Origin of the sequence: Pseudoxanthomonas wuyuanensis (assembly GCF_900215535.1) — a bacterium.
GTDB lineage: Bacteria > Pseudomonadota > Gammaproteobacteria > Xanthomonadales > Xanthomonadaceae > Pseudoxanthomonas_A > Pseudoxanthomonas_A wuyuanensis.
The window spans coordinates 26,564-84,234 of record NZ_OCND01000013.1 but is presented as its reverse complement, the minus strand read 5'-3'; the positions used below and the strand labels follow the sequence as shown (position 1 = coordinate 84,234).

The window sequence follows — 57,671 nt, the reverse complement described above, 5'->3', positions numbered from 1 at the left end:
TACAGGTCCGGCAGGATCCCCGCCATGAACCGCATCCCGGCCGCATCACAGCCCTTTCCAGCGTTTGAGGCCGACCGCCGATGAACCGGCAAGTCGAGATCAATCTGGCCCTGATCCTGTTCGTGCCGTGGTTTTCGATCCTGGCGGCGCTGTTCTGGATCTACCCGCGGCAGCCGCGCGATCTGGCCCGCAAGGCCTTCGATGCGATCAGCCTGCTGGCCGCCACCGGGCTGGCAGGCGCCGGCATGCACTGGGGCTTCCACAACGCCGACCCGGATGCCGGCGCCATCTGGAAACAGGTGCTGGCGACCTCGGTGGCCTACGGCCTGTTCCTGGCCGTGCTGACCGCCGCCATCGCGCTGCGCTGGCGCTGGCTGGCCGGGCGCCGCTGAGCGGCGCAAGCCGGTTCCCGCATACCCGCCAAAGGCATTGCCATGAAAACGCTCATTATCGTCGGCTTCCTGGGCCTGATCCTGTACAACCTGGGCGCCGGCCTTTACTACCTGCTGGTCGATGGCGGCCGCAGCAAGCGCACGGTCAATGCGCTGACCCGCCGCATCGGTTTTTCGGTGCTGCTGATCCTGCTGGTGGCCGCCGGCATTGCCAGCGGCTACATCCAGCCGCATGGCGTGCAACCAGGATGATCGTCGTCAGCGCGCTGGCGAAGGTGCCGGTTCTGCGAAGTTGAGGTAGATAGGGTTGCCGATCAGGTGCAGCCTGCCGTCGGCACCGTAGGCGTTGGCGCTGAGCCAGTGGCGGCGGCCGTCGCTGCGCCATTCCCGTTGCAACCTGCCTTCGGCGGCGTGCAGCACCTCGCGCGGCGCCATCGGCGCACCGTCCAGCAACCATTCCACCTGCGCGCCAGCGCCATCGGCAATCTCCAGATCGAAACGGATGCGTTCGCCGGCGCGCACCGTCAGCGCGTCTCCCATCTGCGCGACGCCGCCGGCGTATTGCGCGGTCATGATCAGGCGGCGGTGCGCGCTGCCTTCGACATCCACGTAGACGCGTCCGCGACGGATGCCTTCCAGCACCGCCGCTTGCGACAGCGCTTGGGCATGGACCACGGTGGTAGGCGTGCCGATACCGCTGGTGCCGGGCCGGCGCTCCTGCAATGCGGCATCGTGATTGTCGCTGCCGCCGATGGCGGTCAGGCGGTGGCCGGCATTGAGCTGGCGATACCAGAACGGAAGGCCCGAGGCCGGGGTGCCGGCATCGTCGCCATTGACCGCTTCGACCGCGGCGATACGGCTCATGTCGACCGGCGTGCGCGGAGTCCAGCCGCAGCCCATGCAGCGTTCGTCGCTGGGCCGGATCGGGTGATTGATCGATGCCGGCAGACCGCGCCGCTGCAGTTCGGCCAGCAACGCGTTCCAGTGCGGCACCGCGTCGCTGCCGACACGGAAATCCAGATCCCGCTGCAGCCCGAACACGTTGACGTGACCCTGGAAGGTGGTGATTTCCATGCCGGGCATCATCAGCAGGCGGTCGAAATACGGCTGCAGGCCGCGGATGTCGTGCAGATGCGAGACCGTGTTGTGGTCGGTGACGGCAACGAAGTCCAGACCGCGCTGCGAGGCCGCCTGCGCGGTCAGGAACAGCGGGCAGGGTACGCGCGCGCCGCTCTGGCTGGTGCAACTGGCGTCGCTGTGCGCGGTATGCATATGCAGATCGCCGCGGTACCAGCCCGGTTGCGCGCGCAACACTGGCGATAGCGATTCGGGCCCGGCGGCATCGCTTTGGTCCTCACCGGTCAACCAGATCCGCGCGCGGTACTCGGCATGCTCGTCGGCGCGGATGTTGGGAATGCCCAGCAGCAAAGCCCACCGGCCGGCGCGAATCGGCCCGGGCAGGTAGGACGGGGTGGCGTCGCTGGCCGACAGGGTGAAGATGCGCTTGTTGCCGCCGCTCCAGCCGCGAAAACCATCCTGTCCGCGGAAGCCATCGGGGCCGAGTATGCCCAGATCGATGGTGGTCTTGCGGTCGCGGCCGCTGTAGTCGAACTCGACGGTGATGCGGGCGGTGCCGGCCGGTACTTCGAATGGCACGCTGCGATAGGTCTGATGATCGCGGCCGCTGAGTTCGCCCTGCAGCACCAGATCCGGTGCCGCGTCGACCGAGGCATGGTAGGCCCGGGCATGGCCGGCGCACGCAAGCAGCAGCAATCCGAACAGCCCGCGCAGCACGATGAGCATCCTCGTCATTCCTCGATCGCCCACCCGGCGCACTTGCCGGCGGCACGGCGCGGATTGCATCGCGCCACCGCGGCGCCTGGCAGGCTCACCTGGTAATCGCCCAAGCGCGCATCCGGGTCGATGTAGTCGGTGGAAACCACCTGCGCGCCGCTGGCCAGCGCCGCGTCGCGCCTGCGCGTACCGTTGCGGCGCGCTTCGGCGGTATCGGCGTCGGCGCGGGTGCGGATCAGGTGGCCAGCAGCCACCGCAGCGGCGATTCGCGAGGCCTCGCGCAACGGCTCGTTGAGGGTCAGGTAGGCGGCGTCGCCCTCGGATTCGTCGCTGGCGTTGACGAACATGACGCGATGCCCGCCGCGCCGGTACAGCGCGACCTTGGCCGGGCTCTCGTCGAGCGCGAACAGTACCCGGCCACGCGCCTGCGCCAGCAGCGGCCAGGCTCCGGCATGGACCGCCTGCCGCAATGACGGATGATCGCCCTGCACCTGCGCAGGCTCGATCAACGAACCGGGCGGAAACACCGCGCGGATTTCCGCATCCAGCGCGTCGAATGCGACCGCATCGAATGGCAGCGGTTGCACTGCCCCTGGCGCAGCCGGTCCGTCCTTGGCGTTGATCAGGATGAGGATCGGCACATGGCGCGGATGCGCCTGCGACCAATCGCGCACGATGCGCAGGCACTCGGCGAACGGCTGGCAGTTGCTGCGATAGTCGATATCCGAAAGGTGCATGGCCTTGAAGCCGGGTTCCCGCATCGCCTGGCGCTGCTTGGCCGGCAGCGACGGATGCGCGTAACGGCCGCCTTGCGGGTCGTAGTAGATGTCCAGCTCCAGCCCGCGCACGCCACGGTCCAGCTGTTCGGCCAGCGGCCGGTGGCCGTAGTCCAGGCCATCGGCGCCACCCGGATCGCGCCGGCGATGTGCGGCCAGCTCCTGCGGCGCCATCGGCAGCTTGTAGCTGTTGTGGGTGCCGATCACCTGGATGTCGTTGAGGCGCAGGTTGGCATCCATCCAATCCTGCGCGCAGCCCGGCCCGGCCTGCTGCGCGTCCTGCGCCGTCAGATCGCAGGACGACGGCCGCGCCGCGGTTGCGATCGGCGACACCGCCAGTGCTGCCAGCAGCGGCACTGCGCGTAAAGGCATTCGCATCATCCGCGCTCCCCGGCTCAGAACCGATACATGACCGCCAGGCGGTACGCACGGCCCAGCAGCGGACGCGCGATGAAGGTGTTGGCGCCGGCGTCGCCGCTGGCCACCTCGCCAGCGCGCGGGTTGCCTTCGGTCAGTCCCAGCGAATTGCCAAGGTTGTCCACGTAGGCGAACAACGACCATTGATCGTTGAAGGCGTAGCGACCGCTGAAATTGAAGACGTCGTAGGACGGCAGCCGCACCGAGTTGGCGGTATCGACATAACGCTCGCCCTGGCGCTCGTACGCCAGTTGCAGGCGCAGGCGGTCGCCGAGCAGGTTGAAACCGGGCACCACCCGCAGGCTGTTTTTCGGCACCCGGATCAGCTGGTTGCCGTCGTAGTCGCGCAGGACTTCGCCGCTGTCGGTAAAGCGCAGGCCGCGGTATTGCGGGTCCTGCACGGTGGCGGTGAACGAGACGTCGAACCAGTCGAGCGGATAGAAGGTGCCTTCCAGTTCCAGGCCCAGGGTCCGGGTGTCGGCATACAACTGCTGCTGGGTCGATGCGCCGGTATCGGCGTCGAAAACATAGTTGCTATAGCCGACGTTGTCGTATTGGGTGAAGAAAGCGGTGGCGTACAGATCGAACTTCTGGTGCGTGTACTTGTAGCCCACTTCTCCCAGATCCATGGTCTGGATAATGGGTTTGGCCGTGGCATTGGTGATGAACGAACCCAGGTTGGGCAGGCGGAAGGTCGAGGTCCAGCGCGCGAACAGGCCGGAGTAGTCGTCGAACTGCCAGTTGCCGCCCACCGTCCAACCCAGCTTGTCGAAGCCTTGGTCGTAGTGCAGGAACTGGCCGGTGCCGGTCCAGATCTGCGAGGTCGGCGCGGTGCCAAGATTCACCTGCCGGCGGCCTTCCACCCAGCCTTCCATGTCGACCTTCTCCCAGCGCAGGCCGCCGTCGATGCGTAGCTTGTCGTTGACCTGCCACTCGTCGGACAGATAGAACGCATGCGTGGTCGAACGGCCGCTGCCGTTCTCCCACTCGTAGCCGTAGCGCCAGATGCCGCCATCGCTGATCGTGGCCAGCGGATTGCCGTCGGCATCCACCGCCACCAGATCCAGCAGCCGCGCGTTGTCCTGGGCATCCAACAGTACCGTGGAGGAATAGCGATCGAAATCCTGATCGACCTTGGCGTAGTAGTAGCCGAGGCTGACGTCATGGCTCTGCGTGCCTAACTCGAACCTGCGCGAAACGCGGGCGTCGTTCATCAGCTCGTTGACCGGCGCGGTGACGCCGCGCAGGCCGCCGATCACAATCAGCCCGTTGCCGTTCTGGCTGGCGGTGTCGTAGACCTGATCCGGCGTGGTGACGTAGCGCAGTTGCAATCCGGTGGCGCCGGGATACTGGGCCAGCAGCGCGGCGTTGGCGGTAATGAACGATTGCGCGCTCTGCAGAACATTGGGAAACATGCCGTTGCGCTGGGTTTCGGTAACGTTGTAGCGCAGGCTGTCGCGCAGCAGCCAGCCGTCGAAGTCCTTCTCGAACTTGAACGTGTACTGGTCGCGTTTGACGTGGGTGCCTTCGCTATTGTCGAAGTCGTAGCGGCTACCATCGGCCATGAGCATGCCGATGCGCTCGGTTTCCGGCCCCGCCAGCGTGCCGTGGTGGCCGTCGAAACCGGGCACGGCGCGGATCTCGCCGTCCTCATCGGTGCGCATCGGCACACCCAGGTACAGCATGACCTTGTCGTCCATGTGCTTGACGTCGAAGGACAGGCTGCCGCCTTCCAGCTCACGCACCAGGTTCAGCCGCAGCTGGCCGCCATCGTTGGCGGTGAAACCGGGATCGCGCACGCCATCGTCCTGGCGGTAGTAGCCTCCCAGCGACAGCTTCCAGTCCTGCCCGATCGGCGTGCCGTACCAGAAGTCGGCGCGGTGAAGGCCGTAGTCGCCGATGGTGTACTTGAACACGCCTTCGGCGCTGTCGCCAGGCTGGCGCGGAATGAAATTGACCGCACCGGCTGGCGCGTTGGAATAGAAGATCGACGACGGACCGCCACGGACCACTTCGATGCGTTCGGTGGTCTCGTCCAGACGGAACGCCTGATCGCCATTGAGATAGCCCAGCGCCGGGTCGTGCTGCACCGGCATGCCGTCATCGAGCAAGGTGATGGAGCCGAAGCCATCGACCGGAATGCCGCGTGCGCGCACATTGCCGCTGGCTTCGCCGCCGGACGCCTCCACCCAGAAACCGGGCACGCTCTTCAGCGATTCGGTGACGCTGGTCGGTGCTTGCAGGCGCAGCCGCTCCTCATCGATGCCGGTAATCGAATAGCTGGTTTCGGCCTTGCTGCGCACGCCGGTGCCGGCGCGTCCTGTCACTACCACCGCATCGAGCTGGGTCGGGCTGGCATCGCGGCCGGTGTCATCGGCGGCCGATATCGCGTTCTGTGCGAACGCGGGCGAAACGGCAAAAGCGGCAAAGCCGCCAGCGATCAAGGCACGGCGAATGGCGCCGCAGAGGCGGGTGGAAGTCGGCATTGGCGAGGTTCCTGCTGCGAATGGAACGGCGATGCGATGGCGTCGCGAGGAAGCTCGTCATGCTGGCCGCGTAAAACTCACTTTTCGTGACGGTCAGTTTGCACGGATGTGTAAACCGTGACCGCTGCAGAACTCCTACCGAGTCGCCATCCCGGCGCAGGCAGCAACGAAGGATCGGCTACGGCACGATGCCGGAGACGCCGGCCGCGCGTCAGTCGCTCTGCAGTTCGGCGACGAAATCGTAGGCATCGCCGCGGTAGTAAGAGCGCGTCGATTCGACCACGCGGCCGTCGTCCAGAAATGCGCGGCGTTCGACCAGCAGGCCGGGGCTGCCGACCGGCAGTTCCAGATGGCGGGCGGCTTCTTCGTCCAGCGCCACAGCGCGCAACCGTTGCAGCGCGCGCTTGGGACGGTTGCCGTGCACTTCCAGCGCTTCGTACAGCGAAGTGGTGACGTTTTCCGGATCCGGCAGCAGCGAATACGGCACCAGTGTGCGCTCGATAGCGATCGGGGCGCCGTCGACATGGCGCAGCCGGTACATCCGCACCACGCCGCTGCCGGGCGAGAGGTTCAACGCCATCGATTCTTCCGGCGTGACTTCGCCGATGCTGCGTTCGAGAAAGCGCACCTGCGGATTGAGGCCGCGCTCGCGCAGATCGTCGGTGAAGCTGGTCAACCGCGAGAACTGGCGCAGGATGCGCTCGGCCACGAAGGTGCCGGCGCCCTGGCGCTGCACCAGCAGGCCGCTGTCGATCAGGCCCGCCAGCGCCTTGCGGATGGTCACCCGCGACAGCGACAGCAGCGTGGCCAGATCGCGTTCGCTGGGCAGCGCCTGGCCGGGTTTCAGCACCCCGGCATCCATCAGGTTCTGCAGCGCGCGGCGCAGGCGCAGGTAGGCCACCGCGCGGGTGGATTCGCCGGTCTGCAGGCGGTGGTATTCGTCGGCTAGAGCGTTTTGCATGCCGGGTAAGATACCTCTTAAGTACCAATACTGCAATATCTGCAAATGCACGTCGAATTGGCCTGCACTATTGGCGCACCATGGTATGTCGGTGGTATTGTTGTCGGCACCAGAAAACGACCGAGACGCTGACGTGACTGCTCAAACCGTACCCGTGGATCCCTTTGACCTCGTGATCTTCGGCGGTACCGGCGACCTGGCGCTGCGCAAGCTGCTGCCCGGCCTGCTGCACCGCTATGCCGATGGCCAGATACCGGAAGACAGCAGCATCATCGGCGTCGCCCGCGACAAGCAGTCCGATGAGGACTACCGCCGCAAGGTCGGCGAGACGTTGCTGCGCGGCATCGGCGACAACGAGGCCCTGAAGGAAAAACTGCCGGCCTTCCTGCAGAAGCTCGGTTACCACGCGCTGGATGCCACCCGCGACGATGGCTGGGAGCAATTCGCCGAACAGCTGAAGGCGCAGGGCGATCGCATCCGCGTGTTCTACCTGTCCACCAGCCCCAACCTGTTCGTGGCCATCTGCGACAAGCTGCGCGCCCATGGCCTCAACGGCGGCCAGGCGCGGGTGGTGATCGAAAAACCGATCGGTCGCGACTCGGCCAGCGCCGCGGTCATCAACGATGCGGTCGGTAGCGCGTTCGCCGAAAGCCAGATCTTCCGCATCGATCACTACCTGGGCAAGGAGACGGTGCAGAACCTGCTGGCGCTGCGTTTCGCCAACATCCTGTTCGAGCCGCTGTGGAACGCCAACCATATCGATCATGTGCAGATCACCGTGGCCGAGACCGTCGGCCTGGAAAAGCGCGCGACCTACTACGACACCTCCGGCGCGCTGCGCGACATGGTGCAGAACCACCTGCTGCAGCTGCTGTGCATGGTGGCGATGGAACCGCCGGCCGCGTTGCAGGCCGATGCGGTGCGCGACGAAAAGCTCAAGGTGCTGCGTTCGCTGCGCCCGATCACCGCCGACGACGCCGCCCAGCTGACCGTGCGCGGCCAGTACCGCGCCGGCGCCTCGGCCGGCTGCGCGGTGCCCGGCTACCTGGACGAGCTGGGCCGTCCGGATTCGCGCACCGAAACGTTCGTGGCGCTGAAAGCCGAAGTGGACAACTGGCGCTGGGCCGGGGTGCCGTTCTATCTGCGCACCGGCAAGCGCCTGCCCGAGCGGGTGTCGGAGATCGTGATCGCGTTCAAGCAGATTCCGCACTCGATCTTCGAGCACAGCGCCGGCCCGGTGATGGGCAACAAGCTGGTGCTGCGCCTGCAGCCGGACGAAGGCGTCAAGCTGTGGCTGATGATCAAGGACCCCGGCCCGGGCGGGCTGCGCCTGCAGCATGTGCCGCTGGACATGAGCTTTGCTGAGGCCTTCGGCGTGCACCAGCCGGAAGCCTACGAGCGCCTGCTGATGGACGTGGTGCGCGGCAACCCGACCCTGTTCATGCGCCGCGACGAAGTCGAAGCGGCATGGAAATGGATCGACCCGATCCTGGCGGCGTGGGAAAACCTGCGCGAGACGCCAAAACCCTATACCGCCGGATCCTGGGGTCCGAGTGCCGCGGTGGCGCTGGTCGAACGCGACGGCCGTACCTGGCACGAAGACACGGTCTGAGCGCATGACTGCCCCCACCGACATCAGCGCGCAGATCCGCTGGCAGCCGTACGCCGATTCCGAAACCCTGGCGCAGGCGCTGGCCGCCGACGTGGCCGCGCAGTTGCGCCAGGCCATCGCCCTGCGCGGCAGCGCGGCGTTGGCGCTGTCCGGCGGCACCACGCCCCGGCGCTTCCTGCAACGGCTTTCGGAGCAGGCGCTGGCGTGGGAAAAGGTCGTCGTGACCCTGGTCGATGAGCGCTGGGTGGCGGAAACGCACGAGCGCTCCAACGCGCGCCTGCTGCGCCAGCATCTGCTGCAAGGCAATGCCGCCGCCGCGCGCCTGGTTCCGCTGTACCGCGATGTGGCCGAACCCGAACAGGCGCTGGCGCAGCTGCAGGCCGAGCTGCCGGCCGTCATCGACGTCGCCGTGCTGGGGATGGGCAACGACGGCCATACCGCCTCGTTCTTCCCCGGCGGCGACTACCTGGCGCAGGCGCTGGATCCGAACACCCCGGCACGGCTGCTGCCGATGCGCGCCGATGGCGCCGGCGAAGCGCGCATCACCCTGACCCTGCCGGCGCTGCTGGCGGTGCCGCAGCTGTACCTGCACATCGAAGGCGCACAGAAGCAGGCGGTGCTGCAGCGCGCGCTGAGCGGCGAAGACGATGGCGCCGGGCTGCCGATCCGCGCGGTACTGGCGCAGGCCAGGGCGCCGGTGGCGACCTACTTTTGTCCCTGAGCCGGCGGACGACCGCCCCGCCCGCGCCATAGCCGCGGTTGGAATGGACCTGCGCGCCGCGTACAGTAAACGGTCAGGACATCGTTTATCGGGGGAAGCGCCATGCTGGGTCGGCTGTTCAATGTGTTCCGCGGTTTCTTCGCGCAGTTCGTCAAGGGCGTGGAGAAGCGCAACCCCGAGGCGCTGCTGGAGCTGGAGCAGGAAAACCTGCGCAAGCAGATCGGCAGCTACAACCAGAGCCTGGCCACCCACGCCGGCCTGGCCGAGCGGCTGATCGGCCAGGTCCGCAAACTGGAAACCGAGGAGCGCGAACTGCGCGCGCGCACCACCGCGCATCTGCGCGCCGGCAACCAGGACGCCGCCGGCCAGCACGCGCTGCGGTTGCAGACGGTGACCCGCGAGCTGGAGGAAAACCGCAAGCAGATGGCGCAGGCCGAAGACACCTACAAGGATCTGGTCAAGGCGCGCGATGTGGCGGTGACCGCCGCGCGCGCCAAGATAGAAAGCCTGAAGGGCGCCATCAACGACATGCGCATGAAATCCGCGCTGGCCGACATGAACGAAATGGCCGCCGGCATGATCACCCAGATCGGCGGCTCCGGCGATACGCTGGACCGGCTGCACGAGATGGTCGAGGAAGAACGCAACAGGGCCGCCGGCCGCGCGCGCGTGGCGCGCGATGCGCTGGACATGGGCCAGATCGAGATCAAGGAAGCCGAGCAGAAGGCGCTGGCGGACCAGGCGCTGGCCGATTTCGCCGCCGCCGAAGGCATCGCGCTGCAGGGCGCGCCCGTTGCCGCGCCCAGCGCGGCGCGCAGCATGGGCAACCAGGAGGCGGCCAAGCCGTTGTCGGAAAGCGGCCAGGGCTGAGCGCCGCGATAGCGGTTTGCCGTCCTTACACCGGGGAGCGTCTGCGTCATGCGGACCGAGCGCGACTGATGCCATTGGATAGCCAAGCGCCGGCGTGGGCGCACGAACTGGCGCTGGCCTACGAAAGCGGCGCGCACGGGCAGTTCGTGCTGTACGGCAACGTCGGCGACCGGCTGCCGCTGGACGGCCGCCTGGTCGGCCTGACCCGCTGGCTGGACGCGCAGCTGCTGACCGGCTTCGATGTGGTGTTCCTGTACGACGCCGGCAACGGCCTCAGCGTACTGCGCGGCAGCGACCGGCTGCGGCAGTGGCTGGCCGGACGCGAGGGCGAGGCCTGGCCGCGCGAACCGCGCGCGGCGGTCGAGCGGATTTCCCACTACCTGCGCTATCTGGCCAACCTGCAGGCGCTGGGGCAGGGCGAAGGCGAGCACGTCGCCGTGCTGATGCGCGGGGCCGATCAGATCCTGCCCGGCGGACGCAACGGCGATTTCGAGATCGCCAGCCTGGCCAGCCTGGTCCGCGACTGGGCCAGCGAACCGCCGTTCACCGAACAGGCCTTCGCCAGTTTCCTGATTGCCGACAACCTCAACGATCTGCACCCGCAGGTGGCCTTCAACCCGCGCGTGGCCCGCATCCGCGTGCCGCTGCCCGACGAGGCGTTGCTGAAACAGGCGCTGGCGCAGCTGCGGCTGGATCATCCGGCCGCCTTCGATGCCGCCAGCGGCGACGAACAGACCGCGCATGCGCTGACCGGGGTCAGCATCAGCGCGCTGCACAGCCTGGTCAGGACCTGCGCGCACCAGAAGCGCCCGCTCGGCCCGGCCGACTGGCTGAAGGTCAAGAAGCAGCTGGTCGAAAGCGATGCCAGCGGGCTGGTCGAATTCATCGACTCGGTGCGCACGCTGGACGACTACTACTCGCCGCCGGCGTTGAAACAATGGCTGCGGCAGGACATCGCGCTGTGGCAGGCCTCGGATCTGCGCGCGCTGCCGATGGGCTACCTGTTCTGCGGCCCGGTCGGCACCGGCAAGACCTACCTGGTCGAATGCCTGGCCGGCGAAGCCGGCGTGCCGGTACTGAAACTGAAGAATTTCCGCGACCGCTGGGTCGGCTCCAGCGAAGGCAACCTGGAGAAGATCTTCCGGCTGATCCGCGCGCTGGGCCGCTGCATCGTCTTCATCGACGAAGCCGATCAGACGCTGGGCAAGCGCGATGCCGGCAGCGGCGACAGCGGCCTGTCCGGACGGCTGTATTCGATGATCGCCCAGGAGATGTCCGACACCGACAACCGTGGCCGGGTGATGTGGGTGCTGGCGTCCTCGCGCCCGGATCTGATCGAGGTCGATCTGAAACGCCCGGGCCGCATCGACGTGAAGATTCCGCTGCTGCCGACCAGCACCGCGGAAGAAAGCGCGGCGCTGCTCAATGCGCTGCTCAAGCGCTTCGGCATGGCGCCGGGTACGGAGGCGCTGCTGGCGCTGAATCCGCCGTCGCTGCTGACCCCCGGCGCGGCGGAGGCCTTCGCGGTCAAGGCCTACCGGCGCTCGCGCACCGGTCCGCTCGCAGCGCTGGCCGCGATCGCCGATACGCTGGCCGACTACCAGCCGCCGGTGCCGCTGGAGGTGCTGGAATTCCAGATGCGCATCGCCATTGCCGAAGCCACCGACCTGGCTTTCGTACCGCCGTCGCTGCGGCCGGCCAGCAGCACGGGGGTGGCGATATGAAGCGCCGGTCCTACCTGGCCGCGGCGTTCAACGCGCGCCCGCTGGGCATGCCCATTCCACCCAACTGGTTCGGGCTGGCGGCGTTCGCGCTGGCCGGGGTGTTCCTGAGCCCGGGGTTTTTCCTGCTCGGCGCCGGCGCCGAGGCGATCTACCTGTACTGGCTGGCCAACAACCGGCGCTTCCGCAACAGCGTCGACGCCGGCGCATTGCAGGAGGATCCGTCCGACCGCCGCTACCGCGAACTGCTGGATCCGCTGCCGGTGACCCAGCGCAAGCGCCAGGACGAACTGGAAGCCAAGGCGCGCGAGATCATGGCGCTGCTGACCCGTTCGCCGCTGATGGCCGCCCATGCCGACAGCCTGGAGCAACTGGTCTGGCTGCACCTGCGCCTGCTGGTGGCGCGCAGCGCCATCGCCCGGGTGGTTCAGACCGCGCGCGAGGAGAGCAAGACGCTGCAGGCGCAGGAAGATGTCATCGATGCGCGGCTGGCCAAGGCCGACGAGCTGGGCGCCGAGTTGCGCCGCAGCCTGGAACAGCAGAAGGCGGTGATCGATCAGCGCCAGGCCGGGCATGCCGATGCCGCACGCCGGCTCGAGCATGTGGATTCGGAACTGCAGCGCATCGGCCTGCAGGTGGCGCTGCTGCGCGAGCAGGCGCTGCTGGCCACCGACGAGGCCAGCATCGGCAATTCGCTGGATGCGCTGGCCGCTTCGTTCAACGAGGCCAACCGCTGGCTCGACGGCCAGCGCGATCTGCTGGGGCCATTCGATCTGGGCCATCATCCGCGGCTGCCTGCCGGCGTGCTGCGTCCCTCCGCTTCCCGTTCCGCCATGACCGAAGGAGAATCGTCATGACCCGCAATCCATTCCCGCCGCGCTCGCGCCGCCATCAGGCCGGCAGCGCCGGCGGCAAGCTGATCACCGCACTGCTGGTGGCCGCGCTGCTGGCGTTCGGCGGCTGGCTGGTGCTGCGCGACATGGGCAAGGGCGCGGCCCCGGCCGACGCGCCCGCGCGCAGCAGCAGCGCCAGCGGCGATGCGCCGGATCCGATCGAACCGCTGACCGGCCTGCCGACCTTGGACGCGGCCGCCGCCTACCAGCCCAAGGGCGACATCGTCGATGTCGACATCAGCGAATACGCCGGCTACGCGGGCCTGATTGCCGCCAACGGCGGGCTGGAGCCGAACCCGGATTCGTTCTTCGCCAAGAACTACGGCTTCCAGGTGCGGCTGACCCTCAGCGAGGAGGAAGGCTGGTCCAAGCTCAACAACGGCCGCGTTGCCGCCTCGGTGACCACCGCCGACACGCTGGCGGTGCTGGGCCGGCAGTTCGACGTGGTGGTGCCGGCGCAGATCGGCTTCTCGCGCGGCGCCGATCAGGTCGTGGTCGACACCGGCATCGCCAACGTCAACCAGCTCAAGGGCAAGATCCTGGCCGCCTCGCAGTTCAACGAGAGCGAGTTCTTCATCCGCTACCTGGCCTCCGAGGCCGGCGTGCCGGTCAAAGTCCTGCGCGATCTGGACGGCCGCCCGGCGCCGGGCGAACTGGGGCTGGTGTTCTACGAGGACGCCTTCGTCGCCTGCGATGCCTACGAGCACGAACTCTCGCGCAAGGCACCGCGGCTCAACGGTTGCGTCGGCTGGTCGCCGCGCACCGACGAGGTCGCCGCCGATTCCGATGGCCGCGCCAAGGTCCTGGTCAGCAACCGCAACCTGCTGATCATCGCCGACCTGCTTCTGCTCAACAAAGGCTTCGCCCAGGCCAAACCCGACTGGGCCAGGGGCCTGGTGCACGGCCTGCTGGAAGGCAACCGCCTGGTCCGCGACGAACCCGCCGCGCAGATCCCGGTCATCGCCAAGGCGTTCAAGTGGAGCGAGGCCGACACCCGCGATGAGTTGGGCAAGGTGCACCTGTCCAACCTGCCGGAAAATCTGGCCTTCTTCGAAGGCACCATCGACTCGGCCGGCTCGTTCCAGGGCATCTTCCAATCCTCGGTGCTGGTCTACGGCAACCTGATCAAGAACCCGGCCGACCCGGCGCGCTTCGTCGACACCGGCGCGCTGGCGGCGCTGAAGCAGCAGGGGCTGTACGCGGATCAGACCATCGCCATCGCGCCGATCCGCAGCGGCAGCGGGCAGGTGTCGCTGGAAGGCGATGCGCTGCTGAGCAAGGACATCCGCTTCTTCTTCCAGTCCAATTCGGCGGTGCTGGACAAGAGCGCGCCGGCCAACGCCGGCTATCTGGACACGATCAAGAACTTCCTGCAGGTCAGCCCGGGCTCGGTGGTGCTGCTGCGCGGGCATGTGGACGATGCGCGCAAGGGCGAATTCGAACGCCAGGGCGGGCAGGAACTGGTGCGCAGCATGTCGCTGAAGGCGATGGAACTGTCGCGCCAGCGCGCGCAGGCGGTCCGTGACGCGCTGCTGGAGCGCTATCCCAAGCTGGAAGCCGACCGCATCGAGCTGGTCGGCCGCGGCTGGGAAGAGCCTGCCGGCACCGACAGCGACCTCAACCGTCGCGTCGAAGTGCAATGGTTCACGCTGGAATAGGCGCACCGGCTGCCGGCGCCGGTGCGGCGGAATATGCCCGCACCGGCCACCCTGCTTATAATGGGCGGCCTGTCCCCGGCGTCCGCGCCCGGGCCTGTGCCGGATCCGCCGCGGTGGCGGTGTCCGGTTCCCCCCTGTTTTCGTAGCCAAGCGCGGCCCCGGGCCGTGCTGCCAAAGGTGGAAAGTGCGTAACTACGACCTCGAATTCCTCAAGCATTTCTCGATGGTGATCGGCTTTCTGGCGTTGGTGACGCTGGGACTGATCGTCGGTGCCTACTTCCTGCACGGCTCCGTACCGCCGGAAGTGGACCCGCGCGCCGCCCAGCGCACCGAGGCCCGTATCGCGCCGACCGGTGCGGTCTACGCCGGCGCCACCGGTGCCGCCGCCCAGGCTGCCGCGCAGGCCGCCGCCCTGGCCGCCGCCGCCTCCCAGGTCGCCTACGGCGGCACCACCGACGGCTCGGTGATCTACCAGAACCTGTGCGGCGCCTGCCACACCAACGGTGTCGGCATGGCGCCGATGCTGACCGTCGCCGGCATGGGCGCACGTGCGGCCAAGGGCAAGGAAACGCTGTACAAGCACGCCATCGAGGGCTTCACCGGCCCAGACGGCGGCATCATGCCGCCCAAGGGCGGCAACCCGGCGCTGACCGATGAGCAGATCCACGCCACCGTCGACTGGATGCTCGACAACGTGAAGTAAGCCCGGCCCCGCCGCCGCGCCAACGCCGCCTCCGGGCGGCGTTTTCGTTTCCGGCTCACAACCGCTGCCCCGTAGGGTGGGCCTTGGCCTGAGGTATCCCCACTTTTTTCGAAGCCAGTCGTCCCCCCTTGACCAGCCATTGAGCTGTTGAAAGACGCCGAAGAGGGTTCCTCGTTCAAGTGCGGGGAACGCCTATTTGGAACCCGATGGCCAGGGCAGTGCGGGACACGCCGTAAATGCGTCCATGCAGGCTCTTCCGCGGCATCCATGCCGCGGACGGTCCCGCACCGCCCTGGCCATCGACTTCTGGGCACTTGGTTGGCGCTCGAAGAAAGGCGTTCCGAAGTCGCGCTCTGTCATCTGCCCCAAAGTCGCCGGCCGGCGGGCTCTGGGGGGGCGGAGAGCAGGCCATGGGTGAGCCAAGGCGGCTTGCGCGGCACTGCCGCGCGCCTTGGCGAACGCCCGGCGCGCTGCGCCGGGCCGGTTCGGGCCGCGAAGCGGAACGAGCCTGCGGCCCGAGTTAAAGACACGATGTCGTCAGGAGGGCGGAGCACCCCCAGCCTGACGGTCGGCGACTCTCGCCGAAGCCGAGCTCCCCGGAAGTGGGCGAAGAAGAATTTGTGGGGATACCTCAGGCCTTGGCCCACCACCGCCATGCTTCCATCGAAACGAATGGCCGGCGAAGGAGGCCAACCGCTTTCAATGATTCTCTCCGCAGGCGGTGCGTGGTCATGGTGGGCCAAGGCCCACCTACGTCGGTTTGCGAATCTGCACGTCTCCGCCTGCCTGCCCGTCACGCAGTCCGTTTACCCTTGCCTCCAGGTTTCCCGGTCCGCCCACGATGACGTCCTTGCGCCCCCTGCTCGCCTTTGCCCTATCGATCCCGCTCGCCCTGCCCGCCTGCGCCGCCACGCCGCACGCCGGCGCGGCGATCCCCATCGGCCAGGTGCAGGGGGCGGGCGCGCGCAGTTCCATGGAAGGCCGCGCCGTCGTTGTGGAAGGCGTGGTCACCGGTGCCTTCATCGCGGGTCTGGGCGGCTTCTTCATGCAGGATGCCGGCGACGGCGATGCGGCCACGTCCGATGCGATCTTCGTCGCCGTCGAAGAAGGCGCGCCCGCCGTGTCGGTAGGCGATCGCGTGCGGGTGCATGGCATCGTCGGCGAGCGCAAGGCCGGCGGCGAGGGCACGCTCACCGCGTTGCATGCGCCGGCCATCGAAAAGCGCGGCACGGCCCCGGTACCGCTGGCCGTGATCGACGCGTTGCCCCCGCAGTGGGAACCCTGGGAAGGCATGCAGGTGCGCATCGCCGCGCCCCTCACCCTCAGCGGCACCGACGCACTGGGCCGCTTCGGCGAACTGACCGCCAGTTTCGGCGGCCGCCTGTGGCAGCCCAGCGAAGTGGCCGCGCCCGGCAGCGCCGAATTCACCCGCGTGACCGCCGACAACGAACGCCGCCGGCTGCTGCTGGACGATGGCAGCGCCGAGCGCGATCCCGCCGCAGTCTGGTACGTGACGGACGGCCAGCCGCTACGCACCGGCAGCATGCTGACCGGCGTGCAGGGCATCGTGGACCAGCGCCACGGTGGCTACCGATTGCAGTTGACCGCGCCGCTGGCGACCGCCGCGCCCGAACGCCCGGCGCCGCCGCACGTGCAGGGCCGCCTGCGCGTGGCGGCATTCAATCTGGAAAACCTGTTCAACGGCGACGGCCGCGGCGGTGGCTTCCCGACCCAGCGCGGAGCCAGGACCTTGCAGCAGCTGCAGGCGCAGACCGCCAAGCTGGTGGCGACGATCCGCGCGCTGGATCCGGACATCGCCGCACTGATGGAACTGGAGAACGACGGCTACGGGCCCGAATCGAGCCTGGCGCAGCTGGTCGATGCGCTCAATGCCGGCGGCGGCGACTGGCGCTTCGTCGATACCGGCAGCGGCCCCGGACCGGATGCGATCCGGGTCGGGCTGATCTACCGCGGCGGCCAGGTGCGCCTGCGCGGCAAGCCGGCGGTGCTGGAAGGCGGCCCGTTCGGCGAACGCAGCCGGGCGCCGCTGGCGCAGGCGTTCGTGCCGGCGCGCGGCGGCAAGCCGCTGGTGGTTGTGGCCAATCACTTCAAGTCCAAGGGCTGTTCGGAAGCGACGGGGCCCGATGCGGATCAGAAGGATGGGCAGGGCTGCTGGAACGCGTTGCGGCTGGATTCGGCGCAGCGGCTGGATGCCTGGCTCAAGACCGACCCCACCGGCAGCGGCAGCGGCAGCGGCTTGACCGTGCTGCTGGGCGACTTCAACGCCTATGCGATGGAAGACCCGGTCCGCTGGCTGCGCGACGCCGGCTGGGTCGACGCGTTCGCCCAGGCCGGCGTCGGGCAGCCCTACAGCTACGTCTACAACGGCCTGACCGGCCGGCTCGATCACGCCCTGCTCAGCCCGGCGCTGGCCGGCAAGCTGCGCGGCGCCGCCGAGTGGCACAGCAATGCCGACGAAGCCAAGCGCGAAGGCTATGCCGAAGGCGACGCCTCCGTGCCCTGGCGCAGCTCCGACCACGACCCGCTGCTGCTGGGCTTCGACCTCTGAACAAAGAACGGCATCGAACCTTTTCTTGTAGGAGCGACGTCAGTCGCGATGAAGCTTTCCCCGTAAAGTCCCATCGCGACTGACGTCGCTCCTACAAGAACAATTGCTCGGTTCCACAATAGCCTGCGCTGATGTATTGAAGCATTGACAAGCGTGCGACGGAATCGCCTATGGCGGTTCCGCCTTGCTTGGGCTACGCGGGCTGAAGCCAGCCGACGACTTCAGCCGTTTCAACTCAAGCAGCCAGCGTGGTAAATAAGAACCTACTTCATCGTCAACAGGAGATCGCATGAAGATTGACAGGCATGGCTCTGGAGCATTCCACGGCATTTCAAGTATTGAATTCCAGGCGCCAAAATTCAAATGGAATAACGACAACATGTCGGCGCAGATTATTCAGAACCGCGTGAAAGACTTCACCGGAGGTTCTCGCCATGACTACGTTGTTTCTCTCTCTCTTAATGAGATAAGCCAACTAATCCGAGCAACGGCTGACGTCGCAACCCTTGACCCAGCCGCGTTCTCCCCGCATATGGCCAATTTGCTTGCACCTCTTCTACAACTCCAAGCCGTTGGATCTGGTGTGATTCGCGCCTAATCGATTTATATTTCGGACCAGTCAGGCCTTCGATAAAAAGGTGCTAAAGAACACCAGAAATAGCACACCTGCTGCCCACATAAGGCAGTATCGGAATGCAGGACGACGACGACTTATGAGCGCAATTGCCATTTCCGCGATGCCACCAATCGCGAAGAAAACTAAGAACGTTCCAAGTCCCTCCGCAAACACGTCAAGAAAAATAGTTGGATTCGTTATAACCACCGATATGACATGAAGTGGATTTCCTTTCGAGAAGACCACGCCCGTCACTACTACGCAGACAACGAACAATAGAGTATTCACCAGCCAAGCACGTGCGCCTTTGTTTTTTCTAGTCACGCCTTGATCTTCAGAGGGATGCGCCTCCTGCGAGACAATCATTCCACGAAGTGCCATCTCGGCGCGCGCCAGTGGTGCGGCATCGTCACTGAACAGTCCGCTCTTCCATCGCGCTAGAAGCTCATCATCGTCCATGCGCGCCAAAGTCTGTCTAATCACATCGATATTAGTCATGCGGCCCCCTGAAAGCGCAAATGAAGCATTCTTATCTGAATAAATCGCTAGATAATTAATGGCCAGCAAACAGGTTCAACCACCTTGGCCACCTGAGCTAGCTACGCTGCTGTAAAGTCCTTTGGGAATTGGGCTCCATTGCACCAAAACTTGTTCGCATTATTTGACAAACCTCTGTCACCGAAGTACACGCCGTAATCGGCATCACTGCGGATGGCTTGGTAGCCACCATACGGGCCCAGCGCCCATCCTACGAGCTGTTAGCTCGCCGACACCTTCTGGTGCAAACTCACTGCTGAATTTTCCTGCCGTGCAGCCGACCGAGGTCGATCAGGAGGAGCCATGCCGACGTTCTACAAGCCGTTCGAGGTAACCCAGTTCTGGGCGTTGGACCGCTATACGATTCATGAGGCGCGCAGTTCTCAATTCACCGCACTGCTGACCGTGGAAACGGATCAGCCTGACCAGTGGTTTTTCTCCGTGACGCTCACAGGTACCGATCTATCCCTTGGCAATTACGTTCCCCCCTTCCTTCCCACCCGGGAGAACATTGCAGCTATCAACGGCGCCACCGATGAGCTGTTCGGGTTCATCGACATCCTGCACCGCACGGGCAAGAAGCAGCTACCTGAACGCGATGCCCTCAAGCTGATCGCGGCCTCCCCGACGGCGGTTTCTCGCAACATGCGTGATTACGCCTACCGCACCGCGCTGTTCAAGGTCCTGGCTGAGGACTGGGGAATCGATCTGCCCTTACCCAACCAGTTCGGAAAGGAAGTGATCAGCCTGAGCATGCGCCCTGGCCTGCCATGCGGTCCGGCGATGATTTCGGCTGTCGAGCCGGTGCTAGCGGCAGCTTGGGGTCCGGTTAAGAAAGGTCGTGTGGTGACCATCAATCGCGAAGGGCGAATGATTGACCAAGTTTCCTATGCTGCTGCCAATGGCGAGGAGTTGGTCCAGGAGTTCGACGTCACCGATTTCTATGGCAAGAACTTGCCCATGACGGATTTCGATTTCTCCTCTACTCGGCCCAACGCACCGGCCCCTGCCAAGTTTGCCGCCGGCAGCCAGCAGACTGCCGCCGCACCCAAGGTGAATTCCGGGGTCGATCATGAGCAACTCAAAAACATGTTGGATGAGTACCAAGATGAGGCCGTCGACTTCTTGCTGTACCTAAGTGACCTTTACATGATCGTGAAGCGCGGGTTGCTGCAGGGACATCCGCCACGGATCCTGTCTGGGACTGCTTATCAGGCAATAACCAAAGAACGATCACCTGACACTTGGCTTCTGACGGCTCCATCGCTACGTGACCTTTCCTTCGCGGTCCTGAAACACAAACTGGGTCGTCCACCCAAAGGTTACGAATTGGATTCAGCAATGGAGCTTGCCCGTCTCCAGTTCGGACTAGTCGACACAAATGGCAACATCGCCATCTACAAAAAGGCGTGGTGGAAGTTCTGGAGCCGTTGAGCCCGTTCGTTGGGTAGGCCGCTATATCTATCGATTGGGTGCAAACCTCAACATTGTCTATCACTGTGTCACCGCGCCCGTTGCCTCAATACCCCGCCGCCTGCCCGTCCTTGCGGCTTTCGCTGGCGCCGTAGTACACGCCGGTATCCGGGTCGCGGCGGATGGCCTGGTAGCCGCCGTACGGGCCCAGCGCCCATTCGACGTGGTGGCCCAGACTCATCAGGCCGCGCACGGTTTCGTACGGGAAACCCGACTCCAGCTGCACCACGCCGCCGTCGCTCATCATGGTGTTCTGCCCGGTCGGTTCGGTTGAGCCGTCATGCTGCAGCCGCGGGGCGTCGCCGGCTTCCTGCAGGTTCATGCCGAAGTCGACCAGGTTCATCACGATCTGCACATGCCCCTGCGGCTGCATCGCCCCGCCCATCACGCCGAAGCTGGCGAACGGCTTGCCGTCCTTGGTGATGAAGGCCGGAATGATGGTCTGGAACGGCCGCTTGCCCGGCTCGAAGCTGTTGGGATGGCCTTCCTGCAGCACGAACATCTCGCCGCGGTCCTGCAGGATGAAACCCAGTCCCGGCGGCGCCATGCCGCTGCCCATGCCGCGGTAGTTGGACTGGATCAGCGAAACCATCATGCCGTCCTTGTCGGCGGTGGTCAGGTAGATGGTGTCGCCTTCCTGCAGTTCCTTCGGCGTGCCCGGCTGCACTTCGCGCAGCACCTTGTCGCGCGCAATCAGCTTGCGCCGTTCGGCCGCGTACGGCTTGGAGACGAGTCTGGCGACCGGCGCCGGCTGGAACGCCGGATCGGCATACCAGCGCGCGCGGTCGGCAAAGGCCAGTTTCTTGGCCTCGACCAGCAGATGCAGATGCTCGGCGCTGCCGAACGGAATCCTGCTGAAATCGTAGCCTTCCAGCACGTTGAGCATCTGCAATGCGGCGATGCCCTGGCCGTTGGGCGGCAGTTCCCAGACGTCGTAGCCGCGGTAGTTGGTGCTGACCGGCTCGACCCATTCGCCCTGGTGGCTGGCCAGATCCTCATAGCTCAGAAAGCCGCCATTGGCCTTGAAGTAGGCATCGATGGTGCGGGCGATATCGCCCTTGTAGAACGCATCGCGGCCGCCGGCGGCGATCTTCTGCAGGGTATCGGCCAGGTGCGGGTTCTTCCACAGCTCGCCCACGCGCGGGGCGCGGCCGTCGATGGTGAACTGCTCTTTGAAACCCGGCCACTTCGACAGTCGCGGCACCGACAGGCCCCAGTAGTAGGCGATGGTCTGGTGCACCGGATGGCCTTGCCGCGCGTAGCGGATGGTCGGCGCCAGCACCTGCGGCATCGGCAGCTTGCCGAAGCGGCCATGCAGCGCGAACCAGCCATCGACCGTGCCCGGCACGCTGACCGGCAGCGGCCCATGCGGCGGGATGTCGGTGATGCCCTGCTGCTGGAAGTATTCCAGGGTCAGCGATTTCGGCGAACGGCCCGAGCCGTTGTAGCCGTGCAGTTTCTTCGTTTTAGGGTCCCAGACGATGGCGAACAGGTCGCCGCCGATGCCGTTGCCGGTCGGCTCCATCAGTCCCAGCGCGGCATTGGCGGCGATGGCCGCATCGACCGCGCTGCCGCCGGCCTTCATAACGTCCAGCGCGATCTGGGTGGCCAGCGGATGCGAAGTGGCCGCCATCGCATGCGGGGCGATGACTTCGGAGCGGGTGGCGAAATCGCGGCCGGCGATGCGGTCGGCGGCCGCGGCCGGCAGGATCAGCGACAGGACGGAACAGAACAGCAATACGCGCATGGCGAAGGACCGTTGGCGCGCCCGACGCGCGCCTTCACCTGCCGATGTTAGAACCTATTGAGCCGCTCCCGCAGCAAAAGCGGTTCTGCGGGCCGCATCAGCCAGCGGCTCTCCGGCAGGTGTCGGCGAAGCGTGCCGCGCCGGTCAAGGGTCGACGCGCCTTGGTCGGAGCGGACAGCAGCACCCGGTTACGGCCAGGCAGGCGGATTGGCCAGCCACGCCGCATGCACTTCCGCCAGCCTGGCGCGGTCTTCTTCGCGCCAGTCCGGCAGCAAGGCCGGGAAGTTGGCCGGATTGCTCCAGCGGGCGGGCTCGGTGCGCACCGCGGCGGCGAACCAGTCCACCGCCTCGCTCTTGCGATCCGCGCTCCACAGGCCCAACGCCAGCGTCGGCGGCATCCAGGATGGCGCTCCCACCGGCGGCACCAGGCCGGCCCACTGCTGCAGCGCCGGCTGGTATTCGCCCAGCCGGTACAGGTCCCAGCCGTAGTTCCAGCTGATCGCGCGCCAGATCGAACTGCCGGCCTGGGTGCTGTTGAGCGCCTGCTGGTAAAGCGACTTGCCCAGCTCGACGCGATTGTCGCTGATGGCCACATGGGCCAGCTGGGCGGTGGCTTCCAGCGACTTGCGGCCACGCTCGCGCGCCTTGACCAGCTCCTGGACCAAGGCTTCGCCCTCTCCTTTGATCAGCACGATCGGGCCGTTGACGCCGCGGTCCTCGTCGAAATAGAACTCTTTGGGCTTGGGCACATGCTGCGCATTCGCGGCAAAAGCGCACAGCGCCAGCACGCAGGCCAGCAAGTGTTTCTTCGATGTCATCGCGCAGTCCCCCGACTACTACCATCCTCCCCAACCGCTATCGTAACCGCTGCAGCGCACAAATTGGCAGAGGAGCCGGTCACAGAAACCCCGCTGTTACAATTCGCATCCTTCGTGTCCGCTGCCACCGGGCGGGCCGCGCCAGCTACAGGCCAGCCATGATCAGCACCGCCGAACTGACCTCCCCTTCCTCCTCCAACACGCCGCAGATCGGCGTGCTGGACAACGACTACACGCTGGAGCACAAGTACCTGCGCACCGACGGGCGCATCTACCTGAGCGGCGTGCAGGCGCTGGTGCGGCTGCCGCTGATGCAGCGCCTGCGCGACCAGGCCGCCGGGCTGAACACGGCCGGCTTCATCAGCGGCTACCGCGGCAGCCCGCTGGGCGGCTTCGATCTGGAGCTGTGGCGGGCCAAGAAGCACCTGGAAGCCGCCGCGGTCAAGTTCATTCCCGGCCTCAATGAGGATCTGGGCGCGACCATGGTCTGGGGCACCCAGCAGACCAACCTGTTCCCCGGCGCCAAGGTCGATGGCGTGTATGCGATGTGGTACGGCAAGGGTCCGGGCGTGGACCGCTGCGGCGACGTGTTCAAGCACGGCAACGCCGCCGGTACGTCCCGCCACGGCGGCGTGCTGGCGCTGGCCGCCGACGACCACGCCTGCCGCAGTTCGACCCTGCCGCATGGCTCGGAAGACGAATTCGTCAGTGCGATGATGCCGATCCTCAACCCGGCCGGCGTGCAGGACATCCTGGATCTGGGCCTGGTCGGCTGGGCGATGAGCCGCTACACCGGCCGCTGGGTGGGCTTCAAGACCATCGCCGAAACGGTGGAATCGTCCGCCTCGGTGGAAGTGAACCCGTTCGCCCGGCAGATCCTGCTGCCGGAGGATTTCGACCTGCCCGCCGGCGGCCTCAACATCCGCTGGCCGGATCCGCCGCTGGATCAGGAAATGCGCCTGCACCGCTATGCGGTGAAGGCGGCGCAGGCCTTCGCGCGCGTCAACCGGATCGACCGCATCGTGCTGGACTCGCCGCGCGCGCGGCTGGGCATCGTCACCACCGGCAAGAGCTACCTGGACGTACTGCAGGCACTGGAATACCTGGGCCTGGACGAGCGGGCCTGCGCCGACATCGGCATCCGCGTCTACAAGGTGGGCATGACCTGGCCGCTGGAGCCGCAGGGCATCGCCAACTTCGCCCACGGCCTGGAAGACATCGTCGTGGTGGAGGAAAAGCGCGCCTTCATCGAGCGGCAGATGAAGGAACAGTTCTACAACTGGCCAGCCAGCGCGGGCCAGCGCCCGTCCATCGTCGGCAAGTACGACGAGGCCGGCGAATGGATCCTGCCATCCACCGGCGAGCTGACCCCGGCCACCATCGCCGGCGTCATCGGCCGCCGCATCCAGCGCCTGCTTCAATCAAGCTCGGCCAGCAACGAGTCGATCGAACAGCGGCTGCGCTGGATGGCCGAGAAGGAAGCCGAACTGGCGTTGCCGCGCGCCAATTTCCCGCGCGTGCCGCATTACTGCAGCGGCTGCCCGCACAACACCTCCACGGTGGTGCCGGAAGGTTCGCGCGCGCTGGGCGGCATCGGCTGCCACTACATGGTGACGTGGATGGACCGCAGCACCGACACCTTCACCCACATGGGCGGCGAAGGCGTCACCTGGTCCGGGCAGGCGCCGTTCACCGAAACCCAGCATGTGTTCCAGAACCTGGGCGACGGCACCTTCTTCCATTCCGGCTCGCTGGCGGTGCGCCAGTCGGTGGCCACCGGCGTCAACATCACCTACAAGATCCTCTACAACGACGCGGTGGCGATGACCGGCGGCCAGCCGGTGGACGGCACGCTGAGCGTGCCGCAGATCGCGCACATGATGCGCGCCGAAGGCGTGCAGACGATCGTCGTGGTCAGCGACGAGATCGGCAAGTGGAGCCAGCCGGAGATCTTCCCGTCCGGCGTGGAGTTCTTCGACCGCAAGCGACTGGACGAGGTGCAGAAGCGGCTGCGCGAAGTGAAGGGCGTGTCGATCCTGATCTACGACCAGGTCTGCGCCACCGAGAAACGCCGCCGCCGCAAGCGCGGCAAGATGGTCGACCCGCAGAAGCGGGTGACCATCAACACGCTGGTCTGCGAAGGCTGCGGCGACTGCGGGGTGAAAAGCTTCTGCGTTTCGGTGCTGCCCAAGGAAACCGAGTTCGGCCGCAAGCGCGAAATCGACCAGTCCAACTGCAACAAGGACTACAGCTGCGTGAGCGGTTTCTGCCCCAGCTTCGTCACCGTGCACGGCGGCACGCCGCGCAAGGGCGGCGCACCGGGCAAAGGCGGGCCGGATGCCGCGTCGCTGTTCGATGCGCTGCCTGCGCCGGCTTTCAAATCCGACCTCGCGCAACCGTGGAACATCCTGATCACCGGCGTCGGCGGCACCGGCGTGGTCACCATCGGCGCGCTGCTGGGCATGGCCGGCCATCTGGAAGGCAAGGGCGCCAGCGTGCTGGACCAGACCGGCCTGGCGCAGAAGGGCGGCGCGGTGACCACGCACATCCGCATCGCGCGCACGCCGGAGGACATCCACGCCGTACGCATCGCCGCCGGCGAAGCCGACCTGGTGCTGGGCTGCGACATGGTGGTGGTCAACGACTACTGGGCGCTGTCCAAGGTGCGCGGCGAACGCTCGCACGTAGTGCTCAACACCTACGAAGCCATGCCGGGCACCTTTACCACCCATCCGGACATGCAGTTCCCCGCCACCGACATCATCGCCGGGGTCAAGGTCGCGCTGGGCGGCCGCGATCCGATGCTGGTGGACGCAACGCAACTGGCCACCGCCCTGATGGGCGATGCCATCGCCGCCAACCTGTTCATGCTGGGCTATGCCTGGCAGCAGGGCCTGGTGCCGATTTCCTTCGAGGCCATCATGCGTGCGGTGGAACTGAACGCCGCGGCCATCGAAATGAACAAGCGGGCCTTCGCCTGGGGCCGCCTGGCCGTGGCGAACCCGCAGGCGGTACAGGAAGCGGCCGGACTGATCCGCAACACCCAGACCGAAAGCGAGCGCACCCCGCGCAACCTGCAGATCCTGCCGCCGGGCGAATGGGAAAGCGCCGAGTGGGGCGCCAACGCCGCCCCGCGCAACCCCGGCAACGAGAGCGAACTGCGCGGCCTGCCCGAGGGCAACGGCAACGGCAATGGCGTGGCGTTCCTGCCGCTGGACGATCTGCGCCTGTCGCGTTCATTGGACGAACTGATCGCGCGCCGTTCCGCCTTCCTCGGCGACTACCAGAACGCCGCCTACGGCAAACGCTACACCGATCTGGTCGCCCGGGTTCGCGCAGCAGAAAATCTGAAGGCGCCGGGTTCGACCGCGCTGACCGAAGCGGTGGCCCGCTATTTCTTCAAGCTGATGGCCTACAAGGACGAATACGAGGTGGCGCGGCTGTATACCAGCGGCGAATTCCAGCGCCGCCTGCAGCAGCAGTTCGACGGCGACTACACGCTGCGCTTCCATCTGGCGCCGCCGCTGCTGGCCAGGAAGGATGCCCAGGGCCGCCTGATCAAGAAGGAGTACGGTCCCTGGATGTTCACCGCCTTCAAGCTGATGGCAAAGCTGCGCTTCCTGCGCGGCAGCGCACTGGACGTCTTTGGCTACACCGAAGAACGCAAGGGCGAACGCCAGCTGATTGCCAGCTACGAGAAGACGGTGGCCGATCTGCTGGAGTCGCTGGATGCCGGCAATCTGCCGCTGGCGGTGGAAATCGCCAGCATTCCCGAGCACATCCGCGGCTACGGCCACGTCAAGGAAGCGCACCTGCGCAAGGCCAAGGCCCGCGAAGCCGAACTGCTGAAGCAATGGAGCGATCCGTTGCGGATGGTGCAGGTGGCCTGAACGGCGGGCGCGCCATCGCTCAGATGGCCGCCCGCACCGCGCCTGGCTGTCAGTCGCCTTTCGGCGGAACCACCGCGCGTTCGAAGCGGCGGAACACCGCCAGTACCGCCACGCACAGCAGCGACGCGCCCAACGCCAGCACATAGTTGCCCAAGCCGGCGGCGATGCCGATGGCCGCTGCCATCAGCAGCGAGCTGGCGGTGGTGAGGCCGCGCACATGATCGCCCCGGCCCGAGCGCAGGATGGTGCCGCCGCCGACGAAGCCCACCGCCGCGACCACCGCTTCGATCAAGCGCACCGGATCCACGCGCAGCAGCTCGCGGTACTGCTCCTGGGTGAAATGCTGGGCAATGATGTCGCCCAGCCCGACAATCAGCGCCGCCGCGCCGCTGATCAGCATATGCGTGCGCAGGCCGGCCGAGTGCCGGCCGATCTCGCGTTCCACCCCCAGCACGCCGCCCAGCAGCATGGCCGCCGCAATGCGCACGAGGATCCACAAATCCTGCTGGAGCATCTCCTGCTGGAGCATCGCCTCGCCTCCGCTCATGCCGGGCCGCGGCCGCGGCGCAGACCAACACCGGGACGGCGCACTGACAGAAAGGGCATGCCTGCCTCCGGTACCCTGGGATGCCAACGGTGTAAGCCATCGCGCATGGAACCGGCGTGAAACCGGCGCGGCCGGGCGCAACTCCGCCGCTGCCGTCGTGTCGTCGCCGGCGGCGGTGCACGCTGTCAGCGCTGCGCCGGATCCGGATGGCCAAAACGGCAACCGGCATCCCAGCGGTCGCGCTGGTTGCCGTGGGCCGGAAAACCGCCGGCGTCCTTCAGCCAGCGCGCCATGTGCATCAGGTTCCAGGCCATAAACGTGGTGTTGCGCTGGGTGAAATCGTTGTCGTAGCCGGCGCCGTCGTCGCCATACGACGGACCGGGGCCGGCCTCGCCAATCCAGCCGGCATCGGCTTGCGGCGGAATGGCGTAGCCGATGTGCTGCAGGGCGTACAGCAGGCCCATCGCGCAGTGCTTGATGCCGTCCTCGTTGCCGGTTACCAGGCAGCCACCGGCGCGGCCATAGTAGAGGTACTGGCCGGCCGCGTTGAGTTCGCCGGATCGGCTGTACAGGCGTTCGATCACCCGCCGGCATACCGAGCTTTCCTCACCCAGCCATATCGGCGTGCACAGCACCAGGATGTCGGCGGCCAGCACCTTTTGCGATAGCGCCGGCCAGTCGTCGCGGACGAAACCATGTTCGGTCATGTCCGGCTGCACGCCGGGTGCCAGTTCCAGATCGGCCGGCCGCTCGACTTCCACCTGCACCGACTGCGCGCGCATCACGCCTGCGGCCACATGGATCAGGCGTTCGGTATGCGACTCCTCGCCGCTGCGCTTGAGCGTGCAGTTGAGGAACAGCGCGCGCAGATCGTCATAGCGTGCCGGGGGCGCGGGCTCGCGCATGTCTCCGGCAGCCTTTGATCCTTGTTCCGTAGCGGCGTTCATTGGTGCAACGCAGTGCCGATCAGGCCGGCCGCAGCAGCCGCAGGCCGAACCAGCCGCGGGGATCGTTGCGGCCATCGGCCACGGCCAGGCCGGCTGCCGCCGCCAGCGTCGCAAAGCCGCCGTCGCTGTACTTGTGGCTGTATTCGACCAGCATGGCCTCGCCGGCATCGAAATGGAAACGGCGCCCGGCCACCTGCACCTGCTGCGCGCGCTGGCTGACCAGGAAGGTTTCGATACGGCTGCGTTCGCCGGCGTAGACCGCGCGGTGGCGGAAACCGGCCAGATCGAAATCGCTGCCGAGTTCGCGGTTGAGCCGCGCCAGCAGGTTCAACGTGAACGCCGCGGTGACGCCGGCCGCGTCGTTGTAGGCCGCTTCGATCAGGGCGGGATCCTTCTGCAGATCGATGCCGATCAGGGCGCGGCCGTCGGCTCCCATCGCCTCGCGCATCGCCGCCAGGATGCCGACCGCTTCGTCATGGGTGAAATTGCCCAGCGTGGAGCCGGGAAAGAACACCAGCGTGCGCCGCGGGCGGCGGGTCGGCGCCGGCAGCGGCACCGGCCGGGTGAAGTCGGCGCACACCGGCAGCATTTCCACCGCGGGCAGAGCGGAGGCCAGGCGCGCGGTGCTTTCCAGCAGCGCGGCGCGCGAGATTTCAACCGGCGTATAGGCCGCCGGTTCGCGCAAGCCCTCGAGCAGCCGCCGGGTCTTGCGGCCGCTGCCGCTGCCGTATTCGACCACATGCGCGCCGCTGCCGATCGCGCTGGCGATCGCCGGCAGGTAGTCGTCCAGCAGCGCCTGCTCCACCCGCGTCAGGTAATACTCCGGCTGCCGGGTAATGGCTTCGAACAGCCGCGACCCCTGCGCGTCGTAGAAATACTTGGACGGCAGGCGCTTGGGCGTGCGCGACAGGCCGGCCAGCGCATCGCGCAGAATATCGTCCGCTGGCGGATGCAGATCGGTCAAAGCGGCGTGGGCGCGGGCGGTGGCGGGCGTCATGCGAGATCCTTGGCCAGGCGCACGCCGGAGAACTGCCAGCGGGCGGGCGGCGGGAAGAAGTTCCGGTAGCTGGCGCGCATGTGGTCGCGCGGCGTGACGCAGCTGCCGCCGCGCAATACCCATTGGCCGCACATGAACTTGCCGTTGTATTCGCCCAGCGAGCCCGGCAGTGCGCGGAAACCGGGATAGGGCGTGTAGGCGCTGGCGGTCCATTCCCAGACGTCGCCGAACAGCTGGCGCAAACCGGGACCGCTTGCGTCCAGCGCCTGCGGATGCAGCGCAGCGGTGGCGGGGTCGGCGAAGTTGCCTTCGATGGCCGCGCCCGCGGCGGCCTGCTCCCATTCGGCCTCGGTCGGCAGCCGTGCGCCGGCCCAGCGCGCAAGCGCATCGGCTTCGAAATAGCTCAGGTGACAGACCGGCGCATGCGAGTCCAGCGGGCGCCAGCCGCCCAGCGTGAACTCGCGCCGGCCGTCCTCGCTCCAGTACAGCGGCCGGTTCCAGGCCTGCGCGTCCGCCAGCGCCCAGCCCTCGCTCATCCACAGCGCCGGCGTCCGGTAGCCGCCGTCAGCGATGAACTGGCGGTACTCGCCGTTGCTGATCGGGCGACTGGCCAGCGCATACGCCGGCACCAGCACGCGGTGGCGCGGCGATTCGTTGTCGTAGGCGAAGGCCGGCGCCTGCGGCCACGGCGCTGCGCCGATCTCGACGATGGCTTCTTCGCGCGCGATCCACCGCAGCGGCGCCGCCCGGCCCGTCCGCATTGGCAGGTCGTCGCGATAGGCAGGCTTCAGCGGGTTCGACCAGAACGCATGCTTGATGTCGGTCAGCAGCAGTTCCTGATGCTGTTGCTCATGGTGGGTGCCCAGCAGCAGCGTGCGCAGATCATGGTTGCTCAGGTCGCCGTCGGCAAAACGCCGCCTTATCCGCGCATCGATCTCGGCGCGGTAGTCCAGCACTTCGGTCAGGCCGGGCCGCGACAGCAGGCCGCGCCGCGGCCGCGCGTGGATGGGACCGGCGCTCTGGTAGTAGCTGTTGAACAGATAGTCCCATTGCGGATTGAACGCGGCGTAGCCATCGCGTGCGGCCAGCACGAAACGTTCGAAGAACCAGGTGGTGTGCGCCAGGTGCCATTTGGCCGGACTGGCATCGTCCATGCTCTGCACCATCGCATCCTCGGCCGACAGCGGCGCGGCAAGCGCCGCACTGGACGCACGCACGGCCAGGTAACGCGCAAGCAGCGCCTGCGGTTCGATGGCGCTGTCGCGGGTGTTTGCGGCAGGAGCGGCGGATCCGAGCATCCAGGCGAGCATAGGTGAGCGATGTGAACATCGCGTTATGGGTGGTAACCGAAATCCGCCGCAGGTTGTTTCAACTTTTGCAGGAACGTCCTCCGGCCGCGATCTCTTCGGATGCGGCAAGGGCAGAACCGTAGGACGGCAGAAGCTCGCGCCGAGGACGGCGCTGCTACGTGGGACGATGTTTCTGCGGGCAGACTCGGTCCCGCTGCGGCGCGTCTGTCTGTGCGGACGCTATTTGCGCGCGGCCAGACGCATTCCGCGCGGAGTGATGCCCCGCTCGGCGAGTTCCAGCACCGCTTGCACCAGCAGCGCCAACACCGCCGCCGGTACCGCGCCTTCCAGGATCAAGCCGATATCGTCCAGGCGGATGCCGGTGAGAATGGGCTGGCCATAGCCGCCGGCACCGATCAACGCGCCCAGCGTGGCGGTGCCGACATTGATCACCGCCGCAGTCTTGACTCCCGCCAGGATGGTTGCCCGCGCCAGCGGCAGTTCCACCCGCCAGAGCCGGGTGCGCGACGGCAAGCCCATCGCGGCGGCGGTCTCGCGCAGTTCCAGCGCAATGCCGGTCAGCCCGGCGTGGGTGTTGCGGACGATCGGCAGCAGGCTGTACAGGAACAGCGCCGCGATGGCCGGCCTGGCGCCGATGCCGAACAACGGAATCATGAACACGAACACCGCCAGCGACGGCAGCGTCTGCAGTATTCCACTGATCGACAGCACCAGCTGTCCCCATCGCGGTCTCCGCGCCGCCAGCACGCCCAGCGGCAATGCCACCAGCAGCGCCAGCCCCAGCGATACCGCCACCAGCGCCAGGTGTTCGCCGGTGCGTTGGCCAATCCGCGCCGCCCGGCCCCGTGCCTGCGGTGCGGACACGCCCAGCCATTCGGCGGCGATGTCCGCCTCCTTCTCGCGCTCCAGCTTCGCCCGCGCGTTGAGGCGCTGCATGGTCGCCGCATCGATGCGACCGGCCATGCCCTCCAGCGCGCGTACCCATGCCGGCGCGCGTTGCGCCAGGTCGGCGCGGTACAGGTACACCGCCTCGTAGGCAGGGAAGTAGCGGCGGTCATCGTCCAGCACGCGCAGCCGGTAATGCGGGATCTCCGCATCGGTGCTGTAGAGATCGGTGACGTCGATGGCGCCGCTGGCCAGGCCGCGGTAGGCGAGATCGTGGTCCAGTCCATCGGCCTGCTGCGGCAGTCCGTAGGCGGCGCGCAAGCCCGGCCAGCCATCGGCGCGCGACAGGAATTCGTTGCTCAGGCCCAGCTTCAAGCGCGGATGCGCACGCAGATCGGAGATGCGGGCGATACCCAGCGCCTGCGCGCGCTGCTCGCGCATGCCCAGGGCGTAGGTATTGTCGAATCCCAGCGGCGCGGTCATTGCCAGCCCGCGCTGCGCCAGCGCGCGCCTCAGCGCTTGGCGGTCGGCGCCCGGCATCTGCAGCAATTCCTCGGCCAGCGTGCCGGTGTACTCGGCATAGGCATCGATGGCGCCGGTTTCCAGCGCGCGCCACAGGATGCGGGTGCCACCCAGTTGCCGCCGATGCTCGATTTCCATGCCGGCCTGACGCGCCAGGCCGGCGCCGATTTCGCCCAGGATCACCGCCTCGGTGAAGTTCTTGGAACCGATGCTCAGCTTCGCCGGCGCCGCCGTCTGCGCGGACGCCGGGCCGAAACAGGCCAGCAGCCATGCCAGCAACAGCGGACGCAGGCGCGGATTCATTCCCCTGCCCTGACACTGCGCTGCGCGTGCATGAACGCGCGCACGAACGGATCGGCCGGCGCCTGCAGCAGCTCGCGCGCAGCGCCCTGCTGCAGTACCCGGCCCGCGCGCAGCAGCACCAGCGTATCGCCCAGCCAGGCGGCTTCGGCCACATCATGCGTCACCAGCACCACCGTCTTCTTCAACAGCGCGAACAGCTCGCGCAGCTGGTCCTGCAGATCGTGGCGCACGATGGGGTCCAGCGCGCCGAGCGGCTCGTCCAGCAACAGTACCGGCGGATCCAGCATCAGTGCGCGGATCAGGCCGACGCGTTGGCGCTGGCCGCCGGAAAGTTCGGCGGGAAAGCGCGCCAAGGCCTCGAACGGCAGCTGGCACAGTCCGGCGAGTTCGCGCAGGCGCGCATCGATACGCGCGTCTTCCCAGCCCAGCGTGCGCGCCAGCAGCGCGGCGTTGCCAGCGCCGGTCAGGTGCGGGAACAGACCGCCTTCCTGGATCACATAGCCGATGCGCCGGCGCTGTTCCAGCAGGTCTTGCCGCCGCAACGGCGCGCCGTCGAAACGCACCTCGCCGCTGTCCGGCCATTCCAGCCCGATCAGCATGCGCAACACGCTGGACTTGCCCGCGCCGCTGGGACCGATCAGCGCGGTGGTCCGCCCCGCTTCGATCGACAGATCGATGGCGTCCAGCGCGATGGTCGCGCCATAACGCTTGACGACATGGCGTAGTTCGAACATCGCACGAGCATAACCGCTCAATCCCGCCGCCAGACCAGGCAGCGGTTGTTGGCCGGCATGGCGTTGTCCTCGGCCAACCTCATTCCGATGCCGCGCGCCAGCGCGTGGACCGCTTCGAAGTCGCGGATGCCCATGCGCGGGTCGCGCGCGCGCAGCGAGGCATCGAACTGGCGGTTGCTGTCGCTGGTGTAAGCGCCGCCATAGTTGAAAGGCCCGTAGACGATGAGCCGCGCATCCTGCGCAAGCGTGTCTTCCATCCCGCCGAAGAATGCCCGCACTTCCTCCCAGCCCATGATGTGCAAGGTGTTGGCGCTGAACACCGCATCGAAGCGCTGCAATGGCCACCGGCCGGCGACATCCAGTTCCAGCGGCGCCGGCGTGTTGGGCAGGCCCGCCTCGTCCAGCCACAGGCCGATGCCGGGAAGGTATGCCGCGCGGTCCGTGCACTGCCACACCAGCCACGGCATGGCCGCAGCGAAATGCACCGCGTGCTGGCCGCTGCCGCTGCCGATTTCCAGCACCGTGCGCGCGTGGGCCAGGTGGCGGCGCAGTACGCCCAGAATAGGTTCGCGGTTGCGTTCGCAGGCGGGCGAATGGGGTTTCATGCCTATCCTCGCCGAAATGCCATGGCCGCCATCAAGCGCCCAGCTTCTCAGGCGCGCGCGCGGACATAGAAGCGCTTGCCTGCGCCTTCGCCGCCGCGCTCTTCGATTTCGAAATGTCGGGGGTGATGCTTCAACAGCTCGCTGAGCTTCTTGTGCCCGAACAGGCGCGGGTCGAAATCCGGCCGCACCTTGTTCAGATAGCTGCCGACGCTGCCCAGGAACGCCCAGCCCTGATCGTCGGAGGCTTCCTCGATGGCCTGCCGGATCAGCTTCAGCGGCAGCGGCAGCACACCGCCCCTGGCGCCGGGCTCCGGCACCGCAGGCGCCGCCGGTACGGCCGGAGCGGCCGGGTCGGGCTTGGCGATGGCGGTGCTTGCCGCGGGTTTGCTCGCTTTTTTTGCCGGCTTGGCGGCAACCGGCGGCTTGGCCGGTTCGGCCGGCGGCTCGCTGCGCAGCACCTCGGTGTAGACGAACTTGTCGCAGGCCTGCACGAACGGATCCGGCGTCTTGCGTTCGCCAAAGCCGTAAACGGTCAGCCCCTCCTCGCGCAGGCGCTGCGCCAGGCGGGTGAAGTCGCTGTCGCTGGAAACCAGGCAGAAGCCGTCGAAGCGCTGGGTGTACAACAGGTCCATCGCATCGATGATCAGCGAGCTGTCGGTGGCGTTCTTGCCGCTGGTATAGGCGAACTGCTGGACCGGGCTGATCGAATGCTTCAGCAGCGCCTGCTTCCACTGGGTCATGCGGGTGCTGGTGAAGTCGCCGTAGATGCGCTTGACGCTGGCCACTCCGTACTTGGCCACTTCCGCCAGCAGGCCTTCGATCACCGAAGGCTGCGCGTTGTCGGCGTCGATCAGCACCGCCAGCCGTTGCTGTTCGTCGTCGGAATCGGGCTTGGGGCCGGTTCGGGATTTCATCGCGCGCTCCTGTCTGCCGGATGGCAAGGGAATTGTGCCCGGTTTCTCCGTTTGCCGGCGGACCGTAGGACCACGGTCACTTGACGCTTGCCGCAGCGCTGCGCAGAGTCGTGCCTCACTTCGACCTGCCGGCGGCCATGCCCGTGACCGCCGGCCCAACCGGAATCCTGCGGTGGACAGACGCGATTTCCTTAGCTTCTCCGGCCTGGGCCTGGCCGGAGCCATGCTGCCCCACAGCCGCGTCATTGCCGCCGAGACGCTGCTGGCGCCGGTCGATGGCGCCGCCCGCAAAGCCCGCGCCGACGCCGCGTTGGCCGCCGCGCGCCAGGCCGGCGCCAGCTATTGCGATGTGCGCATCGGCCGCTACCTGCGGCAGTCGCTGATCACCCGCGAGGACAAGGTGCAGAACGTGGTCAATACCGAATCCAGCGGCATCGGCATCCGCGTGATCGTCGATGGCGCCTGGGGCTTTGCCGCCAGCAACCGGCCCGGCCCCGACGCGGCCGCGGCCACCGCGCGCCAGGCCGTGGCCATCGCCCGCGCCGACGCCAGGACCCGCACCCAACCGGTGCAGCTGGCGCCGGTCGCCGGCGTCGGCGAAGTGTCCTGGCGCACGCCGCTGCGCAAGAATGCGATGGAAGTGCCGATCAAGGAAAAAGTCGAGCTGCTGCTGGCCGTCAATGCCGCCGCGCTCAACGCCGGCGCCGATTTCGCCGCCTCGCGGATGTTCCTGGTCAACGAGCAGAAGTATTTCGCCAGCACCGACGGCTCCTATATCGATCAGGACGTGCACCGCATCTGGCTGCCGTTCACCGTGACCGCCATCGACAAGGCCAGCGGCAAGTTCCGCACCCGCGACGGGCTGTCGGCGCCGATGGGCATGGGCTATGAATATCTGGATGCGGATCCGGCCGGCAAGTTCGCGCTGCCCGGCGGCGTAACCGGCTATGGCCGTTCCTACGATGTGATGGAAGACGTCGTCGCCGCGGCCAAACAGGCGCGCGCCAAACTGAGTGCGCCGTCGGTCAAGCCGGGAAAATACGATCTGGTGCTGGACCCGTCCAACCTGTTCCTGACCATCCACGAGAACGTCGGCCACCCGCTGGAGCTGGATCGCGTACTGGGTTACGAAGCCAACTACGCCGGCACCAGTTTCGCCACCCTGGACAAGCGCGAGGCCGGCTATCGCTGGGGCAGCGGGATCGTCAACTTCACCGCCGACAAGACCGAGCCGGGCAGCCTGGGCGCGGTCGGCTTTGATGACGAGGGCGTCAGGACCAGGCGCTGGGACCTGGTGAAGGACGGCGTGCTGGTCAACTACCAGGCCACCCGCGACGAGGTGCATATCCTGGGCGAAACCGAATCGCACGGCTGCAGCTATGCCGATTCGTGGTCCAGCGTGCAGTTCCAGCGCATGGCCAACGTCTCGCTGGCGCCGGGCAAGGACAAGCTTTCCGTGGCCGACATGATCAAGGACGTGGAAAACGGCATCTACATCCACGGCCGCGGTTCGTATTCGATCGATCAACAGCGCTACAACGCCCAGTTCGGCGGCCAGCTGTACTACGAAATCAGGAACGGCCAGGTGACCCGGCAGATCGAGGACGTGGCCTACCAGATCCGCACGCCGGAGTTCTGGAATGCCTGCGCGGCCATCTGCGACGAAAGCGACTACCGCCTGGGCGGCTCGTTCTTCGACGGCAAGGGCCAGCCCAGCCAGGTGTCGGCGGTCTCGCACGGTTCGGCGACGACCCGCTTCAACGGCATCAACGTCATCAACACCGCACGCAGTCTGGGGTGAGGAGTGAGGGGAGCGCATCTCGCTTTGCCCGCTTTTTAGAGAAAGGTTCTTCTCCTGCTTCTTGGGATGTCGACTTCGGCGGGCTCGACTTCGGTAGGAGCCGCCGCCCGTCGCCTTTGGTCAGATGACAGAGCGCGACTTCGGAACGCCTTTATTCGAACGCCGACCAGGTGTCCAAAATCCGGTGGCCAGGGCAGTGCGGGACCGTACGCGGCATGGATGCCGCGTAAGAGCCTGCATGGGTGAGGCAAGCGCTTGCGAAGCACGGCTTCGCGTGCAGCCGAACGCCCGTCATCTGCGATGGCGGGCCGGCCCCGCATCGCGGGTATTACGGCGTGTCCCGCACTGCCCTGGCCACCGGATTCCACATAGACATTCTCCGCTCTTGGCAGGAGAACCAGAAAAAAATGGGCTGCCCGGTGCGTCGACGCGGGCTGTTGCTGTCGCATCTCCGCATTCCCGATTCCCCCACCCGTGCCAAAAGTCATTTGACGGCAGCTTCGCCCGGCGGCAAGAATCGGAATGGCATTGTCCGCGCGTCCGTACGCATGCGCGCATCGTTCCGTCGCAACTCATTCCCGTGCCCGGCACGGGCTTCACCGGTGGAGAACAGCCTTGCAAAGACGTGACTTCCTGACCCTGAGCGGTCTCAGCCTGGGCGGCCTGATGGTGCCGTCCTTCTTCGGCAAGGCCATCGCCGCCGAGCAATTGCAGTCCACGCTGGATATCGGCCTGAAGAAGCGGCTGGCCGACGCAGCGCTGGCGGCAGCCAGGCAATCCGGGGCGACCTACTGCGACGTGCGCATCGGCCGCTACCTGCGCCAGTTCGTGATTACCCGCGAGGACAAGGTGCAGAACGTGGTCAACACCGAGTCCACCGGCGTCGGCATCCGCGTGATCGTCAACGGCGCCTGGGGCTTTGCCGCCACCAACCAGCTCAGCAGCCAGTCGGTGGCGCAGGCCGCGCAACAGGCCGCGGCCATCGCGCGGGCCAACAGCAAGACCCAGACCGCGCCGGTGCAGCTGGCGCCCGCGCCCGGCGTCGGCGAGGTGTCTTGGCGCACGCCCATCAAGAAGAACGCGATGGAAGTGCCGCTGAAGGAAAAGGTCGACCTGCTGCTGGGCGTCAACGCCTCGGCCATCAATGCCGGCGCCGACTTCGTCAATTCGATGCTGTTCCTGGTCAACGAGCAGAAGTATTTCGCCAGCACCGACGGCTCCTACATCGATCAGGACGTGCACCGGATCTGGGCGCCGATGACGGTCACGGCCATCGACAAGGCCAGCGGCAAGTTCCGCACCCGCGACGGCCTGTCCTCGCCGATGGGCCTGGGCTACGAATACCTGGACGGCGCCGCTTCCGGCAAGGTGCTCACGCCCAACGGGGTGACCAACTACGGCATGTCCTACGACATGCAGGAAGACGCCATCGCCGCCGCCAAACAGGCGCGGGCCAAGCTGACCGCGCCGTCGGTCAAGCCGGGCAAGTACGACCTGGTGCTGGACCCGTCGCACACCTGGCTGACCATCCACGAAAACGTCGGCCATCCGCTGGAACTGGACCGCGTGCTCGGCTACGAAGCCAACTACGCCGGCACCAGCTTCGCCACCCTGGACAAGCGCGAAGACCGGTTCCAGTACGGCAGCGACATCGTCAACCTGTTCGCCGACAAGACCCAGGAAGGCAGCCTGGGCGCGGTCGGCTTTGATGACGAAGGCGTCAGGACCAAGCGCTGGGATCTGGTCAGCAACGGCAAGCTGGTCGACTACCAGACCATCCGCGACCAGGCCCATATCCTGGGCAAGAGCGAATCCGACGGCTGCTGCTACGCCGATTCGTGGTCCAGCGTGCAGTTCCAGCGCATGGCCAACGTCTCGCTGGCGCCGGGCAAGGACAAGCTTTCCGTGGCCGACATGATCAAGGACGTGGAAAACGGCATCTACATCATCGGCGACGGCTCGTTCTCGATCGACCAGCAACGCTACAACGCGCAGTTCGGCGGCCAGCTGTTCTACGAGATCAAGAAGGGCCAGATTACCCGCCAGATCGAGGACGTGGCCTACCAGATCCGCACGCCGGAGTTCTGGAACGCCTGCGTGGCGATCTGCGACGAAAGCGACTACCGCCTGGGCGGTTCGTTCTTCGACGGCAAGGGCCAGCCCGGCCAGGTTTCGGCTGTTTCGCACGGGTCGTCCACCGCGCGCTTCAACGGCATGAATGTCATCAACACCGCCCGTTCGCTGGGCTGATCGGCGCCAAGGAGATATCCACACCATGAGCATCCTCACCGAAGCGCAGGCCAAGGCCATCCTGGACAAGGTCATCGCGCTGTCCACCGCCGACGAATGCACCGCCACGCTGACCGGTTCGGTCGACGGCAACATCCGTTTTGCGCTTAACAACATTTCCACCAGCGGCATCGTCAGCAATGCCGACCTGGCCGTGCAGGTCGCCTTCGGCAAGCGCGTCGGCACCGCCACCATCAACGAGTTCGACGACGCCGCGCTGGAGCGCGTGGTCCGCCGCGCCGAGGATCTAGCCAAGCTGGCGCCGGAGAACCCGGAGTTCATGCCGGCCATCGGCAAGCAGAGCTACACCGCCAGCCCGACCTTCAGCGAATCCACCGCCGCGATCACGCCGGAATTCCGCGCCCAGGTGGCCGCCGACTCGATCGCACCGTGCAAGGCCGAAAAACTGATCGCAGCCGGCTTCCTCGACGACGGCCAGAGCTTTGTCGCCTTCGCCAACAGCAACGGCAATTTCGGCTATCAGCAGGCCACCAACTTCAACTACACCTGCACGGTGCGCACCGAAGACGGCCGCGGCTCGGGCTGGGTCGGCCGCAACCTGAAGGACGCCAGCGACTTCAAGGCCGACAGCGACATCCGCACCGCCATGCGCAAGGCCAGCGAATCGGCCGATGCCAAGGCGCTGGAGCCCGGCAAATACACCGTGATCCTGGAACCGGCCGCGGCCGCTGGCCTGATCTCGTTCATGATGAATTTCTTCGATGCGCGCCAGGCCGACGAAGGCCGCAGCTTCCTTTCGAAGAAAGGCGGCGGCAACAAGCTGGGCGAGCAGGTCTACGACCCGCGCGTCAATCTCAGCGCCGATCCCTGGCACCCGGACGCGGCGGTGATGCCGTGGGACAACGAGGGCCTGCCGCGCGAAAAGATGCCGATCATCCAGGACGGCAAGATCGCCAATCTGCGCTACTCGCGCTTCTGGGCGCAGAAACAAGGCAAGCAGGCAACTGCCACACCCGGCAACCTGCTGATGGCCGGCGGCAGCAAGTCCACCGCCGAGCTGGTGCGCAGCACGCAGAAGGGCATCCTGGTCACCCGCACCTGGTACATCCGCATGGTCGATCCGCAGACCGTGCTGCTGACCGGGCTGACCCGCGACGGCACGTTCTACATCGAGAACGGCGAGATCAGGTACCCGGTCAAGAACTTCCGCTTCAACGAGTCGCCGGTAATCATGCTCAACAACATCGAAGAACTGGGCAAGCCGATCCGCGTCTCCGGCGACGAGTCCAGTTTCGTGATGATGATCCCGCCGATGAAGCTGCGCGATTTCACGTTCACCTCGTTGTCGGATGCGGTCTGAGAGCGAGAAACGAGTGAGGAGGAACGAGAAACGAGTGAAAGTCCAGGCGTGCGGGTCTGCGGGCTCCGCTATCCACTCGTTCCTCTTCATTGCGAGAGCGAGGAACGAGTGAATAGGATTGAGGAGCGAGGAAGAGCGAAGCCGGGCGCATGCTGGCACACGCATGGCTTCTCACTCGTTCCTCGCTTCCACTCACTCATCCCTCACTCCTCTCCACTCACTCCTGCGGTAGGTGGAAAACGAGCGAAAACCCGGACGGGCGAGGATATGCTCCTACTCGTTTCTCGTTCCTCTCCACTCGTTCCTCGCTTCCACTCACTCATCCCTCACTCCTCTCCACTCACTCCTGCGGCAGGTGGAAAACGAGCGAAAACCCGGACGGGCGAGGATATGCTCCTACTCGTTTCTCGTTCCTCTCCACTCGTTCCTCGCTTCCACTCACTCATTTCTCACTCCTCTCCACTCACTCCTGCAGTGGGTGGAGAACGAGCGAAGACCCGGACGGGCGAGGATATGCTCCTACTCGTTTCTCGTTCCTCTCCACTCGTTCCTCGCTTCCACTCACTCACTCCTGTTGCATGACTCGGGCCGACTTCCTCCGCCTGATCGCCGGCGGCCTGGCCGCCGCGCTGCTGCCGCGCGGCGCGTGCGCCGCTGCGGCCGAATACGACTTCTGGTTCACCCGGCTGAAGTACGACTCCGGCGACTGGGACGTGGACGCGCGGATGCCGGCCAACCTCATCACCTCGCTGATCGACTACACCAACCTGCGCGTCGACCCGAAGGAGCATGTACTGGCGCTGGCGGATCCGAAGATGCTGCTGGCACCATTCTGCTATCTGGCCGGGCACAAGCTGGTCGAGTTCAATCCCGACGAACGGCGCAACTTCGAGCGCTACGTGCGCAACGGCGGCTTCGTTTTCGTCGACGACTGCAATCACGATATCGACGGCCTGTTCGCCAAATCCTTCGAAGCGCAGATGACGGCCATCTTCGGCGCCAGGGCGATGCAGAAACTGCCCAACAGCCATCCGCTGTACCGCAGCTTCTTCAGCTTTCCCGAGGGTCCGCCGGCGACCGGCTTCGAGCTCAACGGCTGGGGCGACGATCTGATTCACGACTACCTGAAAGGCATCGAGATCGACGGCCGCCTGGGGGTGCTTTACAGCAACAAGGACTATGGCTGCGAATGGGACTACGACTGGCGCAACAAGCGCTTTCTGGCCGAGGACAATACCAAGTTCGCGGTGAACATCGTCATGTATGCGTTGAATAGCTGATGGCTTTTCTTTCGCCCGTGGAAATCGCAAAGCGCAAAGGCTTGACCGGCTCCGCCGTTGACCGCCGCGCCGTAGGCGCGAGTCACTTTTCTTTACTCGACGCATGCTGCGTCTCGCCCTTCGGGCCGGCTTCGCCGTTCGCGCCGCAAAGCGGCACAGTGGTTCCTTTTGCCAAGACAAAAGGAACTCGCACGTCAGTGCGGCTTTCAACGGCGAAGCCGATCAAGCTCTTGATTCTGCCGTTGCTGCTGCCTCTACCTTAGCCAACAGCGCCGGCAACCAACTAAATCAGCGAGTCCCCCATGACCACCTCCACCAACGACCACCCCCTCACCGAATCCGATATCCAGGCTCAACTCGCCCGCCTGGGCCTATTGCGCGACGCCATCGCCCAGGCCATCGTCGGCCAGCAGGATGTCGTCGAACAACTGCTGATCGGCCTGCTCGCCGGCGGCCACTGCCTGCTCGAAGGCGTGCCCGGTCTTGGCAAGACCCTGCTGGTACGTTCGCTGGGCCAGGCGCTGGAGCTGCAGTTCCGGCGCGTGCAGTTCACCCCCGATCTGATGCCCAGCGACATCCTGGGCACCGAACTGCTGGAGGAAGACCACGGCACCGGCCATCGCCACTTCCGCTTCCAACCCGGCCCGGTGTTCACCCACCTGCTGCTGGCCGACGAACTCAACCGCACCCCGCCCAAGACCCAGGCCGCATTGCTGGAAGCGATGCAGGAACGCACGGTCAGTTACGCCGGTGTCACCCACGCGCTTCCCGCGCCGTTCTTCGTGCTGGCCACGCAGAATCCGCTGGAACAGGCCGGCACCTACCCGCTGCCGGAGGCCCAGCTGGACCGCTTCCTGCTGCACATCCGCGTCGATTACCCCAGCGAACAGGAAGAACACGACATCCTGGCGCAGACCACCGGCAGCCACAGTCCCGCGGTGCCGCAGGTGATGCACGGCGACGAGGTCATCGCCTTGCAGGCGCGCGTGCGCGAGGTGCATCTGGGCGAGGATCTGCTGGCCTGGATTACCCGGCTGGTGCGCGCCAGCCGGCCCGGCGACGGCGCCGCGCCGGAGGAAGTGCGCAAGTACGTGCGCTGGGGCGCCGGGCCGCGCGCCGGCCAGTCGCTGGTGCTGGCGGCCAAGGCGCGCGCACTGCTGCACGGCCGCCTGGCCGCCACCCGCGAGGACATCGCCGCGCTGGCCGCACCGGTGATGCGCCACCGCCTGCTGCTGTCGTTCGCCGCCGAGGCCGAGCAGAAGAGCCCCGATGACGTGATTGCCGCGCTGCTGCGCGGCGTGCCGTTCCCCGCCTGAGCGACCCGCCGCCGTGCCGCACGATTTGATCCCGCCGCAGGTACGCAGCCGGCTCCGCGAGCTGCGGCTGACCGCACGGCGCGCGGCTGGCGCGCAGGGCATCGGCCTGCACCACAGCCGCAGCCGCGGCGCCGGCCTGGAATTCGCGCAGTACCGCGCCTACGAACCCGGCGATGAACTGCGCCAGATCGACTGGAAACTGTATGCGCGCTCGGATCGCTTCTTCGTCCGCGAAGCCGAGCGCGAAAGTCCGCTGACGGTGTGGCTGCTGATCGACGCCTCGGCATCGATGGGCCAGCGCGAGCGCACGCCGCCGCAGCGCATCCGCCTGGACGCGGCCAAATCGCTGGCCGCCTGCATCGCCGAGCTGGCGCTGCGCCAGGGTGATCGCTTCGGCCTGATCGGATTGCGCGAAGACGGCTTGCGGCTGATGCCGGCCGGCGCCGGTCCGCGCCAGCGCGATCGCCTGCTGCTGGAACTGCACGCGCTGTCGCCGCACGGCGCCTTCCCGCAAGGCGAACGGCTCAATCCGCTGTGGGAACGCATCGGCGCTGGCGATCTGGTGGTGGCGATCAGCGATTTCTTCGATGACGCCGAGCTGGCGCTGGTCGAACGCCTGGCTGCGGCACGGCGCGAGGTGCTGGCCATCCAGGTGCTGACCAGCGACGAGCGCGACTTCCCGTTCCGCGGCGGGCACCGGTTCCGGGATCCGGAAACCGGCGAAGAGCTGCTGGGCGATGGCGCCGCGTTGCGCGCCGACTACCTGCAGCGCTTCGCCGCCGCGCAACGCCTGTTGCAGGCACGGCTGGACGCCAGCGGCATACGGCATGCGCAGTACGTGATGGATCAGCCGCTGGACCTGCCGTTGCGGCGCCTGTTCGGCGCGCACGGCGCGGCGGAGTACGCATGAGGAGCCGGCTTGAAACCGCTGCGATGGCATGCGCCACGCTTGCGTTGGTTGCTGCGCGCGTCGGATGCAGCAATGGTACCTGTGGGCATGGCCGCAGCATCCACGCGAGCCCGCTGGGGATGCCCGCATGAACTTGGCGCTGCTGCTGCCGGCCGCGCTGGCCGCCCTGGCGGCGCTGGCATTGCCGCTGCTGATCCATCTGGCCCGGCGCAGCGAGCAGCGCCCGACCGAGTTTGCCGCGCTGCGCTGGCTGCGGCAGAAACCCAAGCCGCGCCATCGCATCCGTTTCGACGAATGGCCGTTGCTGTTGTTGCGGTTGCTGTTGTTGGCGCTGCTGGCGCTGTGGCTGGCGCAGCCTGTGCTGTACGGCAGCGCGGAGCGCGCACACCGCGTGGCGGTGGTGCCGGGCGTGAATGCGGCCGCGCTGGGCGAGGCGGGATTGCCCGCCGATGCGCGCTGGCTGTGGCTGGCCCCAGGTTTTCCCGATTTCAAGGACCCGCCGCCGCCGCAAGCGCAACCGGTCAGCAGCCTGCTGCGCCAGCTGGATGCCGAACTGCCCGCGGACACTGCGCTGACCGTTTTCGTATCTGCCGACATCGGCGGCACCGATGCGCAGCGGCCGCGTCTGTCGCGCACCGTCGATTGGCGCGTGGCCGCCGGCACGGTGCCGGCGCAGAACCCCGTCCCCCCTGCGCCATTGACGCTGGCGGTGCGCCATAGCGAAGACCGTGCGCCGGCATTGCGCTATCTGCGCGCTGCCGCCGCCGCATGGCGCGCGCCGGCGACCGACTCCCCAACGACAGCAACGCCTGATTCGACCGCGATGCCGGCATCGACAGGGATCTCGATCGCGCCCGCCGGACAGCCCATCGCCGCCGGCGCACGACAGCTGATCTGGTTGGCGCCTGGCCCGCTACCGGCTGAAATCCAGCGCTGGATCGACAGCGGCGGCACCGCGTTGATCGATGCGGAAACCGTCTTCGATTCGACCGTGCCGATGACGCCGCTGTGGCGCGGCGGCGACGGCGCCGTGCTGGCCGAAGGCGCCGCCAGCGGCCGTGGCCGCCTGCTGCGGCTGACCCGCGCGCTGCAACCACAGGCGATGCCGCAGCTGCTGGAAGCGGATTTTCCGCAGCGCCTGCGTGCGCTGTTCGAGCCGCCACCGCAACCGCCGAGCCGCGTCGATGCCCAGGCGCACGCGCCGCTGACCGGCGCGCCCGCCTATCCGCAACCGCCGCGCGATCTGCAGCCGTGGCTGGCGCTGTTGATCGCCTTGTTGTTCGTTGGCGAGCGCTGGCTGGCCACGCGCCCGCAGCGGGCCGCCACGCCATGAACGCAGCACAGCCATTGCGCGATGCGCTGAATGCCGCCCGCCGGCAGCGGCTGCTGATCGCGGCCGCGTTCGTCGTGCCGTGGGCCGCGGCGCTGGCTGCCGCCGGCTGGCGAAGCGCCGGCGCCGCGGCCGCGCTGTCGATGGCGCTGCTGTCGATCGCCGCGCTCGCGGTATGGGGTGGCTGGCAGTGGCGCAAACGCGGCCACGCCTGGGCGGTACGCGAGCTCAATGCGCGCCGCACGGACATGCAGGACAGCGCGGATCTGCTGCTGGCCGACGCGGCAGCGTTTAACCCGCTGCAACAGCTGCAGCGCCAGCGCCTGCAGCAACGGCTCGGCGCCGCGCCAGCGGATTTGCGCAGTGCCTGGCCATTGCCGCGGCTGGCCGCCTCCACGCTGAGCGCGTTAATCGTGCTGGCGGCCGCGTTGGCGTGGCCAGCGCGGCCGCCCTCACCAGCGGCCGCGCCGGGCCCGGCCTCCGCCGCGGCTGCGGTCGCGGTACCCATCCGCATGACCGCGCAGCAACTGCGCATCGCGCCGCCGGCGTACACGCGATTGCCGGTGCGCGAAGAAGCCAGCCTGCAGGCGCGCGCGCCGCAGGGCTCACAGCTGCAATGGCGGTTGCGCTTCGCGCCGCAGCCGGCTGCGGTCGCGCTGGTGTTCCACGACGGCAGGCGCCTGCCGCTGAGCCAGCACGATGGCGACTGGGTCGGCAGCCAGCGCCTGGACGCCTCCACGCTGTACCGGGTGGAAGCGGCGGGTGCGCCATCGGCACCCGCCGCGCCGCTGCACCGCTTGGATGCCATCGCCGACCGGCCGCCGCAGCTGAAGGTCATCGCCCCGGAGCGCAGCCTCAGCCTGATGACGCTGGGCCAGCGCAGCTGGGAGGTCGTGTTCGAAGGCAGCGACGATTACGGCATTGCCGCCAACGCGCAGCTGCGCATCACCCTGGCGCAGGGCACCGGCGAAAACATCACCTTCCGCGAAACCACCGTCGGCGTGCCCGGCCGCGGCGATGCCACCCGCAAGCGCTATACGCACCGGCTGGATCTGGCAGCGCTGGGCCTGGCCGCCGGCGACGATCTGGTCGTGCAGCTGAGCGTCGACGACAACCGCGCGCCGCGGCCGCAGAACGCGCGCAGTCCCAGCCTGATCCTGCGCTGGCCCTCGGACCTGGGCAACGAAAGCAGCGGCCTGGAAGGCATGGTCAAGAAAACGCTGCCGGCCTATTTCCGCAGCCAGCGCCAGATCATCATCGACGCCGAGGCGCTGCTGAAGGAAAAGCCCCGACTGGCCGGCGACCGCTTCGTCGAACGCTCCGACGCCATCGGCGTCGACCAGCGCATCCTGCGCCTGCGCTACGGCCAGTTCCTCGGCGAGGAAGCCGAAGGCGCTCCGAAACCGCCGCCGACAAACGATGGCGAAGACAGCCACGACGACGAGGGCGATGAGCATGATCACGATCGCGACAGCACGGTCGCCGGCGCCGATCACGATCATGACCACGGCACGCCACCCGCGCAGAGCACCGGCTTCGGCCGCGAAGCCGACGTGCTGGCCGAATACGGCCACACCCACGACCACGCCGAAGCGGCGACGCTGCTGGATCCGGAAACCCGCGCCACCTTGAAGCAGGCGCTGGATCAGATGTGGCAGTCGGAGCTGCAGCTGCGCCAGGGCCATCCGGAGCGGGCGCTGCCTTATGCCTACAAGGCGCTGGAGTTCATCAAGCAGGTGCAACAGGCCAGCCGCATCTATCTGGCGCGGGTCGGGCCGGAATTGCCGCCTATCGACGAGAGCCGCCGGCTCAGCGGCGACCGCGCCGGACTGGCCCGTCGTGCCGACACGCTGGCCGCGGCCACCGCCGCGGACCCGACCATCGGCTCGCTGTGGCAGGCATTGGAGACCGGACCGGCCAGCGGGGCAGCGGAGGCAGCAGCCGATCTGGACGCGCTGGAGCGCTGGCTGCGCGAGCACCCGGCGCAGGCAGGCGATCCGTTGTCGCTGATTGCCGCCATCGACGCGCTGCGCCGGCAGCCCGACTGCGACCAGTGCCGCGAACGGCTGCGGACCTTGCTGTGGCCGCTGCTGGCGCGTCCCGCGGCCAACGTACCGCGTCGCGACGGCGGCGATGCAGCCGGACAGCGCTACCTGGATGCGCTGCGGCAGGAGAGCGGCCGATGAAGCCATCGTTGCAACTGCTGATCGCCGCGCTGCTGGGCCTGGCCGTGCTGCTGGCGTGGTGGCGGTTGCTGCGCTGGCAACGCCGCACCGCGCCCGGGCAGCGCGCGCGCGGCTGGCGGCTGGCTTTGCTGTGGCTGGGCCAGCCGCTGCTGGCGGTCTTGCTGTACTTCGCGCTGCTGCCGCCCAGGGTCGAAACCGAGGCCGGCACGCTGCTGGTGCTGACCGCACGGGCCACGGCGGCGCAATCGGGCGAACACCGCAGCGGCGAAGCGCGGGTGGCATTGCCGGAAGCGCCGCGGTTGGCCGCGGCCGAACCGGTACCGGATCTGGCCACCGCACTGCGCCGGCACCCGGGCACGCAGCGGCTGCGCATCATCGGCGCAGGGCTCGAACCGCGCGATCGCGACGCGGCGCGCGGATTCGGCATCGACTACCTTCCTGCGCCGCTACCATCCGGCATCATCGAGCTGCAGGCGCCGCGGCAGGTCGCCGCTGGCGATGCGTTCCGGATCCATGGCCGCGCGCATTCGGTGGCAGGCGGCAGTGTCGAGCTGGTCGACCCCGGCGCGCAGCGCGTGGATCGGCAGGCGCTGCCCGAAGATGGCCGCTTCGTATTGACCGGCGCCTCGCGCGTGGCCGGATTGGCGACGTTCCGGTTGCGGCTGCGCGATGCCAAACAGCAGCTGCTGGAAGAAATCCCGTTGCCGTTGCAGACCGCCAGCGGCGCGCCGCTGCGGGTACTGGTGCTGGCCGGCGCGCCCGGCCCCGAACTGAAATACCTGCGCCGCTGGGCCAGCGATGCCGGCCTGCGACTGCATACCCAGATCAGCGTCGGCGGCGGACTGCAGCTGGGCGACGCGCCGCTGGCATTGAACGCGGCCAACCTGAGCGGCTTCGATCTGCTGGTGGTGGACGAACGCGCCTGGAGCGGGCTTGGCGCCGGCGCTCGAGGCGCCGTGGCCGAAGCATTGCGCGAAGGACTGGGCGTGCTGCTGCGGGTGACCGGTCCCTTGTCCGACTCCGACCGTCGCCAGCTGCGCGCGCTTGGCCTGGATCCGGGCAGCGGCCGCGAAAGCGCCAACGTGCGCCTGCCGCAGACCAGCGGCGACAACGCCATGCTGCGCGCGCGGCTGGGGCCGGGCAGCGGCCACGCGCCCATCGACGACGAGCATCCGGGCGCCGAACTGCCGGTGCTGTCCCGGCGCGTGCTGGGCATCGGTGGCGACGATCTCGTGCCGCTGCTGCACGATGGCGAAGGCAAGCTGCTGGCCGGCTGGCGCGCCGAAGGCCGCGGGCGCATCGCGGTGTGGGCGCTGACCGACAGCTTCAAGCTGGCGCTGGCCGGGCGCAGCGAGCGCCATGGCGAACTGTGGAGCCAGGCCTTCGCGACGTTGGCGCGCGGCACCGCGCAGACGATGCCCGTCATCGACGACGACGCGCGTCAGGGGCAGCGCGTCGCCATCTGCGGCTTGGACACTGAAGCCGAGACGGAGGTGACTGCGCCCGACGGCAGCCGCGTACCGCTGCGCATCGATGCGGTGACCGGCGCACGCGCCTGCGCCGCATTCTGGCCGCAGCACAGCGGCTGGCATCGGCTGCAACAGGGCGATCAGCAACCATCGCCGTTCTTCGTTCACGCCAGCGACACTGCCTCAGCGCTGCAGATGGCGCGGATGCGCGAAGCGACGCTGCAACTGGCCGGCGCACAGCCGCCAACTTCGAAGACCGCGCCCGCCTCCGGCCCATCCGCCCGCCGCGGCTCCTCCTGGCCGTGGTTGCTGGCCTGGCTGCTGGCCGCTTCCGCGTTGTGGTGGTTCGAACGTTCCCGGCTCGGCCGCCCCACCCCACCCTTGTAGCGATGTCCTCGCCTCGCTGCACAAAGGGCGGTTCCGTCCGGCGATGGAATGCTGATCGTAGGAGCGCCGTCCTCGGTGCGAACTCCTGCTTCCACGTCAGGACCGGGGAAAAGCTCGCGGCCGGGAGGCTGCTCGTGCATTTGCCGGCAAAGTGGTGACAAGATGGCCAGGCACCGCCATCCGAACGTTGGAGACAAAGGAATGAACCGTCGATTGCCTAGCCCGTTGTTGATGCTCGCCCTTGCGCTTCCCGCCTTGGCGCTGTCCTCCTGCGCCTCCGCGCCGCCGCCGGCGGATCCGGCATCGCCTGCCGCACGACCTGGCACCTGCCAGGCCGAACCGGTGCAATGGGCCGTCGGCCAACCGGCCGAGCAGGCGACCATGGCGCGGGTCTGGCGCGAAAGCGGCGCCGGCCTGATCCGGCCAATCGGCCCCAAACAGGCGGTCACCCGCGATTACCGCCCCGACCGGGTCAACGTGGAGCTGGACGCGGCCAATGTGATCACCCGCATCAGCTGCGGCTGAGTACCGGCCTGCGCGTGTTAACGACATGCGAATGCTTTCTGGGCGATGCTTGTCGCTGTCCCTTCCTACTGGAGTCCGCATGACCCGTCTCGTGATTCCCGCCCTGTTGTTGAGCCTGTCGCTGGCCGCCTGTGCCCCCGAACCGGACGAACAGACCGAAGCCACCGAACAGTCCCAGGCCGCCGCCGCCGAAGTCGCCCAGCCCGCCAGCGAAGAGCCGTTGGCGCCGCCACCGGCCGAAGGCAGCTGCGACGATACCCAGGCGCAGTGGGCGGTCGGCAAGAAAGCCACCGAGGCCGATCTGGAGCAGGCGCGCAACGATGCCAAGGCGCAGACCGTGCGCGTTCTCAAACCCGGACAGGCAGTCACGATGGAGTTCGACGGCAACCGGCTCAACGTTGACGAGGATGAGCAGGGCGTGGTCACCGCCGTGCGTTGCGGCTGACCGCCAACCGGCACGATTCATGGCAGAACCGCCGCGCGTTCGCACGGCGGTTTTTGTTCTTCTCCCAAGTGGAGAGACGGCTTCTGGACAGGCTGCTGGCGTTCGGAAGAAACCATCCGAAGTCGCCGTTTCCATAGGTCTGTCCCACCCCGCAGGCGGTGACTCCTTCCCTTCCCACCAATGCCACCCCCGGGCCGGATTGCCGACGCGTAGACGAGAACTTCACGCCGGCGGCTTCTCCGCAATCGCCACACGCACGAAACCAATCCGATACCTGCCGGTGCGCATACCACCGGCAAAATCCCCCACCGGAACGCATCTGCGCCGCGCTTTGCCGGCCGTGGCGGAAAGTTGCCGATGCAACTAAATGCGCCGGTTCCGGTGCGTGGTTGCGGCACCGCAGCAACTGTGCTTTAGTCGGGATTCCGGAGACATTTCGAAGTGCCGCTGCGGGGCAGGGCACGGTGTCGCCGTCACTACAGGTTTGAGGCATCAGATGGCACCTCGCAGCCGCCAAGGCAGCCGTCAGCAGGGACTGTACGATCCGAACGACGAACGCGACGCATGCGGTTTCGGCATGATCGCGCAACTGGACGACCAACCGTCACGGTCGCTGGTCGATACCGCCATTTCCGCGCTGTCGCGGATGACCCATCGCGGCGGCGTTGCCGCCGACGGGCTGACCGGCGATGGCTGCGGCCTGCTGATCCGCAAACCCGATGCATTCCTGCGCGCACTGGCGCGCGAAGCCGGCATCGCCATCGGCGCGCGTTTCGCTGCCGGGCTGGTGTTCCTGCCGCAGGACGCGGATCTGGCCGCGCAATGCCGCGACCAGCTCGAAAAGGAACTCTACAAGGTCGGCGTCGCCGTCAGCGGCTGGCGCACGCCGCCCACCGATGCCAGCGTCTGCGGGCAACTGGCGCACGACACCCTGCCGCTGATCCAGCAGGTGTTCGTCGATGCCGGCGACGGCCAGGACGACGATGCGTTCGCGCTGGCGCTGTTCCTGGCACGCCGCCGCGCCGAACAGCAGCTGCGCCAGACCACCGGCGATTTCTACGTGGTCACGCTGTCGCCGTATTCGATCGGCTACAAGGGCATGGTGCTGCCGGACAAGCTGCCATTGTTCTTCGCCGATCTGCAGCGCAGCGACCTGACCAGCAGCGCCGTCGTCTTCCACCAGCGCTTCTCCACCAACACGCTGCCGCGCTGGCCGCTGGCGCATCCGTTCCGGCTGCTGGCGCACAACGGCGAAATCAACACCATCGAAGGCAACCGCAGCTGGGCGCAGGCGCGCAGCAAGGTATGGAAGACGCCGCGCTTCGACATCGCCGAATTCGATCCGGTCATCTCGATGCATGGTTCGGACTCGCAGAGCCTGGACAACATGCTGGAACTGCTGATCGCCGGCGGCATGGATCTGCTGCAGGCGCTGCGCATCCTGGTGCCGCCGGCGACCCAGTCGCTGGAATTCAAGGACTCGGATCTGGCCGCGTTCTACGAGTTCTACGGCCTCAACACCGAACCCTGGGACGGCCCGGCCGGCATCGTCGCCTGCGACGGCCGCTACGCCGCCTGCATGCTGGACCGCAACGGCCTGCGCCCGGCGCGCTGGATGCTGACCGGCGACCGTCATTTCCTGGTGGCGTCCGAAGCCGGCGTGTGGGAACTGCCGGCCGAGCGGGTCACCCGCAAGGGCAAGCTGGGCCCGGGCGAAATGGTCGCCATCGATCTCAGGCGCGGGGATCTGCTCGATTCGGAAGCCATCGATCGCATCAACCGCGGCCGCGCGCCGTACAAGCAGTGGCTGCACCAGGGCGTGACCTATCTGCAGACCGAGCTGATCGATCCGTCGCTGGTCGAGGAGCCGTTCGACGAAAAGACCCTGCGCAGCTACCACAAGCTGTTCCAGCTCAGCAGCGAAGAAATGGAGCATGTGCTGCGGCCGCTGGCCGAGACCGAGCAGGAAGCTACCGGCTCGATGGGCGACGACACCCCGATGGCGGTGCTGAGCCGGCAGACCCGGCCGCTGTACGACTACTTCCGCCAGGCCTTCGCCCAGGTCACCAACCCGCCGATCGATCCGCTGCGCGAAGACTGCGTGATGTCGCTGACCACCCAGCTGGGCAAGGAGACCAACATCTTCCATGCCGGCCCGGAGACGGTGAACCACGTCATCCTCAACTCGCCGGTGCTGAGCCAGCGCAAGCTGCGCCAGCTGCTGAAGATGCCGCAGTACGCCGACAAGCACCAGCTGATCGATCTGTCGTACGCGCCGGAAGAAGGCCTGAAGGCCGGTCTGGAACGCATCTGCGCGCAGGCCGAGCAGGCCGCGCGCGAAGGCATGGTGATGCTGCTGCTCAGCGACCGCTACCCGGTGGCCGAGCGGCCGATGGCGCATGCGCTGCTGGCCACCGGCGCGGTCCACCATCATCTGTCGCGCAAGGGCCTGCGCTGCGACGTCAACCTGATCATCGAGACCGGCACCGCGCGCGACCCGCACCACATGGCCTGCCTGCTCGGCTACGGCGCCACCGCGGTGTATCCGTACCTGGCCTACCAGACCCTGTTCGATCTGGGCCGGCGCGGCATCCTGCAGCTGAAGAAGGGCGGCGAGCAGGCGCAGATCGGCCGCAGCTACCGCAAGGGCATCTACAAGGGCCTGTCCAAGATCATCTCCAAGATGGGCATCTGCACCATCGCCAGCTACCGCGCCGCGCAGCTATTCGAGATCGTCGGCCTGGATACCGACGTGATCGACCTGTGCTTCCCCGACACCGCCTCGCGCGTGGGCGGCGTCGGTCTGGCGCGGCTGGATACCGAAGCCCGCCAGCTCAGCCGCAACGCCTGGAACGAACTGCAGAAGCCGGAAATCGGCGGCCTGCTCAAGTACGTGCATGGCGGCGAGTACCACATGTACAACCCGGACGTGGTGATGACGCTGCAGCGCGCCACCCGCAGCGGCGAGCAGAGCGATTGGCAACAGTACGCCGACGCGGTCAACAACCGGCCGCCGTCGGCGCTGCGCGATCTGTTGCAGTTGAAGCAGGCCGATGCGCCGACGCCGTTGGAACAGGTCGCCGATGCCGGCGACATCCTGCGCCGCTTCGACACCGCCGCCATCAGCCTGGGCGCGCTGTCGCCCGAGGCGCACGAAGCGCTGGCGATCGCGATGAACCGGCTGGGCGGGCGCAGCAATTCCGGCGAAGGCGGCGAGGACCCGGCCCGCTACGGCACCGAGAAGCGCAGCAAGATCAAGCAGGTCGCTTCCGGCCGTTTCGGCGTCACCCCGGAATACCTGGTCAACGCCGAGGTGCTGCAGATCAAGGTCGCGCAGGGCGCCAAGCCCGGCGAGGGCGGCCAGTTGCCCGGCCACAAGGTCAACGAAATGATCGCGCGGCTGCGCTACGCGCGTCCGGGTATCGGCCTGATCTCGCCGCCGCCTCATCACGACATCTACTCCATCGAGGATCTGGCGCAGCTGATCTACGACCTGAAGCAGGTCAATCCGCAGGCGCTGGTATCGGTGAAGCTGGTCTCGCATGCCGGCGTCGGCACCATCGCCGCGGGCGTGGTCAAGGCCGGTGCGGATCTGATCACCGTGTCCGGCCATGACGGCGGCACCGGCGCCAGTCCGCTCAGTTCGATCCGCTATGCCGGGGTGCCGTGGGAACTGGGCGTGGCCGAATCGCATCAGGCGCTGGTGGCCAACCAGTTGCGCGACCGCGCCGTGCTGCAGACCGACGGCGGCCTGAAGACCGGCCTGGACGTGGTCAAGGCGGCGCTGCTGGGCGCCGACAGTTTCGGCTTCGGCACCGCGCCGATGATCGTGCTGGGCTGCAAGTACCTGCGCATCTGCCACCTCAACAACTGCGCCACCGGCGTGGCCACCCAGGACGAGCGTCTGCGCGCGCAGTACTTCACCGGCCTGCCGGAACGGGTGGAGAACTTCTTCCGCCTGCTCAGCGAAGAAGTGCGGCAGTGGCTGTCGTACCTGGGCGCGCGTTCGCTGGACGAGATCGTCGGCCGCACCGATCTGCTGCAGCAGTTGCAGGTGTCGCCGCGCGAAGGCGTCAATGTCGATCTGTCGCGGCTGCTGCAGGGCGCCGGCCACAGCGGCAGCAGTTGCGCCGCCCAGCGCCTGTACGAATCGCCCGACAGCCTGGCCACCCAGCTGGACGGCTTGCTGGCCAAACCCATCGCGGAAAAGACCGGCGGCGATCACCGTTTCCTGATCCACAACACCGACCGCAGCATCGGCGCACGCCTGTCCGGCGCCATCGCCCGCGCGCACGGCAACCAGGGCATGGCCGATGCGCCGCTGAACCTGCGCTTCCGCGGTACCGCCGGGCAGAGCTTCGGCGCGTTCAACGCCGGCGGCCTGCAGATGGAACTGGAAGGCGAGGCCAACGACTACGTCGGCAAGGGCATGGCCGGCGGCCGGCTGGTGGTGCGTCCGCCGCGCGGCGCGCGCTTCGAGGCGCGCAATACGCCGATCCTGGGCAATACCTGCCTGTACGGCGCCACCGGCGGCGAACTGTTCGCGGCTGGCCGCGCCGGCGAGCGCTTCGGCGTGCGCAACTCCGGCGCGCTGGCGGTGCTCGAAGGCGCCGGCGACCACTGCTGCGAGTACATGACCGACGGCATCGTCATGGTGCTGGGCCGTACCGGCCTGAACTTCGGCGCCGGCTTCACCGGCGGCCTGGCCTATGTGCTGGACCTGGATCGCGATTTCGTCGACCGCTACAACCACGAGTTGATCGACATCCACCGCATCTCGCCGGAAGGGTTCGAGAACTACCGCCAACACATCCACACCCTGATCCAGCGCCATCGCGAACTGACCGGCAGCATCTGGGCGCAGCAGATCCTGGACGAATTCCGCGACTACGTGGGCAAGTTCTGGCTGGTCAAACCGAAAGCGGCCAGCATCGAATCGCTGACCGAGACGTTGAGGCGCGCAGCTTGAAGCGAGGAACGAGTGAAGAGGAGTGAGAAACGAGTAGAGGCAAAAGCCGGCTGACAGCAGCTCGCCACCTGTCCCTGGCTCCTTTGCTCTCCTCCCATTCTCCCTACTCGTTCCTCACTCCTCTTCACTCACTTCTCGTTTTCACTCGTTCCTCGTTCCTCTCCACTCGTTCCTAGCTCTGGCTGTCACTCGTTCCTCACTCCTCCTCACTCACTCCTCGCCCTATGAGCCGCAAGCAAGTCTTCCAGTTTCTCGATCTGCCGCGCACGATGCCGCAGCGCATTCCGCTGGAGTTGCGCACGTCCGGCGATTGGGGCGAGATGTACGGCAGGTTCGCGCTGCCCGAGGCGCAGCACCAGGCCGGGCGCTGCCTGGATTGCGGCAATCCGTACTGCAGCTGGAAATGCCCGGTGCACAACGCCATCCCGCAATGGCTGCAGCTGGTGCAGGAGAACCGCATCGAAGAAGCCGCCGCGCTGTGCCACACCACCAATCCGCTGCCGGAGATGTGCGGGCGCGTTTGCCCGCAGGACCGGCTGTGCGAAGGCGCCTGCACGCTGGAGGAATTCGGTGCGGTCACCATTGGCGCGGTGGAGAAATACATCGTCGATACCGCATTGGAGAAGGGCTGGCGCCCGGACCTGAGCGAGGTGCAGGCCACCGGCAAGCGGGTGGCGGTGGTCGGCGCCGGCCCGGCCGGGCTGGCGTGCGCCGATGTACTGGCGCGCAACGGCATCCAGGCGGTGGTGTTCGACCGCTACGAGCAGATCGGCGGGCTGATGCAGTTCGGCATTCCCAGCTTCAAGCTGGAAAAGAGCATCGTCGCGCGTCGGCGCGATGTGCTGGAGGGCATGGGCGTGCAGTTCCACCTGGGCGTGGAAATCGGCCGTGACCTCCCGCTTGAGCAGCTTCTGGAAGAATACGATGCGGTGTTTCTCGGCACCGGCGCCTACCGCTATACCGATGGCGGCCTTCAGGGCCAGGATCTGAAAGGCGTGCTGCCCGCGCTGCCGTTCCTGGTCCAGAACGGCCGCATCGTCGGCGGCAACGATCCCTGGGGCCGGCCCATCGCCGGCTGGGAAGACACCATCGCGCTGCCCGACATGGCCGGCAAGCGCGTGGTGGTGCTGGGCGGCGGCGACACCGGCATGGACTGCGTGCGCAGCGCCATCCGCCTGGGCGCGGCCAAGGTCACCTGCGCGTACCGCCGCGACGAGGCCAACATGCCCGGCTCGGCGCGCGAAGTCGCCAACGCGCGCGAGGAAGGCGTGCGCTTCCTGTTCAACCGCCAGCCGGTGCTGATCGAAGGCGATGCCGACGATCAGGTGATCGGCGTGCAGGTGGTGGAAACCCGCCTCGGCGAACCGGACGAACGCGGCCGCCAGTCCGCGGTGCCGATCGAAGGCAGCCATTCGCTGCTTGAAGCCGACGTGGTGATCATCGCGTTCGGCTTCTCGCCCACCGTGCCGGACTGGCTGGCTGCGCAGGGCGTGGAAGGCACTCCGAACGGCCGTATCATCGCCGGTGGCGGCGCGCTCGGCGACAACGGGCGGTTGCCGTTCCAGACCACCCACCCGAAGATTTTCGCCGGCGGCGATGCAGTGCGCGGCGCCGACCTGGTGGTCACCGCCGTTGCCGAAGGCCGCGACGCCGCCAGCAGCATCGCGTTGATGCTGAACTCCTGATCCGCAGCGTACGGGTGTCTCCGTGCGCTGCTTCCACTGGGCAATCACGGAGACGCCGCCATGCACCTGCACGCCCCCCGCCGTTGCAGCACACACCGTTACAGCACCTGCCTTTTCATCGCCTGCCTGACCATGCTGCTGGCATGGCTGCCTTTGCTTGCGCTGGCGCAGACCGCGCGCGAGCTGCGCTACGCCGGCGTGAACCTGGCCGGCGCCGAATTCAACTCCTCAAGCAAACCTGGAACGCTGTACAAGGATTATCTGTATCCGGGCGAATCCGACTACGCGTACTTCGCCTCCAAGGGCATGAACACGGTGCGGCTGCCGTTCCTGTGGGAACGCCTGCAACCGCAGGCCAACGCGGCGCTGGATGCCACCCAGCTGTCGTATCTGCACACCGCGGTGAACCGGGCCAAGGCCCGGCAGATGAGCGTGGTGCTGGATGTGCACAACTACGCCAAGTATGACGGCAAGCGCATCGGCAACGATCTGCCGGATGCGGTCTTCGCCGATTTATGGCGCCGGCTGGCCAGCGAGTTCAAGGATGACGATGCGGTCATCTTCGGGTTGATGAACGAGCCCAATGGTGTCGATGCCGTGGCCTGGGCCAGGGCCGCGCAGGCCGGCCTGGACGCCATCCGCGAAACCGGTGCGCGCAACCTGGTACTGGTGCCGGGCACCGCCTACACCGGCGCGCACAGCTGGAACAGCATCTGGTACGGCGGCGTGTCCAACGCCGAGGCGCTGCTGGCGATCAACGACCCTGCCGACCGCATCGCCTTCGAAGTCCACCAGTACCTGGACAACGATTATTCCGGCACGTCGGGCCAATGCCAGAGCGAACAGATCGGAGTGCAGAAGCTGCAGGGCTTTACCCAATGGCTGAAGCAGCACGGCAAGCGCGGCTTTCTTGGCGAATTCGGCGCCGGTACCGATGCGACCTGCATGGCCGCGCTGAAGGCGATGCTGCAGCACATCGACGACAACGGCGATGTCTGGCTGGGCTGGACCTGGTGGGCCGCCGGCGCCTGGTGGAAACCCGACTATCCGTTCAACGTGCAGCCCGACAAGGAAGGCAACGACAAGCCGCAAATGCCCACACTGTCGGCCGCAGCGCGGCGCGTCACCCAATAGCGGACGCCGGGCACCGCCGCCCGCTTTTTGCCCCCTCTCCCCCGCCCGCGGGGGAGAGGGTTGGGGTGAGGGGGGCGCACTACGAACGCTGCGCATGCGCCCCTCCACAGCGCGACCGTCTCCGCTCGCCCCCTCACCTGCCTTCGGCATCCTCTCCCCCACGCGTGGGGGAGAAGAGACTGGACCAGGAAGGGTCGACTGGCCAC

43 protein-coding genes are annotated in these 57,671 nt (G+C 67.1%); 27 read left to right on the top strand and 16 right to left on the bottom strand.

Translation table 11 applies throughout. The features are described 5' to 3' along the window. Positions 1-80: 80 nt before the first annotated feature. Both CRO39_RS19075 and CRO39_RS19070 read left to right on the top strand, forming a co-directional pair. Positions 81-392, top strand: coding sequence for a hypothetical protein (locus tag CRO39_RS19075; RefSeq protein ID WP_097123561.1), 312 nt, complete (start codon positions 81-83; stop codon positions 390-392). A gap of 42 nt (positions 393-434) precedes the next feature. Then, positions 435-644, top strand: a complete 210-nt coding sequence (locus CRO39_RS19070; RefSeq protein ID WP_097123560.1) for a twin transmembrane helix small protein — start codon at positions 435-437, stop codon at positions 642-644. A 6-nt stretch (positions 645-650) separates the two neighbouring features. On the opposite strand, the gene CRO39_RS19065 is transcribed toward CRO39_RS19070, so the two are convergent. The 4 genes from CRO39_RS19065 to CRO39_RS19050 all read right to left on the bottom strand — a co-directional run bounded on the left by CRO39_RS19065 (position 651) and on the right by CRO39_RS19050 (position 6,826). Beyond that, entirely contained in the window at positions 651-2,195 is a 1,545-nt protein-coding gene (locus CRO39_RS19065; protein ID WP_238394675.1) for a CehA/McbA family metallohydrolase, read from the bottom strand. A 5-nt stretch (positions 2,196-2,200) separates the two neighbouring features. Next, complete coding sequence (locus CRO39_RS19060) at positions 2,201-3,334, bottom strand: phosphatidylinositol-specific phospholipase C1-like protein (protein ID WP_097123558.1); 1,134 nt, start codon at positions 3,332-3,334, stop codon at positions 2,201-2,203. A gap of 23 nt (positions 3,335-3,357) precedes the next feature. Next, complete coding sequence (locus CRO39_RS19055; protein WP_097123557.1) at positions 3,358-5,865, bottom strand: TonB-dependent receptor; 2,508 nt, start codon at positions 5,863-5,865, stop codon at positions 3,358-3,360. A 211-nt stretch (positions 5,866-6,076) separates the two neighbouring features. Then, a complete protein-coding gene (locus tag CRO39_RS19050) occupies positions 6,077-6,826 on the bottom strand; it encodes a GntR family transcriptional regulator (RefSeq protein WP_097123556.1) in 750 nt (249 codons plus the stop codon). Positions 6,827-6,959: 133 nt separating this feature from the next. Between CRO39_RS19050 and zwf the strand changes: the two genes are divergently transcribed. The 9 genes from zwf (at position 6,960) to CRO39_RS20645 (ending at position 18,171) form a co-directional block, all read left to right on the top strand. Beyond that, on the top strand, positions 6,960-8,438 hold the full coding sequence (gene zwf / locus CRO39_RS19045) for a glucose-6-phosphate dehydrogenase (RefSeq protein ID WP_425479744.1): 1,479 nt from the start codon (positions 6,960-6,962) through the stop codon (positions 8,436-8,438). A gap of 4 nt (positions 8,439-8,442) precedes the next feature. Beyond that, positions 8,443-9,159, top strand: coding sequence for a 6-phosphogluconolactonase (pgl, locus tag CRO39_RS19040; RefSeq protein WP_097123554.1), 717 nt, complete (start codon positions 8,443-8,445; stop codon positions 9,157-9,159). Positions 9,160-9,261: 102 nt separating this feature from the next. Beyond that, positions 9,262-10,029 carry a PspA/IM30 family protein gene (locus CRO39_RS19035; RefSeq protein WP_097123553.1) on the top strand — a complete coding sequence of 256 codons (768 nt, stop codon included), beginning with the start codon at positions 9,262-9,264 and terminating at the stop codon, positions 10,027-10,029. 68 nt (positions 10,030-10,097) lie between these two features. Beyond that, complete coding sequence (locus tag CRO39_RS19030; RefSeq protein ID WP_097123552.1) at positions 10,098-11,753, top strand: ATP-binding protein; 1,656 nt, start codon at positions 10,098-10,100, stop codon at positions 11,751-11,753. Next, positions 11,750-12,607, top strand: coding sequence for a hypothetical protein (locus CRO39_RS19025; RefSeq protein ID WP_097123551.1), 858 nt, complete (start codon positions 11,750-11,752; stop codon positions 12,605-12,607). The genes CRO39_RS19030 and CRO39_RS19025 overlap by 4 nt, the downstream gene beginning before the upstream one ends. Continuing rightward, on the top strand, positions 12,604-14,301 hold the full coding sequence (locus tag CRO39_RS19020; protein WP_097123550.1) for a phosphate ABC transporter substrate-binding/OmpA family protein: 1,698 nt from the start codon (positions 12,604-12,606) through the stop codon (positions 14,299-14,301). Before CRO39_RS19025 ends, CRO39_RS19020 begins: the two co-directional genes overlap by 4 nt. A 184-nt stretch (positions 14,302-14,485) precedes the next feature. Then, positions 14,486-15,004, top strand: coding sequence for a c-type cytochrome (locus CRO39_RS19015; RefSeq protein WP_097123549.1), 519 nt, complete (start codon positions 14,486-14,488; stop codon positions 15,002-15,004). Between the two features lie 841 nt (positions 15,005-15,845). Beyond that, positions 15,846-17,573: an ExeM/NucH family extracellular endonuclease gene (locus CRO39_RS19010; RefSeq protein ID WP_097123548.1), complete on the top strand. Its 1,728-nt coding sequence runs from the start codon at positions 15,846-15,848 to the stop codon at positions 17,571-17,573. 289 nt (positions 17,574-17,862) lie between these two features. Continuing rightward, positions 17,863-18,171, top strand: coding sequence for a hypothetical protein (locus CRO39_RS20645; RefSeq protein WP_141400867.1), 309 nt, complete (start codon positions 17,863-17,865; stop codon positions 18,169-18,171). A gap of 21 nt (positions 18,172-18,192) precedes the next feature. Here CRO39_RS20645 and CRO39_RS20640 read toward each other — a convergent pair whose 3' ends face one another. After that, positions 18,193-18,687, bottom strand: coding sequence for a hypothetical protein (locus tag CRO39_RS20640; RefSeq protein ID WP_141400866.1), 495 nt, complete (start codon positions 18,685-18,687; stop codon positions 18,193-18,195). 342 nt (positions 18,688-19,029) lie between these two features. On the opposite strand from CRO39_RS20640, the gene CRO39_RS19005 reads away from it, so the two are divergent. Then, on the top strand, positions 19,030-20,160 hold the full coding sequence (locus tag CRO39_RS19005; RefSeq protein WP_097123547.1) for a hypothetical protein: 1,131 nt from the start codon (positions 19,030-19,032) through the stop codon (positions 20,158-20,160). 85 nt (positions 20,161-20,245) lie between these two features. On the opposite strand, the gene ggt is transcribed toward CRO39_RS19005, so the two are convergent. Continuing rightward, positions 20,246-21,946, bottom strand: coding sequence for a gamma-glutamyltransferase (ggt, locus tag CRO39_RS19000; RefSeq protein WP_097123546.1), 1,701 nt, complete (start codon positions 21,944-21,946; stop codon positions 20,246-20,248). 188 nt (positions 21,947-22,134) lie between these two features. Then, complete coding sequence (locus CRO39_RS18995; RefSeq protein WP_097123545.1) at positions 22,135-22,764, bottom strand: hypothetical protein; 630 nt, start codon at positions 22,762-22,764, stop codon at positions 22,135-22,137. A 158-nt stretch (positions 22,765-22,922) separates the two neighbouring features. On the opposite strand from CRO39_RS18995, the gene CRO39_RS18990 reads away from it, so the two are divergent. Continuing rightward, a complete protein-coding gene (locus CRO39_RS18990) occupies positions 22,923-26,654 on the top strand; it encodes an indolepyruvate ferredoxin oxidoreductase family protein (protein WP_097123544.1) in 3,732 nt (1,243 codons plus the stop codon). Positions 26,655-26,703: 49 nt separating this feature from the next. Here the strand turns inward: CRO39_RS18990 and CRO39_RS18985 are convergent, their stop codons facing one another. From CRO39_RS18985 to CRO39_RS18950, 8 genes are all read right to left on the bottom strand, one after another. Continuing rightward, complete coding sequence (locus CRO39_RS18985) at positions 26,704-27,183, bottom strand: MgtC/SapB family protein (protein ID WP_244904270.1); 480 nt, start codon at positions 27,181-27,183, stop codon at positions 26,704-26,706. A 203-nt stretch (positions 27,184-27,386) separates the two neighbouring features. Then, positions 27,387-28,106: a flavodoxin family protein gene (locus CRO39_RS18980; RefSeq protein WP_097123543.1), complete on the bottom strand. Its 720-nt coding sequence runs from the start codon at positions 28,104-28,106 to the stop codon at positions 27,387-27,389. Positions 28,107-28,167: 61 nt separating this feature from the next. Then, positions 28,168-29,145, bottom strand: coding sequence for an L-histidine N(alpha)-methyltransferase (egtD, locus tag CRO39_RS18975; protein ID WP_097123542.1), 978 nt, complete (start codon positions 29,143-29,145; stop codon positions 28,168-28,170). Next, a complete protein-coding gene (gene egtB / locus CRO39_RS18970) occupies positions 29,142-30,443 on the bottom strand; it encodes an ergothioneine biosynthesis protein EgtB (protein WP_097123571.1) in 1,302 nt (433 codons plus the stop codon). Before egtB ends, egtD begins: the two co-directional genes overlap by 4 nt. 231 nt (positions 30,444-30,674) lie before the next feature. After that, a complete protein-coding gene (locus CRO39_RS18965) occupies positions 30,675-32,165 on the bottom strand; it encodes an ABC transporter permease/substrate-binding protein (protein WP_097123541.1) in 1,491 nt (496 codons plus the stop codon). Beyond that, a complete protein-coding gene (locus tag CRO39_RS18960; RefSeq protein WP_097123540.1) occupies positions 32,162-32,899 on the bottom strand; it encodes an ATP-binding cassette domain-containing protein in 738 nt (245 codons plus the stop codon). The genes CRO39_RS18965 and CRO39_RS18960 overlap by 4 nt, the downstream gene beginning before the upstream one ends. A gap of 17 nt (positions 32,900-32,916) precedes the next feature. Then, positions 32,917-33,504 carry a DUF938 domain-containing protein gene (locus CRO39_RS18955; RefSeq protein WP_202926337.1) on the bottom strand — a complete coding sequence of 196 codons (588 nt, stop codon included), beginning with the start codon at positions 33,502-33,504 and terminating at the stop codon, positions 32,917-32,919. Between the two features lie 47 nt (positions 33,505-33,551). After that, the gene (locus CRO39_RS18950) at positions 33,552-34,418 is read right to left on the bottom strand and encodes an NYN domain-containing protein (RefSeq protein WP_097123539.1); all 867 of its coding nucleotides are present in this window, start codon (positions 34,416-34,418) and stop codon (positions 33,552-33,554) included. A 172-nt stretch (positions 34,419-34,590) separates the two neighbouring features. Between CRO39_RS18950 and CRO39_RS18945 the strand changes: the two genes are divergently transcribed. From CRO39_RS18945 to CRO39_RS18930, 4 genes are all read left to right on the top strand, one after another. Then, complete coding sequence (locus CRO39_RS18945) at positions 34,591-36,219, top strand: TldD/PmbA family protein (RefSeq protein WP_162125878.1); 1,629 nt, start codon at positions 34,591-34,593, stop codon at positions 36,217-36,219. Positions 36,220-36,834: 615 nt separating this feature from the next. Then, positions 36,835-38,469, top strand: coding sequence for a TldD/PmbA family protein (locus CRO39_RS18940; RefSeq protein WP_162125877.1), 1,635 nt, complete (start codon positions 36,835-36,837; stop codon positions 38,467-38,469). 25 nt (positions 38,470-38,494) lie between these two features. Further along, entirely contained in the window at positions 38,495-39,829 is a 1,335-nt protein-coding gene (locus tag CRO39_RS18935) for a TldD/PmbA family protein (RefSeq protein ID WP_097123537.1), read from the top strand. A gap of 578 nt (positions 39,830-40,407) precedes the next feature. Next, a complete protein-coding gene (locus CRO39_RS18930) occupies positions 40,408-41,109 on the top strand; it encodes a DUF4159 domain-containing protein (RefSeq protein WP_097123536.1) in 702 nt (233 codons plus the stop codon). An 82-nt stretch (positions 41,110-41,191) separates the two neighbouring features. On the opposite strand, the gene CRO39_RS21025 is transcribed toward CRO39_RS18930, so the two are convergent. Next, a complete protein-coding gene (locus tag CRO39_RS21025) occupies positions 41,192-41,335 on the bottom strand; it encodes a hypothetical protein (protein ID WP_176520235.1) in 144 nt (47 codons plus the stop codon). Between the two features lie 76 nt (positions 41,336-41,411). Here CRO39_RS21025 and CRO39_RS18925 point away from each other — a divergent pair, with 76 nt between their 5' ends. The 10 genes from CRO39_RS18925 (at position 41,412) to CRO39_RS18880 (ending at position 57,465) form a co-directional block, all read left to right on the top strand. Further along, complete coding sequence (locus CRO39_RS18925) at positions 41,412-42,425, top strand: AAA family ATPase (protein WP_097123535.1); 1,014 nt, start codon at positions 41,412-41,414, stop codon at positions 42,423-42,425. A gap of 13 nt (positions 42,426-42,438) precedes the next feature. After that, entirely contained in the window at positions 42,439-43,335 is an 897-nt protein-coding gene (locus tag CRO39_RS18920) for a DUF58 domain-containing protein (RefSeq protein ID WP_097123534.1), read from the top strand. Between the two features lie 127 nt (positions 43,336-43,462). Then, complete coding sequence (locus CRO39_RS18915) at positions 43,463-44,668, top strand: BatA domain-containing protein (protein WP_097123533.1); 1,206 nt, start codon at positions 43,463-43,465, stop codon at positions 44,666-44,668. Then, positions 44,665-46,851: a hypothetical protein gene (locus CRO39_RS18910; RefSeq protein WP_176520234.1), complete on the top strand. Its 2,187-nt coding sequence runs from the start codon at positions 44,665-44,667 to the stop codon at positions 46,849-46,851. The genes CRO39_RS18915 and CRO39_RS18910 overlap by 4 nt, the downstream gene beginning before the upstream one ends. Continuing rightward, positions 46,848-48,707 carry a hypothetical protein gene (locus CRO39_RS18905; RefSeq protein WP_097123531.1) on the top strand — a complete coding sequence of 620 codons (1,860 nt, stop codon included), beginning with the start codon at positions 46,848-46,850 and terminating at the stop codon, positions 48,705-48,707. Before CRO39_RS18910 ends, CRO39_RS18905 begins: the two co-directional genes overlap by 4 nt. Before the next feature lie 201 nt (positions 48,708-48,908). Continuing rightward, on the top strand, positions 48,909-49,232 hold the full coding sequence (locus CRO39_RS18900) for an I78 family peptidase inhibitor (protein ID WP_238394673.1): 324 nt from the start codon (positions 48,909-48,911) through the stop codon (positions 49,230-49,232). 79 nt (positions 49,233-49,311) lie between these two features. Next, positions 49,312-49,677, top strand: coding sequence for an I78 family peptidase inhibitor (locus CRO39_RS18895; protein ID WP_097123529.1), 366 nt, complete (start codon positions 49,312-49,314; stop codon positions 49,675-49,677). Between the two features lie 496 nt (positions 49,678-50,173). Beyond that, positions 50,174-54,646, top strand: coding sequence for a glutamate synthase large subunit (gltB, locus tag CRO39_RS18890; protein WP_097123528.1), 4,473 nt, complete (start codon positions 50,174-50,176; stop codon positions 54,644-54,646). Positions 54,647-54,870: 224 nt separating this feature from the next. Then, on the top strand, positions 54,871-56,331 hold the full coding sequence (locus CRO39_RS18885; RefSeq protein ID WP_097123527.1) for an FAD-dependent oxidoreductase: 1,461 nt from the start codon (positions 54,871-54,873) through the stop codon (positions 56,329-56,331). A 132-nt stretch (positions 56,332-56,463) separates the two neighbouring features. Further along, entirely contained in the window at positions 56,464-57,465 is a 1,002-nt protein-coding gene (locus CRO39_RS18880; protein WP_097123568.1) for a glycoside hydrolase family 5 protein, read from the top strand. Positions 57,466-57,671: the final 206 nt, after the last annotated feature.

Bases quoted from the DNA above. Each gene is read 5' to 3' on its own strand.
- CRO39_RS19075 (WP_097123561.1), top strand. From the start codon at position 81: ATGAACCGGCAAGTCGAGATCAATCTGGCCCTGATCCTGTTCGTGCCG.
- CRO39_RS19070 (WP_097123560.1), top strand. From the start codon at position 435: ATGAAAACGCTCATTATCGTCGGCTTCCTGGGCCTGATCCTGTACAAC.
- CRO39_RS19065 (WP_238394675.1), bottom strand. From the start codon at position 2,195: ATGCTCATCGTGCTGCGCGGGCTGTTCGGATTGCTGCTGCTTGCGTGC.
- CRO39_RS19060 (WP_097123558.1), bottom strand. From the start codon at position 3,334: ATGCCTTTACGCGCAGTGCCGCTGCTGGCAGCACTGGCGGTGTCGCCG.
- CRO39_RS19055 (WP_097123557.1), bottom strand. From the start codon at position 5,865: ATGCCGACTTCCACCCGCCTCTGCGGCGCCATTCGCCGTGCCTTGATC.
- CRO39_RS19050 (WP_097123556.1), bottom strand. From the start codon at position 6,826: ATGCAAAACGCTCTAGCCGACGAATACCACCGCCTGCAGACCGGCGAA.
- pgl (WP_097123554.1), top strand. From the start codon at position 8,443: ATGACTGCCCCCACCGACATCAGCGCGCAGATCCGCTGGCAGCCGTAC.
- CRO39_RS19035 (WP_097123553.1), top strand. From the start codon at position 9,262: ATGCTGGGTCGGCTGTTCAATGTGTTCCGCGGTTTCTTCGCGCAGTTC.
- CRO39_RS19030 (WP_097123552.1), top strand. From the start codon at position 10,098: ATGCCATTGGATAGCCAAGCGCCGGCGTGGGCGCACGAACTGGCGCTG.
- CRO39_RS19025 (WP_097123551.1), top strand. From the start codon at position 11,750: ATGAAGCGCCGGTCCTACCTGGCCGCGGCGTTCAACGCGCGCCCGCTG.
- CRO39_RS19020 (WP_097123550.1), top strand. From the start codon at position 12,604: ATGACCCGCAATCCATTCCCGCCGCGCTCGCGCCGCCATCAGGCCGGC.
- CRO39_RS19010 (WP_097123548.1), top strand. From the start codon at position 15,846: ATGACGTCCTTGCGCCCCCTGCTCGCCTTTGCCCTATCGATCCCGCTC.
- CRO39_RS20645 (WP_141400867.1), top strand. From the start codon at position 17,863: ATGAAGATTGACAGGCATGGCTCTGGAGCATTCCACGGCATTTCAAGT.
- CRO39_RS20640 (WP_141400866.1), bottom strand. From the start codon at position 18,687: ATGACTAATATCGATGTGATTAGACAGACTTTGGCGCGCATGGACGAT.
- CRO39_RS19005 (WP_097123547.1), top strand. From the start codon at position 19,030: ATGCCGACGTTCTACAAGCCGTTCGAGGTAACCCAGTTCTGGGCGTTG.
- ggt (WP_097123546.1), bottom strand. From the start codon at position 21,946: ATGCGCGTATTGCTGTTCTGTTCCGTCCTGTCGCTGATCCTGCCGGCC.
- CRO39_RS18995 (WP_097123545.1), bottom strand. From the start codon at position 22,764: ATGACATCGAAGAAACACTTGCTGGCCTGCGTGCTGGCGCTGTGCGCT.
- CRO39_RS18990 (WP_097123544.1), top strand. From the start codon at position 22,923: ATGATCAGCACCGCCGAACTGACCTCCCCTTCCTCCTCCAACACGCCG.
- CRO39_RS18985 (WP_244904270.1), bottom strand. From the start codon at position 27,183: ATGCTCCAGCAGGAGATGCTCCAGCAGGATTTGTGGATCCTCGTGCGC.
- CRO39_RS18980 (WP_097123543.1), bottom strand. From the start codon at position 28,106: ATGCGCGAGCCCGCGCCCCCGGCACGCTATGACGATCTGCGCGCGCTG.
- egtD (WP_097123542.1), bottom strand. From the start codon at position 29,145: ATGACGCCCGCCACCGCCCGCGCCCACGCCGCTTTGACCGATCTGCAT.
- egtB (WP_097123571.1), bottom strand. From the start codon at position 30,443: ATGCTCGGATCCGCCGCTCCTGCCGCAAACACCCGCGACAGCGCCATC.
- CRO39_RS18965 (WP_097123541.1), bottom strand. From the start codon at position 32,165: ATGAATCCGCGCCTGCGTCCGCTGTTGCTGGCATGGCTGCTGGCCTGT.
- CRO39_RS18960 (WP_097123540.1), bottom strand. From the start codon at position 32,899: ATGTTCGAACTACGCCATGTCGTCAAGCGTTATGGCGCGACCATCGCG.
- CRO39_RS18955 (WP_202926337.1), bottom strand. From the start codon at position 33,504: ATGAAACCCCATTCGCCCGCCTGCGAACGCAACCGCGAACCTATTCTG.
- CRO39_RS18950 (WP_097123539.1), bottom strand. From the start codon at position 34,418: ATGAAATCCCGAACCGGCCCCAAGCCCGATTCCGACGACGAACAGCAA.
- CRO39_RS18935 (WP_097123537.1), top strand. From the start codon at position 38,495: ATGAGCATCCTCACCGAAGCGCAGGCCAAGGCCATCCTGGACAAGGTC.
- CRO39_RS18930 (WP_097123536.1), top strand. From the start codon at position 40,408: ATGACTCGGGCCGACTTCCTCCGCCTGATCGCCGGCGGCCTGGCCGCC.
- CRO39_RS18925 (WP_097123535.1), top strand. From the start codon at position 41,412: ATGACCACCTCCACCAACGACCACCCCCTCACCGAATCCGATATCCAG.
- CRO39_RS18915 (WP_097123533.1), top strand. From the start codon at position 43,463: ATGAACTTGGCGCTGCTGCTGCCGGCCGCGCTGGCCGCCCTGGCGGCG.
- CRO39_RS18910 (WP_176520234.1), top strand. From the start codon at position 44,665: ATGAACGCAGCACAGCCATTGCGCGATGCGCTGAATGCCGCCCGCCGG.
- CRO39_RS18905 (WP_097123531.1), top strand. From the start codon at position 46,848: ATGAAGCCATCGTTGCAACTGCTGATCGCCGCGCTGCTGGGCCTGGCC.
- CRO39_RS18900 (WP_238394673.1), top strand. From the start codon at position 48,909: ATGAACCGTCGATTGCCTAGCCCGTTGTTGATGCTCGCCCTTGCGCTT.
- CRO39_RS18895 (WP_097123529.1), top strand. From the start codon at position 49,312: ATGACCCGTCTCGTGATTCCCGCCCTGTTGTTGAGCCTGTCGCTGGCC.
- gltB (WP_097123528.1), top strand. From the start codon at position 50,174: ATGGCACCTCGCAGCCGCCAAGGCAGCCGTCAGCAGGGACTGTACGAT.
- CRO39_RS18885 (WP_097123527.1), top strand. From the start codon at position 54,871: ATGAGCCGCAAGCAAGTCTTCCAGTTTCTCGATCTGCCGCGCACGATG.
- CRO39_RS18880 (WP_097123568.1), top strand. From the start codon at position 56,464: ATGCTGCTGGCATGGCTGCCTTTGCTTGCGCTGGCGCAGACCGCGCGC.